General features: G+C 57.9%; 24 protein-coding genes and 2 riboswitches. Of the genes, 11 read left to right on the top strand and 13 right to left on the bottom strand.

Annotated elements, in window-relative coordinates; all coding sequences use genetic code 11:
- Positions 1–353: 353 nt before the first annotated feature.
- A complete protein-coding gene (locus VF639_RS19565; RefSeq protein WP_331147628.1) occupies positions 354–2,132 on the top strand; it encodes a glycoside hydrolase family 10-like protein in 1,779 nt (592 codons plus the stop codon).
- 391 nt (positions 2,133–2,523) lie between these two features.
- Here VF639_RS19565 and VF639_RS19560 read toward each other — a convergent pair whose 3' ends face one another.
- The 4 genes from VF639_RS19560 to VF639_RS19545 all read right to left on the bottom strand — a co-directional run bounded on the left by VF639_RS19560 (position 2,524) and on the right by VF639_RS19545 (position 9,181).
- The gene (locus VF639_RS19560) at positions 2,524–2,955 is read right to left on the bottom strand and encodes a Fur family transcriptional regulator (protein ID WP_331147627.1); all 432 of its coding nucleotides are present in this window, start codon (positions 2,953–2,955) and stop codon (positions 2,524–2,526) included.
- Between the two features lie 98 nt (positions 2,956–3,053).
- Positions 3,054–4,313 (bottom strand): hypothetical protein, encoded by a 1,260-nt coding sequence (locus VF639_RS19555; protein WP_331147626.1) that lies wholly within the window; start codon positions 4,311–4,313, stop codon positions 3,054–3,056.
- 50 nt (positions 4,314–4,363) lie between these two features.
- On the bottom strand, positions 4,364–5,956 hold the full coding sequence (locus VF639_RS19550; RefSeq protein WP_331147625.1) for a SusD/RagB family nutrient-binding outer membrane lipoprotein: 1,593 nt from the start codon (positions 5,954–5,956) through the stop codon (positions 4,364–4,366).
- A gap of 75 nt (positions 5,957–6,031) precedes the next feature.
- The gene (locus VF639_RS19545) at positions 6,032–9,181 is read right to left on the bottom strand and encodes a SusC/RagA family TonB-linked outer membrane protein (protein WP_331147624.1); all 3,150 of its coding nucleotides are present in this window, start codon (positions 9,179–9,181) and stop codon (positions 6,032–6,034) included.
- 355 nt (positions 9,182–9,536) lie between these two features.
- On the opposite strand from VF639_RS19545, the gene nagB reads away from it, so the two are divergent.
- From nagB to VF639_RS19530, 3 genes are all read left to right on the top strand, one after another.
- Positions 9,537–11,450 (top strand): glucosamine-6-phosphate deaminase, encoded by a 1,914-nt coding sequence (gene nagB / locus VF639_RS19540; RefSeq protein ID WP_331147623.1) that lies wholly within the window; start codon positions 9,537–9,539, stop codon positions 11,448–11,450.
- Between the two features lie 88 nt (positions 11,451–11,538).
- Positions 11,539–12,708 (top strand): acyltransferase family protein, encoded by a 1,170-nt coding sequence (locus VF639_RS19535; protein ID WP_331147622.1) that lies wholly within the window; start codon positions 11,539–11,541, stop codon positions 12,706–12,708.
- Between the two features lie 54 nt (positions 12,709–12,762).
- Positions 12,763–13,311, top strand: coding sequence for a DUF2059 domain-containing protein (locus VF639_RS19530; RefSeq protein ID WP_331147621.1), 549 nt, complete (start codon positions 12,763–12,765; stop codon positions 13,309–13,311).
- Positions 13,312–13,423: 112 nt separating this feature from the next.
- Here the strand turns inward: VF639_RS19530 and VF639_RS19525 are convergent, their stop codons facing one another.
- A complete protein-coding gene (locus VF639_RS19525) occupies positions 13,424–15,049 on the bottom strand; it encodes a 3-(methylthio)propionyl-CoA ligase (RefSeq protein WP_331147620.1) in 1,626 nt (541 codons plus the stop codon).
- 562 nt (positions 15,050–15,611) lie between these two features.
- Between VF639_RS19525 and VF639_RS19520 the strand changes: the two genes are divergently transcribed.
- Positions 15,612–16,058 carry a hypothetical protein gene (locus VF639_RS19520; protein WP_331147619.1) on the top strand — a complete coding sequence of 149 codons (447 nt, stop codon included), beginning with the start codon at positions 15,612–15,614 and terminating at the stop codon, positions 16,056–16,058.
- A 150-nt stretch (positions 16,059–16,208) separates the two neighbouring features.
- Here VF639_RS19520 and VF639_RS19515 read toward each other — a convergent pair whose 3' ends face one another.
- From VF639_RS19515 to VF639_RS19505, 3 genes are all read right to left on the bottom strand, one after another.
- Positions 16,209–16,793 (bottom strand): beta-class carbonic anhydrase, encoded by a 585-nt coding sequence (locus VF639_RS19515; protein ID WP_331147618.1) that lies wholly within the window; start codon positions 16,791–16,793, stop codon positions 16,209–16,211.
- A gap of 91 nt (positions 16,794–16,884) precedes the next feature.
- Positions 16,885–17,430 carry a carboxymuconolactone decarboxylase family protein gene (locus tag VF639_RS19510; protein WP_331147617.1) on the bottom strand — a complete coding sequence of 182 codons (546 nt, stop codon included), beginning with the start codon at positions 17,428–17,430 and terminating at the stop codon, positions 16,885–16,887.
- Positions 17,431–17,821: 391 nt separating this feature from the next.
- A riboswitch (SAM riboswitch) is annotated at positions 17,822–17,915 on the bottom strand.
- 232 nt (positions 17,916–18,147) lie between these two features.
- Positions 18,148–21,333, bottom strand: a complete 3,186-nt coding sequence (locus tag VF639_RS19505; protein WP_331147616.1) for a serine hydrolase domain-containing protein — start codon at positions 21,331–21,333, stop codon at positions 18,148–18,150.
- Positions 21,334–21,613: 280 nt separating this feature from the next.
- Between VF639_RS19505 and VF639_RS19500 the strand changes: the two genes are divergently transcribed.
- From VF639_RS19500 to VF639_RS19480, 5 genes are all read left to right on the top strand, one after another.
- The gene (locus VF639_RS19500) at positions 21,614–22,561 is read left to right on the top strand and encodes a hypothetical protein (protein ID WP_331147615.1); all 948 of its coding nucleotides are present in this window, start codon (positions 21,614–21,616) and stop codon (positions 22,559–22,561) included.
- Between the two features lie 598 nt (positions 22,562–23,159).
- Positions 23,160–25,337, top strand: a complete 2,178-nt coding sequence (locus tag VF639_RS19495) for a rhamnogalacturonan lyase family protein (RefSeq protein WP_331147614.1) — start codon at positions 23,160–23,162, stop codon at positions 25,335–25,337.
- Between the two features lie 351 nt (positions 25,338–25,688).
- Positions 25,689–27,359 carry an alpha-amylase family protein gene (locus VF639_RS19490; protein ID WP_331147613.1) on the top strand — a complete coding sequence of 557 codons (1,671 nt, stop codon included), beginning with the start codon at positions 25,689–25,691 and terminating at the stop codon, positions 27,357–27,359.
- Between the two features lie 95 nt (positions 27,360–27,454).
- Complete coding sequence (locus tag VF639_RS19485; protein ID WP_331147612.1) at positions 27,455–29,005, top strand: glycoside hydrolase family 28 protein; 1,551 nt, start codon at positions 27,455–27,457, stop codon at positions 29,003–29,005.
- A 104-nt stretch (positions 29,006–29,109) separates the two neighbouring features.
- A complete protein-coding gene (locus VF639_RS19480; RefSeq protein ID WP_331147611.1) occupies positions 29,110–30,153 on the top strand; it encodes a glycoside hydrolase family 5 protein in 1,044 nt (347 codons plus the stop codon).
- Between the two features lie 187 nt (positions 30,154–30,340).
- Here VF639_RS19480 and VF639_RS19475 read toward each other — a convergent pair whose 3' ends face one another.
- The 5 genes from VF639_RS19475 to VF639_RS19455 form a co-directional block, all read right to left on the bottom strand.
- Positions 30,341–33,037, bottom strand: a complete 2,697-nt coding sequence (locus VF639_RS19475) for a M14 family zinc carboxypeptidase (protein ID WP_331147610.1) — start codon at positions 33,035–33,037, stop codon at positions 30,341–30,343.
- A gap of 329 nt (positions 33,038–33,366) precedes the next feature.
- A complete protein-coding gene (locus tag VF639_RS19470) occupies positions 33,367–34,722 on the bottom strand; it encodes a RagB/SusD family nutrient uptake outer membrane protein (RefSeq protein ID WP_331147609.1) in 1,356 nt (451 codons plus the stop codon).
- Between the two features lie 13 nt (positions 34,723–34,735).
- Positions 34,736–37,762 (bottom strand): SusC/RagA family TonB-linked outer membrane protein, encoded by a 3,027-nt coding sequence (locus VF639_RS19465; protein ID WP_331147608.1) that lies wholly within the window; start codon positions 37,760–37,762, stop codon positions 34,736–34,738.
- A 460-nt stretch (positions 37,763–38,222) separates the two neighbouring features.
- Positions 38,223–38,314: riboswitch (SAM riboswitch) on the bottom strand.
- A gap of 631 nt (positions 38,315–38,945) precedes the next feature.
- Entirely contained in the window at positions 38,946–39,962 is a 1,017-nt protein-coding gene (locus tag VF639_RS19460) for an alkaline phosphatase D family protein (protein WP_331147607.1), read from the bottom strand.
- Between the two features lie 191 nt (positions 39,963–40,153).
- Positions 40,154–40,900: a superoxide dismutase gene (locus tag VF639_RS19455; protein ID WP_331147606.1), complete on the bottom strand. Its 747-nt coding sequence runs from the start codon at positions 40,898–40,900 to the stop codon at positions 40,154–40,156.
- Positions 40,901–41,218: 318 nt separating this feature from the next.
- On the opposite strand from VF639_RS19455, the gene VF639_RS19450 reads away from it, so the two are divergent.
- Entirely contained in the window at positions 41,219–42,607 is a 1,389-nt protein-coding gene (locus VF639_RS19450) for a carboxypeptidase-like regulatory domain-containing protein (protein WP_331147605.1), read from the top strand.
- Positions 42,608–42,661 lie beyond the last annotated feature (54 nt).

The following is a 42,661-nucleotide window of genomic DNA, read 5'->3' as shown; positions in this document are numbered from 1 at the left end:
TTCGGTTCGCGTCTCGTCGTTGCTGATGTTATTTAGCCGGGCTCGTTTCTTACAGCCGTTCAACGCCGAGACGCGAACCGAAGGTCGGCGCAGCCAAGTGTCGCGTCTCTACCTCGTGCTAGGAAGCTTTGCTATAGTGCGTCGTGATCCTACGAATGGCGCGGAAGGCTTCGTAGAACCACTACTTGGTGAAATGCCGTTGCCAGATCAACTGGTTTGTTCAGCAAAGAAAGTGTTGCTACGAGGTGCATCTTGTTCAGCAACTAGTAGTTCTACGAACCGCTGCGCATAATTCGTAGGACTACGGGCCAGTATATCTGCGTAATTTGCAGCTTGATTTCCTTTTCGTGCTGATGTCCCATTTGTTTGCTGCTGGCCGGCTTCTTGCTTTTTTTGTTTCTATTACAGGCCTACTGGCCGTTTCTGCGCGTCCTGCCCTTGCCGATGTGCCGCCCAAACGGGAGTTGCGGGGTGTCTGGATTGCCACCGTGGAAAATATCGACTGGCCTAGTTCCCGCAACCTCACCCCCGAGCAGCAGCGCCGCGAATACCGCCGGATGCTGGATATACAGCAGCGCAACGGCATCAATGCTGTGTTTGTGCAAGTCCGCCCCGCCTCCGATGCTTTTTACCAGAGCGACCTAGAGCCCTGGAGTCGGTGGCTGACCGGTACCCAAGGCAAAGCTCCAAGCCCGGCCTACGACCCGCTGCCCTTCCTGATTGAGGAGGCCCACAACCGGGGCATGGAGTTTCACGCGTGGTTTAATCCTTACCGGGCCTCCATGGATTCCGTGACGCGCCGGCTGGCCCCGAACCACCCATTTCGGCAGCATCCGGAGTGGTTTCTGCGCTACGCCGGCAAGCTGCTCTACAATCCCGGCTTGCCTGAAGTGCGCCAGTATATCAACCGCGTCATCCTGGACGTAGTGCGCCGCTACGACATCGATGGTGTGCACTTCGACGACTACTTCTACCCGTATCCGGAGGCGGGCCAGGTTATTCACGATGAAGCGGCCTTCGCGCAGTTCAACCCCAGCAACCTTTCGCTGCCGGACTGGCGTCGCCAAAACGTGAACGTGCTTGTCCGCGACCTGCACGACTCCATTCAGCACACCAAGCGGTGGGTGAAGTTTGGCGTCTCGCCGTTTGGGGTTTGGATGAACCAGCGCAACGACCCGGAAGGCTCGGCTACGTCGGCTTTCGAAGGATATTCCGGGTTGTATGCCGATGCCCGGGAGTGGACGCGCCAGGGGTGGGTTGATTACATTCTGCCGCAGCTCTACTGGAGCAGCAGCTTCAAGGTGGCGGCGTATCCGGTGCTGCTGGAGTGGTGGTCGCGCAACCGGTTTGGGCGGCACCTCTACATCGGGCAGGGCGCCTACCGGATGCTGGAAACCAGCCGCCGCGACACCGCCTGGCTCGGCAACCGGGAACTGCCCCGGCAGGTGCGCATGAACCGTAGCTTCCCCGCCGACGTGCAGGGCAGCGTGTTTTTCAGCTCGAAGTCCCTGATCGTGAACCCCCGGCACGCCGCCGACTCCCTGCGCCTGAACTTGTTCCGCTACCCGGCCCTCGTCCCGACTATGCCGTGGCTGGATGCCGTGCCGCCCCGCCCGGCGCAAAACTTGGTGGTCACCACTTCGCCCAAAGCCAACACCCTCACCTGGCAGCCCGCCCCCCTGGCCCCCGACGGCGACCTGGCCGCCTACTACGTGCTCTACCGCTTCGCCGCAAACGAAACGCCCAGCCCCGACGACCCACGCCACATCCTGACGGTGCTGCGCCCCAAACCCGGCACGGGCCTGGCCTACGTGGATACCGCCGCCCGCCCCGGCCTTGGCTACGCCTACTACCTCACCGCCGTTGATAGGCTGCACAATGAAAGTCGCCCCGTAAACGTGCGCACCACTGGTCGCCCTGTCGAAATCATAGTGGCCCAAGCTTCCGCCGACCCGGCGCCCATGCCGCCCGCGGTGCCGCCAGTGGCTACGGCCCCAGTACGAACCCCACTGCCAACTCCCCGCTCGTCCGTCACGCGCACTACTTCAGGCGGCAGCATCACCAAAATCAAAACCAAGATCAAACCCCGCAAAAAGCGCGGCTTCTTGCAGCGGATTTTTGGCGGACGGTAAAAGACTTTCAACACCACCTAAGCCGACACGCGAGGTATGACGATCCAGAGAAGGGTAGTTAACTTCCTAAACAGCTTCAGAGTCTGCAAAGCAAAAGCCTCTCTCGCTGTAGCGGGGGAGGCTTTGTATTGGTTGCTCTAAGTTGTCCCGAAAACCAGATGGCAGCGAAGGAGGCTTGAGTCGAACCTCTTAGCTTTCGTTTCAAAATCAGCTTCGCCGCCATCTGGCAGCCACTACTGGTAGCACCAGTAGGGCACTTTCGGGATAAACGCCGGGTGGGTGCTTACAAGCTTAGAAACACGCAGCCAGCGGAAGAGTTGCAGCTTGCCACCCGGATGAACAGTCTGCAATCTGCACTACGCTCTTGTGCAGTTAATTAGGGGATGAGTTCTTAAGCTGGCTGGCACCGCTGGCACACCCCCGATAAGAGGTAGTCGCGGGTGGTAGCGCGAAAACCGCCAGGAAGTGCAACGTCCGGTACGGGCACTTGGTCGAGGCAGTAGGTTTGCTGGCAGGTAGTGCATTTGAAATGCACATGGTCGTCGATATGGGCGTGCTCGGTGCAGGCGGCCGGGGCGCAGGCAGCGTAGCGAATGATATCGGTGGTGCCTACTACGCGGTGAATCACACCTTTCTGCTCGAAGGTGCGCAAGGTGCGGTAAAGCGTAATCCGGTCGGTATCGGGGCCTAGCTGCAGCTCCAGGTCGTGGCTGGAAAGCGCGTAGGGCGCCACCTGAAGGGCATGGAGTACCGCCCGGCGCACCGGCGTCTGGCGCAGGCCATGATGGGAAAGGGCAGTGGTAATAGGATCAGCAGTGGGCATCTTCAAAATTACAGATTCAAGCAGACTTGCAGACTGCTACCAAACAACAATGCCACCCCAAATGGAGTGGCATTGTTGGAAAAAATGTGGCGGTAACCTTAAATCGAACGATAGTCGAAACGCAGGCGGGCCGTGGAGCCGGCCGCGCTGGGCTTGATGCCCAACACTCGCAGAATCTGGTATTCATTGGTGCCGCGCAGCTTCACCAAAATTAGATCGTTGGGGGCGAGGGTGGCTACGCTACTAGTCAGTGTGCCAGCCACTTGGGCTTGATAATAACGACGCGCTACGCTGTTGACGGTAGCCGAAGTAAAGGCTTGCGTGGAAGTCTCGGTGGCTGGTAGCCGAAAAAACTGGGTGGCGTTGGCCGTAGCCAGGTTGAGGGCCGTGCCATTGAGCGTCAGGTAGATATCCTTGGCCGTAACCGGGTTGGGGTTGGGCTCGTTCTGACCGGTTCTTAGGTTGAACGACAGCGAATCAGGATTGGCATTAGGGCCGACAGCCAGCCGGCCGGTCCGCTGCTGGGGTAAGGCTGCTGGCGCCACTACGGTTACGGTGCTACTCACAGCGGCCATTTGCTGCAACGAGTACGCCACAAGCCGGAAGGTGACCTGCTGCCCAACCGACCCACGTGGTACGGTTACATCTACGGTGCGCGGAGCAGCTGCCCCGCTGCTCAGCCGGACCGAACCAATGCGCTGCTCTGCACCAGTTCCAATCTTATAGTAGTAAGAGAGGCTGTCAAGCGTCTTGAAAAGCGGAGGGCTTGAGCCTACTACAAAGCCAGTGGGTAGCGTGGTAATACCCGTTTCGTTCAGAATGACGGAATACGTAATGATGTCCTGTTCTGACTGCTGGGTAGCCGTTAGCCCATTGCGAAAGGTAGCTGGGGTGGCACCAAACTTGATTTCCGGAGCCCGGGCTACGTTGAACGGCACAGCGCGGGTGCGGGAACCACCGTTCTTGAAGTTCACTACCACATCCAGCCGCACTGGCTGCTTGTTGGGCAGCGTCGCCGGCACCGTGTAGGTCACCAGTTGCGATGTACTGCGGTTTGCCTCGTTGTAAGTGAAGCTAGGAGCTAGAGTAGCTACCACAGTCGAGTCGGTTTTGCCGACCACTTGCACCAGCTTGATTTCCTGCACCTGGTCGGGTTCGGCAGCCGCTACTTCAATACGCACCTGCTCGCCAGGCGCATATTTGGTTACCACCGGAATAAAGTTTGTCAGCGTGACTTGCGCGTTGTCGTCTAAGACTGCTGAGTAGGGCTCTTCTATATCCTTATCACAACTGGTGGTAAGAACTGTAGCAGCCAGCAGCAAGGCCGGGAACAGACGGAGTAAGAGGGGTTTATGCATAGCGTAGAGAAGGCTTCAGGAGAGAAATACGACAACACGAACCGAGCAACTTAAGGCCGGTCCCACCACAAGGGTTTGCCTATGTAGGCGTCGTTGGTAGTGGCGCCGGCTTCCGAGAACATGCGGGCCACTTCGTCGGGGTTGTAAAGCGTTTCGGTGGCTCCTGGCAGCAGCCGGCGTGGCCAGCGCATGGTAGGGTCGGTGATGGCGGCCAAAGGAGCATTCACGGCGTTGCCTGTTGGGTACTGCAGGTTCACGTACACGTCGGGGCTGAAGTCATAGCGGCGCATATCCGACCACGATTCCGGGTTCAGAAACATTGCAATGTATTTCTGCTCCATGATGGCCCGCGGTACGTTCGGGTTATTGGGTGAGGCCAACTGGGCTTCGGTCTGCGCGACGGCAGCGCTGCTTAGATACGCTGCAATCTGCGAAGCAGTAATGATGGGGAAGGTAACCGCGGGTGCCGAAAATGTGCCTCCGCCCCCAATTTTAGCCATGTGAGCCCGAATGCCCTCCTTGTAAGCGGTCAGCGCCCGGTTCTTGTTGCCAGCTTTAAAGGCGGCTTCAGCTTCGATGAACTTCAGCTCGTGGTACGTAATAACTTCGAAATACCCTAGGTCGCGGGCGTACCAACTAGCGTAAAAGTCGGTGATGGCAGGCGTTGTACCGGGGATAACATTAAGGGAGGCGGTGGTGCCTACACCAGGTGCTACGCCCGAGCTAAAGGTTGGCGCCATGACACCAAAACGCGGGTCCACGACGCCAGGAAACGTACTGCCGTTCAGATACCGGATGAAGTTGGTGGAAAACGTAGCCGTGCCGAAGTTAGAGCGGGTCGTACCGAAAATGTTGGTGGTATTAGCCAACGGGGCCACTGCTGTCTGGTACTGAAGCTGCGCGTCGTCGTCGCTGCTCTTGAAGCCCTTGTCTACCAAGGCCAGCACCGCGGCAGGGTCATAGCTGGCTTTCTTAGTGAGATGCTGGAGCTGGCGGGCTTTCAACGAATATGCCATTTTAATCCACTTGCTCACGTCGCCTTTGTAGAGAATGTCGCCACTTTCACTGGGCGCGGTGCTGTAAAATGGCCGGGCGTTTTCATTGGCATCCTTGCTCATTTCCACGATACCCTCGTCGAGCAACTGGTTTACCGCAGCATAGATTTGCTCCTGCGAGTCGTATTTGGGCTTGAAATTAGCGCCGCCCTGGTAGGCTTCCGAATAAGGCACATCGCCCATCATATCGGTGAGGTGGGCCAGAATCAAGGCCTGCATAATCTTGCCCGCTCCTACATAATACGCTGAGCCTTCTGCCTGCGCGGCGGCTATCATGGGCGGAATGTTGCCGCCCGACTGAAAGTAGGAGTAGTTGAAGGTGTTGGTGCTCTGGGCATTGGTGAAGCGGAATTGGTCGTTGCCGCCGCTGTTGGCGGTTCGGCTCACCACATACTGCTCGATGTAGGGCGTCCGGAGCGCCGTAAACATCTGGGTCTGGATGCCGTTGCTGATGATGCTGGGCAGCAGAAAGTTAGGAGTCGTAGTAGAAGGGTTGTTGGGGTTGTCGTTCACGTCGAGGTAACTCTCGCACGACGTGAAGGCGCCACCACTCATCAACAGCCCCAGGAAAAGGAGGTATTTTTTCATTTATATAGTTTAATTGTTTGATTGTTAAATTGTTGGATGTTCAACTGTTGTTAGAACGACCAGCCATTTAACAATTTAAAAAGTGACCCGCAACCCCATGTCCACGCCCCGCGTGGCGGGCACGTTGCCGTAGTCGAAGCCGTTGGAGCCGCCGCCGCGTACCCCGGAGCCAGCCGCCGCCGTTTCGGGGTCGGCGCCGCTGTAGTTGGTGAGCAGCACCAGGTTGCGGCCGGTTACGTTCAACTCAATGGCCTTCAGGAACGTGGTTCGGCTGAGCAGCGAAGTAGGCAGGGAGTAGCTAAGCGTCACGTAGCGCAGCCGCGACCAGGAACCGTCCTCGATATAAGGAGTGCCCACTCCACTCAGAATGTTCTGATAGTAGTTTTGAGTGAGTTCAACGGTGCGTGCGTTCGGCGTGTAGGTGCCGTCGGCATTGGCAATTACCCCCTCAAATAGCACCTGCTTGCCGCGGTTGGCGGTGCGGGCACTAGTACCGGTGACAGTCGAATACAAGTCATTCCCATTGATCACCTTGCCACCCACCCGGAAATCCAGCAGGAAGCTCAGGGAAAGCGCTTTGTACGTGAACGTGTTGGTGAGCTGGGTGGTAAAGCGCGGCGCCCGGTTGCCGGCGTAGGTGAACGTGGTGCCCGGAATAGGATAGCCCGTCGTAGGGCTGATCAGCATTTTGCCGAATTCCGGGCTGTTTGGATCGGTTACCCGCTGAAAATCATAGGCGCCAATCCCGGTGATGGGTCGGCCTACAAAAGCCCCACCCTGGTGCACGTTCGTGATAAAGGCGTCGGACTGGAACACCACGGTCAGCGGGTACGGCAGCGACTCGGTGCGGTTGGTGTTGTGGTAGAAGTTGGCCAGAATATCCCAGGTAAAGCCCCCGGCGTCCTTGATGGGCGTACCGTTCAAGGTTATTTCCTGGCCTTCGTTGGTTACCACGCCCCCGTTGATGTACTGCAGAATGAAACCGGTAGCCTGGCTTACGCGGGGCGCAATCAGCTGGTCTTTGGTGCGGGAGAAGTAGTAGTTGAAGTCGAGGCCCAAACGGTTTTGCAGGAATTGCAAGTTGATGCCTGCTTCGTAGGAACGGGTGCGCTCGGGCTTCAGAATCGGGTTCGAGCCGAAAAAGTCGTTGCGGAAGCCGCCGCCAATGTAGGAGTTGGTGGTCAGCGGCGACTCTACACGGTACGGACCAGTGTCGCGGCCCACTTCCGCCACCGACGCCCGCAGCTTGCCGTAGTTAAGAAACTTGTTCTGCTCCAGGCCCAGGGTGCGGGTAAATTCGTAGCCCAGGGCGGCTGAGCCGTACCCGAAACCCTTGCCGAAGACCTTGCCTTCGTCGGGACGGGGCAGCGTCGACGACTGGTCGTAGCGGCCCTGTAGCTCCACCGTTACCTGATCATACAACGACGCGCTCAAACGGGCGAAATTGCCGATGAGGCGGCGTACCTGCAGGCGCTGCAAGGCGTTGCGATTCACCGTGTTGTTGATGCTGATGAAGGTTGGGTTCTGGAAAATCAGACCCACATAATCCACCGCTTCGTCGCGGCTCTGCTCAATGGTGTTGCCGAGTACCAGCGTGCCGCGGAATTTCTCGTTGAAGGTGTGGTTGAAGGAAGCCAGCGTGGTAGCTGTCAGCAACCGATTCAAATCCACAGTTTCGGCGATGCCGCCGTTCTGGTTGCCAGCCTGCGAGGTGCCCACCGCCCGCACCGAGGTGGAATGAGAACTGGCCAGGTCAGTGCCAATATTGTGGCTCAGGGTCAGGAAGGTGAAGGGCTGGTAGCTTAGCTGCGTGTTCCCGATAAAGCGGTTGGTGCGGTCGGTTTGCGGGTTGAACTGGGCCGACCAGTACGGGTTGTCGGCATCAACGTCGGTGCCATTGTTGGGTGCCAGCAAGCGCCGCCGGGTGCCGTCCGGATTAAGGAAGTTGCGGGCGTCGTCGTTTTGGGGCCAGTTCAGCAAGCTCAGCAAGAAGCCGCCCGATGAAAGAGCGCCGGCCGTCGAGATGAGGCCGGGCCCTTGCAAGGTGCGCCGCCCGCCCGAGTTCAGGTATTGGGCCGAGGCCGTCACGCTTACTTTCGGTGAAATCTGGGCGGTGCCCGAGAGGCGGACCGTCGTTTTGTCGTACTTGTTTTTAGGCGTTACGCCCGACTGGTCGAGCCGGGAAGCCGAGACGAAGAACGTCGCCTTCTCCGTGCCGCCCGACATGTTCAGGAAGTGCTGATAGGCGTAACCCTTCTGGAAAAAGTTTTCCAAGTTGTCGTATACCGGTTGGCCAGCCTGAAACGGCGACCCCCAGGAGTTGCGCGTGGTGGCATCGTACACGCCGCCGGTGCCTTGCCCGTATAGTTTCTGCAGCTTCGGGAGCCGGTTCACCTCATCCACCGAAAACTGAGTGCGGTAGCTAAGCGTCGTGCGGCCCGCCGTACCTTTTTTGGTGGTGATAACCACGGCTCCGTTGGCGGCCCGTAGTCCGTAGAGCGCCGCCGCGGCCGGGCCTTTCAGCACCGTAATGCTGGCAATATCTTCAGGGTTGATGTCACCAGCGCGGTTGGGTGTGCCCACTGAGCGGCCCAGCTGGCCGTTGAACTGTGACCCGCCACCTGGTGCGGTGCTCTCCTGGAACGACGAGTTATCCATAATGATACCGTCGATGATAAACAGCGGTTGGTTGTCGCCGTCGAGCGAAGTACCACCCCGAATCACGATGGATGTACCCTCGCCCGGCGACCCACCCGACGACGTGATGTTCACGCCCGCTACTTTGCCCTGCAAGGCATTCACGACGTTGTTTTGGCGCGAGTCGATGATGTCTTTGGCCTTCACTTCCTGCACCGCCGTCACAATATCGCGCCGTTCCTGTCCGATGTTGTAGCCAGTTACCACCACGTCTTTCAACTCCGTGGTATTTTCCTTCAAGCCGATATCAAGACTGGTTTCTTCGCCAACGGCGCGCTCCAGGGTGGTGTAGCCGATGAAGCTGAAGGTGAGCGTGCTACCCGGCGCCGCCTGGATGGTGTAGCGGCCGTCGGCGCCGGTGCTGGTGCCGGTGGTAGTGCCCTTCACCAGCACCGTCACGCCCGGCAGGGGGCTCCGGTCGGTGGCCGCCGTCACGACCCCGGTAATAGTGCGCAGGTTTTGCTGCGCATGACCAGGTAGGGCTGCCACCATACCAAGCGTTGGCGCTAGCCAGTAGAGTTTGTTCATAGAGAGCGGAAAGAAGGTGAGCTAGGAAAAAGGAAGGCGTAAAAAAGCAGTCGGCCGGCATTCAGCTGCTAAGCGCAAGCGAATGCCGGCCGGAATAGGATGGACTCTGGAGCAGGCGCTGGACAACAAAACCAAGTGACGAGCATCAGGCAAAAGCTGAAGTAACCGGCCGCGCCGGGGCGCTAACAACCTTAAAGCAAGGTTCTGAAGCCAGCTAAGAGGAAAAAACAAAGCCTAAACTAGGAAGCTGATTATGTTTAACCAACTATATATGGCACTTAATTTAGTAATTTTTCAACTTTGAATCCTACCTGAAAAGCTTCAGCTTACCCCCTCACTTTAGCCGCTCCCTTTTATGTTCAACGTTGCTGCCACTACCCGCGTACCGGTCCGAGCATTTCCTGATTCCGAGCTGGCCTCCGCCACGGTGGCCCGCGAATTAGCCAGCTTCATTCGGCAGCGGGCCGCCGAGGGCCGGCCCGCCGTGCTCGGCCTGGCCACCGGCTCGTCGCCGACGCGGGTGTACGAGGAACTGGTGCGCCTGCACCGCGAGGAAGGCCTGAGCTTTCAGAACGTAGTGAGCTTCAACCTCGACGAGTATTATCCCATGCCGCCCGACTCGTTGCAGAGCTACGTGCGCTTCATGCGCGAGTACTTGTTTGACCACATCGACATCAAGCCCGAAAACGTACACATTCCCGACGGCACGGTGCCCATCGAGCAGGTAGCCGACTATTGCCGCCGCTACGAGCAGCAAATCCGGGACGCGGGCGGCATCGATTGGCAGCTGCTCGGCATCGGGCGCACCGGCCACATCGGTTTCAACGAGCCCGGCTCCGGCTCCGACTCGCGCACCCGCCTCATCACCCTCGACCACATCACCCGCACCGATGCCGCCTCCGACTTCTACGGCGAAGAAAACGTGCCGCGCCGGGCCCTGACCATGGGCGTAGGTACCATTCTGGAAGCCCGCAACATTGTGCTGCTGGCTTGGGGCGAAGGCAAGGCCGCCGTGGTGAAGCGCATGGTGGAAGGCGAGCCCACCGACACCGTGCCCGCCACTTACTTGCAGCATCACCCCGCCGTGCAAGCTGTGCTCGATGAGGCCGCCGCCGCCGAGCTGAGCCCCCAAAAAACGCCCTGGCTGGCCAACGTGCCCTGCAATTGGCAAGACGAGGCCCTGGTGCGCAAAGCCCTGACCTGGCTGGCCCGGCGCCTGGAAAAGCCCATTCTCAAGCTCACCGACGAAGACTACAACGAAAACGGCCTCTCCGGCCTGCTCGCCGAATCGGGTCCGGCCTACCGCATCAACATCCGGGTGTTCAACGAGCTGCAACACACCATCACCGGCTGGCCCGGCGGCAAGCCCCATGCCGACGACACCCACCGCCCCGAGCGCGCCGCCCCCTTTCCCAAGCGCGTGCTCGTGTTCAGCCCGCACCCCGACGACGACGTTATTTCCATGGGCGGCACCCTGATCCGCTTGGTCGACCAGGGCCACGAGGTGCACGTGGCGTACCAGACCTCCGGCAACATTGCCGTGTTCGATGACGAAGCCATCCGGTTTGCCGAGTTCGTGGCCGATTACGACGAGGCGTTCCGTTTCGATGATCAGCCGGCCGAAACCCTATACCAACGCGTCGTGGGTTTCCTGGAAAACAAAGAGCCCGGCCAAGTGGACTCCGACGAAGTGCAGCAGATAAAAGGCCTCATCCGGCGCGGGGAGGCCAAAAGTGCCTGCCGCTACGTGGGGGTGCCGCAGAACCGGGCCCACTTCCAGGAGCTGCCTTTCTACGAAACTGGCCGGGTACGCAAAAAGCCGCTCGGCGACGAGGATATCCGCCTCACCATGGAGCTGCTTAACCGCATTCAGCCTCAGCAGATTTATGCCGCCGGCGACCTTTCCGACCCGCACGGTACGCACCGCGTGTGTTTGGCCGCCATCATGCAAGCCATCCAGCGCCTGAAAGAGTCGGGTACGGCGTGGCTCGACGACTGCTGGGTGTGGCTCTACCGCGGCGCCTGGCAGGAGTGGGACATCGACCGGATAGAAATGGCCGTGCCGCTAAGCCCCGAGGAACTCACCCGCAAGCGCCGCGCCATCTTCAAGCACCAAAGCCAGAAAGACCGGCCCCTGTTTCCCGGTGCCGACCAGCGCGAGTTCTGGCAGCGCGCTGAAGAGCGCAACCGCACCACCGCCCGCATCTACGACCAGCTCGGCCTGCCCGAATACGAGGGCATCGAGGCGTTTGTACGGTGGCAATTTTAATTGCTGATTTACGCTGATTAATCGTGATTACGCTGATTTTTTAGTGCTTTCATTGCCGTAGAAGCCAGCGAAAAATAAAACTTGTTTCATGCAAACTACCACCCAAGCTGCTCTCGAAACCACGCACGCTCAGCCGTTGGTTGAAGCATCGCAGCCGGCGCGGCTTATCTCGCTCGACGTGTTCCGCGGCATTACCGTGGCGGCCATGATACTGGTGAACAACCCGGGCGACTGGGGCCACATTTATGCGCCGCTGGAGCACGCGCCCTGGCACGGCTGCACGCCCACTGACCTGATCTTTCCGTTCTTCCTCTTTATTGTGGGGGTGAGTATCGTGTATGCGCTGGACGGGGCGCGACGGCAGCCCGAAACCCACGGGCGCACGATGGTCCGGATTCTCAAGCGCTCGGCTATTCTGTTTGGATTGGGGCTGTTTTCGGCGCTCTTTCCGAAGTTCGATTTCGAGACGGTGCGGATTCCAGGGGTGCTGGCGCGTATTTCATGGGTGTTTTTGATCTGTGGGGTGCTGTTTCTGAAAACCACCCAGCGGCAGCAAATTGGGCTGCTGGCTTTCTGTTTGATTTTCTACAATGTGCTCATGCAGGTAGTGCCGGTGCCCGGCTTCGGACCGGCCAACCTGGAGGCCAGCACCAACCTGGGGGCGTGGCTGGATCGGCTGGTTTTCACCGAGAAGCACCTTTGGTCGAGCAGCCGCACTTGGGACCCGGAAGGGCTGCTCGGTACCTTACCGGCCGTGGGTACGGGCTTGCTCGGGATGCTGACGGGCCAATGGCTGCGGCGCAACGATGTAGACCCCGCCACCCGCGTGGCGTGGCTGTTTGTGGCGGGCGCCGCGGCGGTTATGCTAGGCCTGGTCTGGAACGGCTGGTTTCCCATCAACAAAGCCCTCTGGACTAGCTCGTTCGTGCTGTATGCGGGCGGCTTGGCCATGGCTACGCTGGCGGGCCTCTACTGGCTGACGGATGTGCAAGGCTACCGCCGCTTCACCACGCCCGCGCTGGTGTACGGCGTCAATGCTATTACCGTGTTTTTCCTGTCGGCTATTGTGGCCAAGTCGCTTAACCTCATCAAGGTAACGGCGGCTGATGTGCCGCTCAAAACCTGGCTTTACACCACTTTTTTCACCCCGTATTTCAGTTCCATCAATGCCTCGCTGGCCGGTGCTATTGTGTGCGTGCTGATCTGGCTGAGTATTTTGTGGGTGATGTATAAGAAGCAGATTATCATCAAGGTTTGATGAAGAACTGAACGGCGTACCGATCCAATTACCGGAATATCCGTATTCGGGGAGATGAAAAAACTGTGGATACTGGCGGCCAGTCTCTTGCTGGCGGCCCCAATAGCGAATGCCCAATCAACAACTCCTGCTGCTACTGCCACCGCCGCGCCGGTTTCGGCTAGCCACCGCAAAGCCGCTGAAGAGCTGCTCACCGTAATGGGGAGCGAGAAAAATACCAGTGAAATGACGAGCCAGATGTTGCAGGCGCAACTCTCGCAACGCCCCGAAATGAAGCCGGTGGAGCCCGAAATGCGCGCTTTCATCACCAAGTACATGGGCTGGGCAGCCATCAAAGACGACATGACGGCGCTTTACGCGCAGGAGTTCACCGAAAAGGAGCTTAAGGAGCTAACCAAGTTCTATCAAACGCCGACCGGCCGCAAAACTGTCCAGAAAATGCCGCAGCTGATGATGGCCGGCATGGAAATCGGGCAGAAGCGCGTGCAGGAACACCTGCCGGAGTTGCAGCAGGTTATCGGCGAGAAAATGAAGTCGCAACAGCCCGCAACTCAGCCGCCTGCAAGTCAGCCACCCGCAAGCCAACCGCCTGTAAGACCATAAGAGGGTTTACGCCACTCTGTTCTGTCTAACACATCCAACCAATAAACCAAAGGCCGTCCTGCCAAGCGCAAGCTCAGCAGGACGGCCTTTGGTTTGAGAAGCTTTTGCTGCCTCACTCAAACGTGTAGCCCGCAAAATCTTGCCGGAGCTTGGTTTTCAACAGCTTGCCCGTGGCCGTGTGCGGTAGCTGATCCACAAACTCCACGGCGTCGGGCTTCCACCAAGTGGCTACTTTGCCCTCGTAGAAAGCCAGCAGTTCCTCTTTGCTAACCGTGGCATCGGGCTTGCGGACCACGACCAGCAGCGGCCGCTCGCTCCATTTGGGATGCGGCACGCCAATCACGGCGGCTTCCGCTACCTGCGGGTGCGCGACGGCCAGGTTTTCCAGCTCGATGCTCGAAATCCACTCGCCGCCCGACTTGATTACGTCCTTCGAGCGGTCGGTGATTTGCATGAAGCCGTCGGGGTCGATGGTGGCTACGTCGCCGGTGCGGAACCAGCCGGATTTGGTTAGCTCGCCGGGATGGTTGGCGCGGAAATACTCGGCTACCACGAACGGCCCGCGCACCAGCAAGTCGCCGAAGGCGACGCCGTCGGTGGGTAGTTCTATGCCTTCGTCGTCCACTATCTTCATGTCGATGCCAAAAACCGAGCGGCCTTGCTTGGTCTGAATGGCGAATTGCTCGTCTTCGCTGAGTGAAAGGTGTTTGGTTTTGAGCGTACAAACGGTGCCGAGCGGCGAGGTTTCGCTCATACCCCAAGCGTGCCGGATTTCCACGCCCAACTCTTCATCAAAGGCCTTAAGCAGCGCCGGCGGGCACGAAGCTCCACCTACTATCATGCGCTTGAGGGTGGTGAATTGCAGCTTTTTCTCGCGCATAAACGTCAGCAGCCCAAACCAGATGGTTGGTACGCCCGCCGTAAACGTGACGCCTTCTAACTCATACAACTCGTACAGGCTGGCAGCGTCGAGGCCGGGGCCGGGCAGCACCAGCTTGCAGCCGTTGAGCGGGGCGGCGTACGGAATACCCCAGGCATTGACGTGGAACATAGGCACGACGGGCAATACCACGTCGCGGGCCGAGCAGTTGAAGCAGTCGGGCAGGGAGGCCGCGTAGGAGTGCAGCAGCGTGGAGCGGTGCGAGTAAAGCACGCCCTTAGGCTGGTCGGTGGTGCCGGAGGTGTAGCAGAGCGAGGAGGCGGTGTTTTCGTCGAATACCGGCCACTCGTAATCGGCGGCTTGCGCGGCCACCAGGTCTTCGTAGCAATGCAAAGCAAGCGGGAAGCTGCTGTCAGGCATGTGGGCCCGGTCGGTTAGCAGCACCCAGCTTTTCACGGTGGGGCAGTGCGGGGCCAGTTTCTCAACCAGCGGCAGGAAGGTTAAATCAAAGAACAGCAACTGGTCTTCGGCGTGGTTGATGATGTACACCAGCTGCTCGAAAAACAGCCTCGGATTAACAGTATGGCAAACCGCCCCCATGCCCGAAACCCCATAATACAGCTCCAGATGGCGGTAAGTGTTCCAGGCCAGCGTAGCTATTCGGTCGCCCTTCCGAATGCCAAGCGCCCCCAACGCGTTGGCTAACTGCCGGCTGCGGCGGCCCAGGTCGGCGTAGGTGTAGCGGTGCAGCAGGCCTTCCGGCATCCGGGACACAATTTCAGTGTCGGCGTGCCACTTGGCGGCGTACTCCAGCAGCCCCGCAATGCGCAGGGGCTCGTTCATCATCAGACCTAGCATAGAACGGTGTGGGAATGGTGGGATAGATGCCGAACAAGCTACCAAAAAATCAGCGCTTGCAACAAGACAGGCTCCGCAAGCCCACCAGAAAGCGCCGGCTTACTACTGGTAGAAGCTGTTGCGTCTGCCTTGCCGGAGAGTCGTTGAAACGTTTCTAATCGTGGCTGTTACCTGTTCATTGTCATGAAGTAGCAGACCACTATTATTACCAGCCTCGGTTTGAGCGGGTTAGAAGCCCTGCTACCATCCGCCGCTTTGCCTGTGTCCGCTATTCCCGAATTGTAGCCTTAGCTTAGATAGTAGCTATTGATGGCAACGAAACTTGCCTGAACAGCATCCCCGAATTCTGGCGGATACTGTATAAATAAGAGTTTCTACACCGCATCGAGGCCAACTCAGCTGGAGGTAAGAAGTAGACAGGAAGGTTAGGGTTGCAGTCTACTTCGTGGTACAGAGATTTGTATTTATTTAATTTTTTATAACTATATAAGATAAAATTCGACCATTGTTCAGCTAGCTTCGTAAAAGTTGAGCAATAGAATATTTACCCGCTCTCCGCCCGATGTATATCGACCTTATTGCTTCCGACTTTTTAACTATCAATTACAATTACGATACGCAGATTCTGGTAAGCCGCTGGCTCCGCCCAGTAACTCCAACAGAAGCCCGTCGTGGTTACGAAGACTTGTTGGCTGCTGCCCAAAAGCAGAATGCCCACCACTGGCTGATTGACATCAGGCGCTGTCAAAGTAGCGCCCCCGAAACGCTGGATTGGCTCCAAAACAGCTATTATCCTAAGCTGACCGCCGAACTAAGGTCGCCCGTATGCGTGGGGTACTTCATGTCGCCGGATTTGCGCAAAGACTTTGAGGTGAACGGGAAAAAACTCGATCCAGCGTTAATCGGTGAGTCGTTCCGCCTGAGTCTGTGTACCACTGAGGGCGAGTGCATGAACTGGCTGCTACAAGAGCAGCAGCACCCAACGGCTCAACTGCTAGCCACCAAGTAAGGCCGTCTGGAAAGCCTGCTGACTAAGATCGACGCAGCAAGACGACCACTATCCTACAACATAAGAAGCCGCCGCTGGTAACAACGGCGGCTTCTTGTTGTAAGGCCATCTTAAAGGCAGTACGCTGGTTCAACGAGCTATTGTTGTGCCCTAGCTTTGAACTTGCCCTATTATGGTGGCGGCGGGTACCTCAATCAGTTGGCCGCTTTTTACATCGTAGATATAGCCGTAGACGGGAATAGTAGCGGGTACCAATGGGTGCTGCCGAATGCGTTGCACATCATCAACCACACTTTGCTCCAGGTTTTTGAAGGTTAAAAAGGCTATATGTTGCGCCTCCACCGAGCCGGGGCCCTGCCCGATATCGTGCCAGCCGGCTTCATCCACGGTGGCGGTTTCCAGGCTATTGGCCAGCAGGTCACGCATGATGTCGTCGGTGAAGTACTGCATGCCGCAGTCGGTGTGGTGAATCACGAAGAACTCTTTGGTGCCGAGCAGCTTGTAGGAAATCACCAGGGACCGGATGGCATCGTCGCTGGCGCGGCCGCCGGCGTTGCGAATCACGTGGGCGTCGCCTTCTGCCAGCCCGGCATACTTGGCCGGGTCGAGGCGGGCATCCATGCAGGTAAGGATGGCAAAATGCCGGGCGGGTGGCAGCGCCAAAGCGCCTTTTTCGCCAAAATCGGCCTGATACTGCTGGTTGGCGGCGAGAACTTCGTCTAGAATCTGGCTCATAGTGGCTATTGGTTTTGGAGTAGGTAGATGAGTTGTCAGTTGCGAGTTGCCGGTTGCCAGATTGTTTGAGCCGGCAACCGGCAACTACTGGTTAAGCGGGCAGAGGTTGGGCGGCGGGCCAGTCGATGGGCACTTGGGCAATGTGCTGCACGTAGTTGTTGAAGGTGTTCAGGGCTATCACGCCAATCACCTCCACCAAGGCGGCTTTGCTGTAGCCGGCGGCAAAAAACTGGTCGAGGCTAGCTTGGGAAGGGTGGCCGTTGTTGCCGACGATGTCGAATGTAAGCGCGGCCACGGCGTTGAGGCGGGTGTCGGAACTGCTGGCGGTGCGCACGGCAACGGTTTCTTCCTCGGTCAGGCCCTGCAGTTTGCCTACGGTTGTGTGGGCCGCCACGCAGTAGTCACACGCATTGGCTTCGGAGGCGGCCAAGTAAATCGTTTCGATTTCGCGCCCGTTTAGCTCGCCTTTGCTTAGCGCCGTGCCAAAACCGATAGAGCCATTCAGGGCCGCTGGCGAGTGGGCGAAGATGGCGTACAGGTTGGGCACGAAGCCTAGTTTGCCGTGTAATCCATCAAAAGTGGCTTTGGCTCCTTCCGGCGCTTGCTCACGGGTAAGTACTTGCAACTGGTTGCTCATGCAAAAAGAAAATTGAAATTGGAAAAAGAGGAAAAGTATAGGGTAGGCTTTCTGAGCACGGCTCGAGGGCTGTTTTGCTGCATTTCAATAGTCTGACTCTCCGGCGAAGTCTACAGCACTGCTTCCTTCTGCAAAAGCAGACGTAGCACAGATGTAAACCAACTCAGAAGCAGAAGAGGGTGCCGCAGCAGCACGCGCACACAAGGGCCCGGAAAGCCAACAGCAGTAATAGTTGCCGCTCAGGTGGCAACTGGTTTAGTGGAAACTGATAAAGAGGAGTTCTTCAACAACCACTCCCGGCCGGGCACGCCACGCAACAACACAATCGCAGGTTTGCAACGAAGTGGGCGGATAGGGCAGGGGAGAAGAAGGAAGCGGCCACGGCAACTTGTTTTTATATGGTCAGGAGTTGGCACCGTTCCAGCTACTTGCTAGGGGTTGCCGGCGTTTCGTCGAGCCTGTCTCTCCACGCCTCTTTATAAAAACAATCCTTTGGGGTAAAGAATTGATGCTTAAATGTAGCGGATGAGCTACAACAAATCCAAGTTATTATTTCACGCAGTGGTTCGGGGCATCTGTACTTACAGATGTCGCTTTCTTACCAACTTAATTATTTATAAACAGTGAAGCCCCAATTGCTTTAACAACTGAGGCTTCAGAGCGCAAGCGTAGTATTCCTGCCCTTTAAGTTCTAGGAACAACGACAGGCGAGCAGATCTACTGCTCCACCGGCGTTTTCACTTTCAACTTTTGCACCGGCCGCACGCTCTCCAGCGCCACCTGTAGCACGTTGGTTCGCACGTTCAGGCTGGAAATCTTATTGTTACGGCGCGTGGGGTTTACGCGGTTGGTGAGCACAACACACAAAATTTCTTCTTTCGGGTCAACCCAAAAGTAGGTGCCCGTAAAGCCTGTATGGCCATAGCTCAGCGGCGAGGCGCTTTTGGCCGAATTCACAGCCGGATTAGCAGCGGGCCTGTCGAAGCCGAGGGCACGGCGGTTGTCGGGGCAGAACTGGCAGCGGGTGTACTCGGCCAGAGTTTCGGGCTTGAGCAATTGCTGACCGCCATACTTGCCGTTCCAGGCGTAAAGCTGCACGATTTTGGCCAGGTCGTTGGCGTTGCCGAAGAGGCCGGCGTGGCCCGAGAAACCACCGAGCAGCGCCGCGCCTTCATCGTCAACGGTGCCTTGCAGCAGCTGGTGGCGGAACAGCGAATCGTATTCGGTGGGCGTGATGCGGCTGAGGGGGAAACGGCGCGTGGGGTTGTAGCCGAGCGTGGTAGCGCCTAGTGGCTTGTAAAGCTCGTCGTTGACAAACTGCGCCAGTGGCTTGCCCGAAGCCGCTTGCACAAACCGCGGGTACATAATAAACGACAAATCCGAGTACACGTAGCCCGGCTTCTCGTTCAGTGGCGACTCGGCAATGGCTTTAGTGATGCGCGCCGGAAAATCCTTGCGGGCCCACAAGCCTGTGGCGGCGCGCAGCGGGAAGCGGGCCGAAGAGTCGGGGCGGAAGAAGCGTCGGCTGAGTTCTGAGGGTTGGGTAAAGGATACCTCTTTGGCATCGGGCCGGTTGCCAAACAGGGCGTTGAAGAGGCCGCGCGGCTTGGTGTAGTCTTTCCAGAACGGAATCCAGGCTTTCAGCCGGGCCTGGTGCGTAAGCACGTCGCGCAGCTTCAGGTCTTGCTTGTTGGAACCCACGAACTCGGGGAAGAGCTGGCCCAACGTCATATCGGGGTTGAACTTGCCCTGGTCTTGCAGCTTCATCAGGGCCGGCAGCGCCGCCGATACTTTGGTCACGGACGCTAGGTCGTAGAGGTCGGTGTTGCGGACGGCGCGGCTCGGTCGGCCGCCTTGCGAAGGTGCATCAGCGAAGGTATGGGTGCCGTAGCTTTTGCGCAGTACCACCGTGCCGCGCCGCGCAATCAGCACCTCGGCCCCGGGGAAAGCCCGGGCGGCTAGTGCCCCGTTCATGATGGAATCCACGCGGGCTTCCAGGTTGTTGTTCATGCCCACCGCCTCGGGGAAGCTGTAGCGCAGCCGCATGCCGCCCTGCGTGGTTAGTCCCGCCCCGTAGCCGTACCGGTCCGACACCGTCACGGGCAGCTTGCCGGTAGCCGAGATGCCGCCAAAAATCACCTCGGCCGTTACGTCCTGCGCGTTTTTGCTTTCCTGATAAGCCAGCACCACGGCGTCGGCGCGGTCCAGGTCCCGGATTTTAGCCACCGCGTAAGCCGAGCCGAATACCGATACCACTATTTTCTGGCCGGGGCTGCCTAGCTCGCGCAGCAGCACGTTGGCTTCGGCCGTCACCCCGAAGTTGGTGGCTGGCAAGCGGCCCAGGTTGTTCATGCCCACCAGCACCACGTTGTATGCTTTCAACGTCTCGCGCATCTTGGTTAGCTCGTCCAGAGTCGGCGAGGCCGACATCCAGTAGTGGCGCACCGGTGCATAATCGGCCACCATGCGCTGGAAATCGGTGGTGTCCTTCATGCCGATAGTAAGCGTTGCCAGTTGCAGCGTATCGAGGCGTTGCAGGGGCAGCAGGTGTTGATGGTTGCGGAGCACCGTTACGCTCAGCTCGGTAAGGCGCTGGCTCAGGTATTGGGCGTGCGGCGTGTTCAGATCGGCCACTAGGTTTTTCAGCGCTATGGGCTTGTACTTGTTGAGGCCCGCCCATTCTTTTAGAGCCAGCACCTTGCGGCAGCGGGCATCGAGGTCGGCCTGGCTGATTTGGCCGCTGTCAACGGCGGCACGCACCATTTTCAGGGCCAGCGGAATGTTTTTCGAGAATTCCAGCACGTCGTTGCCGGCCAGCAGGGCGCGCACGTCGGCGTCGCCGGGCGGGTACTTGCTGATGACGCCCTTCATGTTCATAGCATCGGTGAAGATGACGCCTTCAAAACCCATTTTCTGCTTTAGCAGACCCGTAGTAATGGTTTTGGAAAGGGTAGAAGGCATGCCCGTGGTGTCGAGCGCCGGGATGTTGAGGTGGGCCACCATTATGCCGCCGAGGCCGCGCCGCATCAGGTCCCGAAACGGAAACAGCTCCAGCGTATCAATCCGCTTCCGGTCGATGCGGAGCAGGGGCAGGGCCAGGTGCGAGTCGGTGTCGGTGTCGCCGTGACCGGGGAAGTGTTTGGCTACGGCCAGAATGTTGGCGTCCTGCATGCCTTTCATGTAGAGGTAGCTTTTATCGGTCACGCTCTGGCGGTCTTCGCCCCAGCTGCGGAAGCCAATGACCGGGTTGGCCGCGTTGTTATTGACGTCGACCACCGGCGCAAAATTAACGTGCATACCCAGCCGCTTAAACTGCGCCGCCACCTCAGTGCCCATATCATAGATAAGCTGCTGGTCGCGGATGCCGCCCATGCTCATCTGATAGGGAAAGCGCTGCACGCTGTCGAGGCGCATACCCACGCCCCATTCGGCGTCCATGGCCACCAGCAAGGGCACTTTGCTTTGGCCTTGGTAGCGGTTCAGCAAGCGACTCTGCCGCACCGGCCCACCCTGAAAAACCACTAGCCCGCCAATACCATACTGCTGAATCAGGGTCGTAATCGAGTCCTCATCGATGCGCTTGCGGTTGGAGTAGGCGGCCACCATGAACAGCTGCGCCACCCGCTGGTCGGGCGTGAGCGTCTTCATCACCGAATCGACCCAGCGGGAGCTACTCATCTGCCGGGCAAACGGCACCGGTTGATTAAGCTTTTTCGCCACTGGTATAGCCTTCTTGGTTCGGCTCTTGGCGGTGGAAGTAGCTTTCGAAGCACCCGACGCTCGGCGAGCTGTGGTTGGAGCAAAGCTCTTTTTCGAACTAGGCTGCTGCCGATGTTGAGCGAATACATTGGGTGTGAGCAGCAGTAGCAGCCACAAGAACAAGAAGGTATAGCGAGTCGACAAGGCGAGATGGTGAAGGTTGAAAGGCGAATTTAGAGGATTACGGGTCTTGATGCGTGTTGGTAAGCGGGTTTGGCTGGAAATGCCTCGTTTAATTGTCCAGCGAATTATACTGTAAAACCTATTTTAATTAATAGAAGATTGTTGTATTTTTGGAACATAAAATAGTGCTGCTTCAACTCAAGCCTGATTGGTAACAGGCTCCGTGAAGCAAAGGCGGTCAGCTCTGTACTTGCCTGGCCTGCCAACAGCCCCTAATTATTTCCCATGTTTAGCAGGTACAGTGATGGCACTTGAAAGAGTATCGAAGAAATATTGCTACCCTGAAATTATTGTAAATCCTGAGGTTTACTGGATTTTGCAGGCAGTACCGCCCCACGACTTGGTAGCGCCGGAGCCGCCCGCGCCACCGGTCTACCCCTACAATCCCCGGTTGCTACCGATATACTCCTGGGTTGGGGGAGGGTGTCTGGTGCTGTACCTTTTGTTGCAGAGCGTGTCCTTCCTGGTTTGGGTATCGGTGCTTTCAGGGCTTTCGTTTTTGCTGCTAAAGGTGCGTTTCCGATTCGCCCTCGATACCTACCATGCAGCCCGCGCCTATGCGGCCGCCTACGAAGTGCGCGTAGCAGAATACGATAAGCAGTTGAAACAACTATTTCCCGCCGGTAAGCTGTGGGAATACAGACTGGCTTTGTTGCAGCAATATTTGAGCACTACCAAACAACCGGAAAACCTAACCCCCAACGACAAGCGCCAAGTTGGTAATGGAACAGGCACCATGTTTCATAAGTACCTGGTGGAATGCTTTGGAACTGCTATTCACGCAGACAAGAAAGTGCAGGTGCTGCACGGGAGTGCCTATAGTATCAGCTACTATCCCGATTTCGTTTACCAGGACCAGGAAACAGGGTTATGCATTGATATTGAAATAGACGAGCCTTTCGATGTAAGAACTAACACACCAACGCACTGCGTAGGAAAGGATGATGATAGAAACAGATTTTTTGTCGAGAATAAGTGGGTTGTAATAAGATTTACGGAAGAGCAAGTAGTTAATTGGCCTGAGCTGTGCTGCAAGGAAATTGCCTTGACGATATTCGATATAACTAAAGTTAATTACGCCGTAAAGGAATTTGTAGCATCTCTGCCGCAACAGAAAAAATGGATGGAATACGAAGCCAAAGCATTGGCCGAGAAACTACATAAACAGGATCTTGTCGTTTGGGAATAAGTAAAATGGATTGTAGGGTATACAGTCTGCATCTTATTGTACCGAGTAATTATCTGAGTGATAGAATTGCGTGGTAACCAGGGAAAGCACTATTTAAAATAGTACATACTTTATAGCAGTTTCGACAGCGGTGTAGAAACGCGACACTTCGCGTCTCGGCGTTGAACGACTTAGGCGGCTGGCCTGGACGCCCAAACACAAAGTGTCGCTACACCGCTGTCGAAACTGCTATAAGCTGAAATACGCTTGTTTATGGCGCCAGAGAAATATGCTGACATGCCTTATGGTTTAGCTTGCGCAACGCTTGATAATAATTTGTTGCACCAGAGTAGGTTGGAAAAAGATTGTTTCACGAAGCTTAATAGTCTGATAAGCTTCTGGTAGGCAGTGCCATTCTCAAGCAATGACCATATTTTATACGTACTCATTAACAAGTGCTAAGAATAAATTCAATTAATAAAATTCAACTATATAACGGCATTGTTTAACTAAATAACGTAAGTAAACAATTCGTAATAGTTACCAGCAGAGTACAGGAAGGCTGACATAGGGTTGCGCCGCTATTTGGCAGCAAATCAACCACATAACCCGTCTGCCCATGCCCACCACAATCTACTCCTTGGCCATCAGGCCCCAACCCTGTTATCAGCGGCCTTTGCTGTCCGCTTTCGTCCGCCGACTTGCGGTATGCCTGCTTGCTGTTTTGCTGCTTACTAGCAGTAGTGCTTACGCGCAAAAGCAAATGGAACGTCTCAATCGGGGCGTAGTCGCGGTTCGTATCAGTTCCAGCCAAGTGTTCGTAAGCTGGCGTCTGTTCGGTACCGATGATCCGGCCACTACCAGCTTTCACGTGTACCGCAACGGTACGCGTATTACCACGAATACCATCACCAACTCCACTACCTATATCGACAACAACACGGTCAACTCCACTTATTCAGTTAGGGCCATTGTGAACGGTACGGGACAAGAATATTCGGAAGGTGCCCCCACCTGGGCGCAGCAATACCTCAGCATGCCGATGCAGGTGCCAGCCGGCGGCACTACGCCTGCCGGCGAAACCTATACTTATTCGGCCAATGATTGCAGCACCGGCGACCTAGACGGCGACGGGCAGTACGAAATCATTGTGAAATGGGACCCCTCCAATTCCAAAGACAACTCGCAAGCTGGCTACACCGGCAACGTGTACCTGGATGCCTACAAGCTCGACGGTACCCGCCTGTGGCGCATCGACCTGGGGCGCAACATCCGGGCCGGTGCCCATTACACCCAGTTTATGGTGTATGACCTTGACGGTGACGGCAAAGCTGAAATGGCCTGCAAAACCGCCGATGGCACCCGCGACGGCCGGGGCACTATCATTGGCAACTCCAGCGCTGACTACCGCAGCTCGAGCGGTTACGTTCTGACCGGGCCCGAGTTTCTGACTGTCTTCAATGGCCAAACAGGTGCGGCTATGGCTACTACCGCCTTCCTGCCCGCCCGTGGTACCGTAGACTCGTGGGGCGACGGCTACGGCAACCGCGTCGACCGTTTCGTATCGACGGTGGCATACCTTGATGGTCAGCGGCCGAGCCTGATTATGGGTCGGGGCTACTACCAAAAGCTGGTGCGCGTGGCGTGGGACTGGCGCAACGGCCAGCTAACGCGGCGCTGGACGTTCGATAGTGGCTCGTCGGGCAACAGCGCCTACGTTGGCCAGGGCAACCACCAACTCACTACGGGCGACGTAACCGGCGACGGCCGCGACGAAGTAATAAACGGTTCGAGCGCTATCAGCTCGTCGGGTACCGGCCTCTATGCCAACGGCCTCGGCCACGGCGACGCCCTGCACATGAGCGACCTGGACCCCGACCGCCCGGGCATGGAGGTGTGGCAGCCTCATGAAGACCCCGGCTCCTACGGCCGCTTTGGCCTGGAATTCCGCGATGCCCGCACCGGTACTCCTTTGTGGGGCGTGTCCGCCACCGGCGACGTAGGCCGCGGCCTGACCGCCGACATCGACCCTCGCTACAAAGGCAACGAGTGCTGGGGCTCAGTAGGCGGCTTGTATACCTGCAAGGGTGTGCAAATCGGGACGGCGAAGCCCAGCGTCAATTTCGCCATTTGGTGGGACGGCGACCTGAGCCGCGAGATTTTGGACGGAGCCACGCTCAACAAGTGGGACGCCAACGCCGGAACCAGCAACCGTCTGTTCACCATCTACAACTCGGGCGGAGCTACGCCCATCAACGGTACCAAAGCCAACCCCTGCCTGACAGCGGATTTGCTCGGCGACTGGCGCGAGGAAATGGTGTATCGCAATGCCAACAGCACGGCCTTGTTGCTGTTCACGACCACTATCCCGACCACCACGCGCCTTTATACGCTCATGCACGATGCGCAGTACCGGGTGGCGGTGGCCCACGAGAATTCGGCCTACAACCAGCCCCCGCATACCAGCTTCTACCTTGGTACCGGCATGGCCGCCCAGGGCCGGCCTAATATTGTGCTGGCCGGCGCTAGTGCTGCCCGTACCAGCGGCCAGACGCAGGAAGCAGTTATAGCACCCGAGAAAACCGTAGCGGTGTACCCGAACCCATCGACGGGCACGTTCCGCATTCAGGCAACCGGCCACTTCCAATACGTTATTCTCGACCAGTATGGCAAGCAGGTAGCGCAGGGAGAAGGAGAAGAGCAGCAAGTAACAGGCAGCCAACTGACCCCCGGTATCTATCTGGTGCGGGTGCAGACGGCTGATAAAGTAGAAACTGTCAGAATAGAGAAGCGCTAAGCTGTTCTCGATTAAACGGAAACCCCACGCGTAGCGTCAGCTGCGGGTGGGGTTTGCGTGCAGAAAACAGGGGCCGTAGGGCTAAAGGCTAAAAGCTTTTAGCGTTTCTCGTGGCGGTGTGCTTTATTTACGATAGTGCAAACAGTTCGCAGGAAAAGAAAACAGCATGCGGCCCGGCCGTTTCCATTTTCGGCCTTATTGCCTATCGTCTTCCTTGCTTTGGCGCAATGCCAGATAGCGTCTCTGTTGCGTCGTGGCAGCGTCGGCCGGTGGTATAGGTTCCATCGGCCGGCGAGCAGCCGTAGAAGTTCGAGCAAGAAAATCCTATCTATCTGCCAAGCTACAAGCTATATGAACAGAAGAAACTTCTTGCACATGACGGGCCTCTCCTTGAGCAGCCTGCTGGTTTGGTCTGTCGATAGTGTGGGGGCGCCTCGCAAGCCTTCCGTAGCCTTGCCCGATACCGTGATGGTGCAGCTTGGTGACGGACTGCACCAACTATCTAGCACCGACAAGAAAACCTGGACTTACCAGGACGTAACAGTGCGCCTGACTTACAACCAGCAGAACGAGCTGCAAGTGGCGGTGCAGGCACCCAAGCAGGCACTAAGCGCAGTGCAACTGCGGTGGCGCTATCAGCAGCCCGCCACTGCTACTGTGTGCGGCGACCATTGGGAGCGAACCTACGGCGACGTATCGTTTCAGGTACCCATGGCCGCGCGCAAGCTGCCCTGGTACTTTGTGTTGCACGATAAAGACACAACCACCTGTTTTGGGGTGAAAACCGGATGCGCCGCCTTTTGCTTTTGGCAAGTAGGCGGGGGAACCATGCAGCTCAACCTCGATACAAACAGCGGGGGAGTAGGCGTGCAGCTCGGCGACCGAACCCTGGCCGCGGCCACGCTCGTTACCACCCGCAACGAGGGCAAGGAAAATACGTTTGCCACGGCCCGCCGCTTTTGCCATCTCCTGTGCGACAAACCCCGCTTGGCCGCGCAGCCTGTATACGGCATCAACGATTGGTACTTTGCCTACGGCAGCAATTCCTCTGACCTGATTCTGAAGCACACCAGCCTATTGGCCGACCTGGCCCCGAGTGGTGACAACCGGCCGTTTTCGCTGATAGATGCGGGCTGGGCCGCGTATTCGCCTTTGCTGCCCAACGACTGCTGTTGGCAGGACGACTTCACCCGGCCCAACAGCAAGTTCAACGACATGAGTAGCCTAGCTGCTGACATCCGCCGGCTGGGTATGCGGCCCGGCCTCTGGACCCGGCCGCTCTGTGCCAACCACGCCGACAAAGCCACGCTGCTTCTGCCCTCGATTCCTGGCCGCAACGACCCCAAAAAGCCCGTGCTTGACCCCTCCATTCCAGAAAACCTGGCGCGGGTGCAGCAAACCATTCGCACGCAGGTGCAGTGGGGCTACGAGATGATCAAGCACGACTTCAGTACCTACGACATCCTGGGGCGCTGGGGCTTCGAGATGACGGATGCCATGACGGCGCCCGGCTGGCGCTTTCAGGACAACACTCGCACCACCGCCGAAATTATTCTGGGGCTATACCGCACCATTCGGGAAGCGGCAGGTTCGGCGTACCTCATTGGCTGCAACACCGTGAGCCACCTTTCGGCGGGCTTGTTTGAGCTGAACCGCATTGGCGACGACACCAGCGGCGAAGAGTGGGACCGGACCCGCAAGATGGGCGTAAACACGCTCGGCTTCCGCCTCACCCAGCACCAAACCTTCTATGCCGCCGACGGCGACTGTGTGGGCTTAACCAAGAAAGTGCCCTGGGAGCTAAACAAGCAGTGGATGCACCTGCTGGCCGAGAGTGGGTCGCCGCTCTTCCTGTCGGCTCAGCCCGATGCCGTGGGCGAAGTGCAGCGGCAGTTCATCCGGCAGTGCTTTGCCGCCGCGGCCAAACCCCAGCCCGTGGCCGAGCCCCTGGACTGGCTGACCAATCAATGGCCTACCCGCTGGCAGCTCAACGGCACCCCTACCACATTCAAGTGGACGTAAGGCGAAAAGCTCACGAACGTCGTGCCTACTATACTTTCGCAGTTTCCTCGCCAACCCGGTTGAATTCCTGTCTTCTCCACTGCCTTCTCCTTTCTATGCTCCGACTTGCCAGGCTGCTTACTGTGCTTCTGCTTTGTACTCTCTCAGGCCATGCCCAGACCGTAACGTACCTCGTTACCAAATACGGCGCCGTGGGCGACGGCAGGACCCTGAATACCAAATCTATTCAGCGGGCTATTGATGCTTGCAGCCGTGCGGGAGGCGGGCAGGTGCAGGTGCCGGCTGGTACCTTCATAACGGGCACGCTCCAGCTGAAAAGCAACGTGGATCTGCACCTGGAAAGTGGTGCCGTAGTCAAGGGAAGCCCCAATCTCAACGACTACGGCACCTACACGCTACCCCAGTACGGCCTCAACCATTACGGCGTGCTCTATACCGAGAAAGCGGAAAACGTAGCCATTACCGGGCTTGGTACCATCGACGGCAACGACCAGGTGTTTTTCGAGTGGGACAAAGCCAAGACGCTCGACACCGCTACCACCCGCTACACCCGCCAGAAAACCAACTACCGCAAAGTAGTTAGCGGTATCGGCGACGGCCCCGTGGTGCCCAAAGACCGGCCCCGGCAGATGGTGATTTTCGCGCAGTGCAAAAACGTGCAGGTACGCAACGTATCCATCCTGCATTCACCGTTCTGGACCATGCATTTCGCCGATTGCGACGCCGTGCTGGTGTCTGGTATTCGACTTTGGACCTCCATGCTGGCTCCCAATGCCGACGGTATCGATGTAACCAGCTCCAGCAACGTCACTATCACCGACTGCGACATCCGGGCCGGCGACGATGCCATTGCTATTGTGGGATATGACCATCACTTCGAGATGTCGGGGTTCAGCGGTCTGCGCCATGTATCGGAGAACATCACAGTTAGCAACTGCCACTTGCAGTCCTATTCCAGTGGCATCCGCATTGGCTTTCTCGACCAGAATACGGTGCGCAACGTGAACGTAAGCAACTGCAACATCACCAACTCCACCCGCGGCATCGGCATCTTTCTGCGCGACGAAGGCTCGCTGGAAAACCTGACGTTTACCAACATCAACATCGACACCAAGCTGCGCACCGGCGACTGGTGGGGCAACGGGGAGCCGATTCATATTTCAGCTATCCGGGGCAAGGAAAACGTGAAGCTCGGCCACATCAGGAACGTGCGCTTCGACAATATCAATTGCCGCGGCGAAAACGGCATTCTGGTGTACGGCACCGAAGAAAGCATGATTGAGGACTTGTCGTTCAACCACGTCACCTTCGATTTCGTGGACAGCCAGCTCAACAGCGTAGCCGGCGGCAATGTGGATTTGCGCGGCGTGCTAGGGGATAAAAACCAGCTTTTTGCCCGCGACATACCGGCCTTTTTGGGGCAGTACGTCAAGAGGCTATCCATCAGCGATTTCAAGCTGCAATGGGTGAATCCGAAGGCCGCCTTCCTGACCCATGGTATTGAAACCGACCACGTGAACGGCTTGCAGGTGCACAACTTCCAGGGTACGGGCGCGCCTACCAATGCCAAAGCTTCGGCGGTTCTGCTCAAGAATACAAGTAACGCAGTGGTCGATAGAAGCAAGAAGGATATCAAAAAGCTGTAACCCGCCTTGGTAGCTTGCTCCCGTGCTCTTTCCTCGGGTACTTCTGCTGCCTGGCGGCGACTTTCAGCTTAGCTTAAAAAGCACTCCAACCTCCATCAATTTCTATGACAAGCAAGAAAAAAACGATAGCACTTCTGTTTTGGGGAATATTCTGTCTGCCCGTAGCTTCTCGCAAACAAGCTGTAGCCGCTGAGTCGCCGACAGAAGCAGCGGCGCGGAAAAGCAAGCCAAGCAAAAGCAAAGAGAAATTTGTGAAGCGGCATGGGCAGCTGCGGGTGGAAGGCACGCAGCTAGTCGACAAAGACGGCAAGCCGGTGGTGCTGCGCGGCCTGAGTTTTGGCTGGCACAGCATGTGGCCCCGCTTCTACACCGAGGAAACCGTGGCGTGGCTGAAAGACGATTTCAACTGCAACGTGGTGCGGGCGGCGACGGGCGTGGAAGCCGGGGAGAAGAGCTACATGAAATTTCCGGATTTCTCGAAGGAAAGAATCCGGGCGGTAGTGGATGGGGCTATCAAATCCGACATCTATGTGATTATCGACTGGCACAGCCACAACATCAACCTCAACGAAGCCAAAGCTTTCTTCGCCGAAATGTCGAAGGCGTACGGCAACCAGCCCAACGTCATCTACGAGCTCTTCAACGAGCCCGATTATGAGAGCTGGCCTGAAGTGAAAGCGTATTCCGAAGAAGTGATTAAGGTTATCCGGCAAAACGACCCCGACAACGTGATTCTGGTAGGCTCGCCGCACTGGGACCAGGATGTGAACCTGCCGGCCGCCGACCCCATCAAAGGCCAGCAAAACCTGATGTACACCATGCACTTCTACGCGGCCACCCATAAGAAACAGCTGCGCGACCGAACCGAAGCGGCCCTGAAAAGCGGCCTGCCGATATTCGTTTCCGAGTCGGCCGGTATGGAAGCCACCGGCGATGGACCCCTGAACTACACGGCCTGGCAGGAGTACATCGACTGGATGGAAGCCAACAAGGTGAGCTGGATTACTTGGTCGATTTCCGACAAAGACGAAACCTGTTCTATCCTTAAAAAATCGGCGGCGTCTACTGGCAACTGGAAAGACGAAGACCTGAAAGAATCGGGGCTCAAAGTGCGGGAGTATCTGCGCAAGTACAACGTCGAGAAGTAGAAGCTGTTTAGGATTTCATCTTTAGGTCATGCTTCGACTTCGCCTCCGGCTGTGCTCAGCATGACCGTTTAAACGTGTTTTTATAAAATCCTAAACAACCTTGTAGCCTTGAAACACGAAAGCACCCCACCGGCTAGTTGCGGGTGGGGTGCTTTTGCGTTCAAGGCTACGCCAGGGTCAGTGAAGATCAGTTTTCTTCTTCCGCCGAAATAGCGGCCGGACCCTCGGGCAGATTCAGGAGCGGCCCGAGCAGCAGCGCGTTGGTGAATAGCCGGGACGTGCCGTGCCAGTAGTGGCGGAAATTGGGGTCGTCGGCGAAAAGCACCACCCGGCCCGTACCAACCTTGCTCACCACCACGGCGGCCGAATTGCGGATTTGCCGCAGGTTGTTTCTCGACACGTAGCCGCTAACCAACGGCGACGCCGTGTACTGCGCCACGGTGGCGTAAGGGTTGCGGCTCGGGCGCAAAAACGTGGTGCCGTTGCGGAACACGTAGAGCCGCCGGTTCGTGAGGCCGAAGCCAATGGGGTTGGTAATGTCGATATCGGCTGAGTAGATAGAACCGGCAATGGCGCGGGTGCCTTCCTGCTCCTGCTCCGCAAAATCGGCCCGCCGGGCAAGCGGGGTTTCCGCTTTGGGGGGGCGTGTGGCTTTCGGGGTGGGAGGAGCCGTTTCGGCCAGGGCCACGGCCAGGGCGGTGGTATCGGCCCAACCCGCGTTGGCGGGAATCAACAGTTTCTCTTTCACAATGCCTTGCTTGATAACCCACTCCGAGGCATTCTTCAGGGTGATGAGCGTGCCGCCCTCCTGCACCCACCGGCGCAGCTTATCTATTGCCGCTTTGTCGAGGCTGGTGTAGGACCCGCCCACGAGCACCAGAGCGGTGTAGCGGCCGAGCGGGGCGCGCCCAAAGTTGCTTAGCTCGATCCGGCTCAGGGGCAGCCCGAGCTGCTGATTGGCCGTGAACCAGGCTTCGCCCACTTCGGCCGCGTTGGTGCCCGTGCCCACCAGCAGGGCCGCTTTGGTTTCCGGCACGGTGCGGATGTTGTTGGAACCCAAATCGATGCCGCCTACGCTGAAGCCCGTGCCTACGCCTGTAAACGTAACCTGGTTTTGGCGGCTCACCCGGCTTACAATCTGGAACACGGAATCAACAGGAAGTTTTTGCGCCGCCACCGGCACGACCAGCGTCCCGTAGCCGAAATCAGTGGGGCTGTCGGCCGGGCCGGCGCGGAACGGCTTGAAGCTAACCTTGGCGGTCAGGCCGGCCCGTTGCAAGGCCGTCAGGGCCCGCGGGGCGTTGTACTCCGACCACGGCAGTAGGTAAGCGTAGCTGCTGGAGCCCCCGCGTATGGTGCCGTTCAGTGTTTTGGGGGCCGTGATGGGCGTGCCTTGTACCAGGCCGGTGCTCTTTTGCTTGGATACGGCCAGGCCGTAGGCGTGGGCCTGGCTCCAGCCGGTTACGTCGTAGAACACGCTGTCGTGGAAGGTGGTTAGCTCCTCGAACAAAGAGTGCACCACGCGGTATTGGGGCTGGCTGGTGGGCACCACGTAAGCCTTGCCTTTCTCGAACTGCTGCTTGTCGAGGGTTACCGTTTTGCCTAGCTCGTGCACTTCAATCTTGTGCTGAAGCAGCAAGGTCAGAAACTTGTTGGTCAGCGTCTGGTCCTGCGCATTGCCAAACACATAGGCTTGGGTAGGGAACTTGCGCCCTTCGGTAACGGCCGAGGTGAAAAAGTCGCGCTGATGGCGCAAGTACAGCTCCTTTTCTTCTACGGCGCCGCGCACGGTGGCCAAACCCGTGGCAACGTGGTTGCGAATCGTAAACGGAAAAGTGACCACGCCGTTGGTGCCTTCCTGTGCCAGACCGCGGGAGCTGCCTACCTCAAACGTGATACCCACGCCGCCCTGAAAATCAGGATAGGTAGAGCCGTAGATGGGCGAGAGGTTGTCGAACTGCTCTTTGGTCCAGTACAACGAGCCAAGGTTGTCGAGGGCTTTGGCGAAGTACTTGGCCAGATGCACGTTCAGTACCTCGTAGGTAGCCCGCGGAATCAGGTCGTTTTCGGTGCTGAACGGCTTGGAGGGCTCGAAGTAGTAGGTGCCGTTGGTGCCCATCTCGTGAAAGTCGATCATCACGTTGGGATACCACTCATGAAAAAACGCCATGCGGGCCCGGCTTTCGGGTTGGGTGAGAGCCAGCCAGTCGCGGTTTAGGTCGGTGTAGAAGTGGTTGGTGCGCCCGCCCGGCCAGGCCTCCGTGTGTTCCCGGTCGAGCGGGTCCGTCACGTTGGGCCACGACTTGTTTTGGTCGAACCAGTGCGAGGCCCGGTCGCGGCCGTCGGGGTTTTCCAGCGGGTCGATGGTGACCACGGCTTGCTCCAGCCACTGCTTGGTTTCGGGGCTGGTAGAAGCCGTGAGGTAGTAAGCCAGCAGCAAGGCCGCCTCCGACGAACTGCTTTCGTTGCCGTGCACCCCAAAGTTCAAACTCACCACCACCGGCAGCGCGCGGTAGTCGGGGGCGGCCAGCTTCGGGTCGACCAAGGCCCGCCGGGCTTGCTGCAAGCCCGCCAGGTTCTGCTGGTGCTGCGGCGCCGTAATGGTGGCCACCACCTGCGGCCGCTCCTCGAATGTGGTGCCTAGCACCCGCAAGCTCACCTTGTCGGATACCCGGTCCAGCTCGCGCAGGTACGCCACAATCTGGTCGGTGCGGGTGTAGTGGGAGCCGATGGGGTAGCCCAAAAACTGCTCGGGCGTGGGTACGGCTGGGTCGAAGGAACCCGTCTGGGCGGCGGGAAAGAAGTAGCTGTTCTGCGCAACGGCCGGGGCAGTGAAGGCAACCCCAAACGCCAGAAATGCGGTGGAAAAGTAGGTTTTCAACATGGAAATGGAAGGCAATAAGTTGGCGGCTTTCGTTTCGTGGTACTTCAACTTTCGCAGTATATCCGGAGGCCGCGTAATGCGTCGTGCAAGACTCGAAAGGCCTCTTCAGACAGTCATGCTGAGCAAGTGGCGCCTCAAGCCAGGGACCGGAGGCGAAGCATCTCGCGTGCTGACGTTGTCAAAGTATTGTCATGCTGAGCGAAGCGGAGCGTAGTCGAAGCATCTCGCTCGAATCGTTGCATCATTATTGAATATACCACACGAGCGAGATGCTTCGACTACGGCTAACGCCTTCGCTCAGCATGACTGTTACTATTGCAACGAGGTGGTTAGTAGCCCGGATTCTGCTCTAAGTCGGGGTCGGCCACGAGGTCGTTGAAAGGAATGGGAAACAGCCAGCGGCGCTGGTCCGTAACGCCGAGCACATCGTCGGCGCGGCCGGTGCGCACGAGGTCAAACCATCGGTCGGCTTCAAAAGCAAATTCCACCCGGCGCTCGTTCTCGATGGCCAATAGCAACTGTTCGGTGGTGGCGGCCGTGCTGGCTGGCACGCCGGCGCGGCTGCGCACTGCGTTCAAATCGGCCAGGGCTTCGGAGAGCTTGCCTTGCCGGGCGCGGGCTTCGGCCCGGATCAGGTATTGCTCGGCCAGCCGCAGCACGTAGCTTGGGTCGTCGCGCTGGGCCGAGCGGCTGTAGAGGTTGCCGTAGGTGACGCTGGCTCCGGCAATGGTGGTGGTAGCCAGCAAAGTAGAACGGCTGCCACCCACAGTGGGGTCGTTGAGGAGGGCAATGGCCGCCGGCACGGGCTGGAAATTGAACTGCCCACCCAACGCACTCGGAAACCAGTTGTTCCACATCGAGTTGGCATCGGAGTTACTAAAAGTCAGCTCGAAAATGGCTTCGTTGCTCAGGAAGGGCGCCGTGGAAATGGCGCGGTAGGGCGTAACCAGCCGGTAGTTGCTGCTGCCGATGAGCTGCGTGGCATAGGTTTCGGCGGCACTCCACTGCTGGCGGTAGAGGTGCAGGCGCGCCCGCAAAGCGCGGGCGCTGGCTTTCACGGCGCGGTTGCGGGTGGTGGCGTCGGGCAGCAGGGTTTCGGCCTGGGTCAGGTCGGCCAGCACTTGGTCGTAGGTGGCTGCCAGGGTGCTGCGGCGCAGGCCCCGCCCGTTTTCCTTGGTGCGGGTGGGCGTGAGCACCAGCGGTACCCCGCCCCAGCCTCGGCCGAGGTCGAAGTACACCAGGGCCCGCAGGAAATAAGCTTCCCCGAGCAGCTGGTCTTTCTCGGTGGCCGGCAGCAGCGGGTCCGTTAGCTCAGGCAGGGCCGCAATTACGTTGTTGGCCCCGTTCACGGCCTGGTACATCTGCGTCCAGGCCTCGGTGACGAGCACGTTGTCGGCGCTCAGCTGGTTTTGGTCGATTTGCAGAAACTGGTTGAGCGTGCCGTTGAAGCGCACATTCTCGCCGGGCAAAAAGCCCAGCACCGGCCAGTTGAGTTGGTAATACGTCTGCACCCGGTCATAAACGCCAATGGTAGCCGAGCGGGCGCTGCCCGCATCGGTAATGGCGCGGTTGTCGGGCAGCTGCTGCACCGGCGTGGGTTCCAGCAAATCGTTGCAGGCCGAAATACTCAGAGCAGAAGCGCCTAGCACCACCGCGAAAAACAAGTGATAGATGGAGGATTTCATTTCAAGGAAAAGCTTAGAGTCCGACCGTTACACCCACCTGAAAAGTGCGGGGCTGGGGCACGGTGGCCCAGTCGATGTTTTTGCTGTTTTGCACGCCGCTCTGCGAATTGATTTCCGGGTCGAGGCCCGAGTAGGGCGTGATGGTGAAGAGGTTGGCGGCCTGCACGTACACCCGCAGCGAGTTCAGGCGCACCCGCGCCACGGTTTCCTTGGGCACGGTGTAACCCAGCGTCAGGGTGCGCAAGCGTAGAAACGAGCCGTCTTCCAGGTATCGGTCACTCAGGTTCTGCACCACGCCGCCGTAGTTGTTGCTGCTGGCGTTGGTGGTCAGGCGCGGAATGTCGGTTTGGTCGCCGGGCTGCTGCCAACGGTCGAGCTGTTCGCGCAGGTAGCCGATGTTGCTTTGCGTGCCGCCGTGCACCAGAAAGAAGCGGTTCATGTTCATGATTTTCGCGCCCTGCTCGAAATTCAGCAGAAACCCAAAGTCGAAGCCCTTGTAGCTCACCGAGTTGGTAACGCCCCCGAAGTAGTTGGGCCAGGCGTTGCCCACCAGCTGGCGGTCGGCCACCGACAGCTGCCCGTCGCCATTCACGTCTTCGTACTCCGCGTCGCCGGTTTCCGAGTTCACGCCCGTTTGGTGGTAAAGCCAGAACGAGTAGAGCGGAGCGCCTTCTTCGAGCCGGAAAATATCGCGCGAGCCCGCCGTGATGGGCGCGGCCAGCTTCTCGATCTTGTTCACGTTGCGGGCCACGTTGAAGGTGGTGCTCCACTGCACCGCGCCCTTGGGCAGCCAGTTGGCGGTCAGCTGCACCTCAACTCCTTTGTTGCGTACGGCCCCGTAGTTTTCCACTATCGAGGCAAAGCCTGTTTTGCGCGCCACCGGCACGTTCAGCAGCAAACCCGACGTGTACTTGTCGTAGTAGTTCAGCTCTAGCTGCAGGCGGTTTTGCAGCACGGCCGCATCCAGACCCACATTCCACTGCCGGGTGCTTTCCCAGCTCAGGTTCGGGTTGGCCAGCTGCAGCGGCGCGGTGCCCGGCAGGTCGAGGTAGTTGGCCCCACCCTGCACCAAGCCCAAGGCTGCAAAGTCGCTGATACCGGCCTGGTTGCCGGTTTTGCCCACGCTGGCGCGCAGCTTCAGCTCCTGAAACACGTCCAGGTTCTTGATGAAATTCTCTTCGCCCAAACGCCAGCCTACCCCCACGGCCGGAAAGTAGCCCCAGCGCTTGTCGCGCCCGAACCGCGACGAAGCATCGGCCCGCACGCTCACGTCGGCGGTGTAGCGCTGCTTGAAACTGTAAGTAGCCTTGCCGAAAAACGACAGCAACCCGGCCTCCGAACGGGAAGACGAGCCCGTTTGGGTGGCCGCCGAGGCAATGCTGGTGAGGTCGTTGCTGGGGAACTGCTGGCCGGCCAGGCTCGTGCGCTGGAAGGTGTTTTTCTGCACCGTATTACCCACCAAAGCCTGCAACGAGTGGTTTTCGCCGAAATCGGCGCTGTAGTTCAGGGTTTGCTCGTTGAGCAGCGTAATGTCGCGGGAGAGGAAGGAAGTAGCCGTGCCGCGGGGCTGGCCGGCTAGAATGAGCGTGTTGTTGAAGTTGTTTTCGTACATGTCGTTGAAGTCGATGCTCCAACTGCTGCGCAAGGTCAGGTTCTTTTGAAACCGGTACTCGCCGTACACATTCGAGATGCCGCGGGTGCCTACCGCGTCGTTGTTGAGGTTGTCGATCAGAGCCTGGTGGTTGTCGAACGAGCCGTACTTGGCGTAGGTGCCATCGGGGTTGTAGACCGGTAGGTTGGTGCGCGGATACAGAGCCGAGTTGATCACGCCCACCGGGTTGTTGTCGTTGCTGCTCACGTTGCGGTGGGTGCGGCTCAGGGCCGTGCTCGTGCCAATGCGCAGCTTGTCCGTTACGGAGTTGTCGAGGTTGACGCGCAAGCTGAACCGCTCGAAATCGGTGGGCCGGGCAATGGATTCCTGCTTGAAATAGCCGGCCCCGATGTAGAACTGCGTTTTCTCGGAGCCCCCGGCGGCCGACAGCTCGTAGCTCTGCGTTTGGGCCGTGCGAAACACATCGGAGAGCCGGTCGTAGGTTTGCTGCTCTTCCGGCAGGCCGCGCCCACCAGATGCTACCGAGCGGTACGGTAGCAGCGTGGGGTTGCCGCCGTCGTTGAGAAACCGCTCGTTTTCCAGCGCGGCCAGCTCCGGCCCGGTCACCAGCTCGAACTTTTTCGGCGCCTTGGAAAGAGCCTGATAGGTGTTGAAGGTGATGCGCGTTTTGTCGCCGGCCTTGCCGCGCTTGGTGGTAATGAGCACCACGCCGTTGGCCCCGCGGGAGCCGTAAATGGCCGTGGCGTTGGCATCCTTCAGAATCTCGATGCTCTCAATGTCCTGCGGGTTCAGGTCGGCCAGGGGGTTGGAGGCCACTTGGTTGCCGAGGCCGGTGGCAATCAGGTTGGTGTTGTTGATGAACACGCCGTCCACCACGTACAACGGGTCGTTGCTGGCATTCACGGAGTTGCTACCCCGGATGCGAATGAAAATGCCCCCACCCGGTACGCCCGAGTTGGCCGACACCTGCACCCCCGGCGCCTTGCCCTGCAAGAGCTGGTCGGGGCTGGCGGCCGGAATGTTGTTCAGCTCGTCGCCCTTCACCGAGCTGATGGCGCTGGTCAGGGTTTTGCGGTTTTGCTCACTGTAGCCCGTTACCACCACCTCGGAAAGCTCCTTCACGTCGGCCTTCAGCGCCACCCGGACTGGCCCGCTGCCGACGTTCACGGTTTGGGTTTGATACCCTACCGCGCTTATTACCAGCGTGGTGCGGCCCGCCGGCAGCGCCAGCGAAAATTGCCCATTGGCATCGGTAGAAGCCCCGACGGTGGTGCCTTGTACCACTACGGTCACGCCGGGTAGGGCGCTGCGGTCGGCCGCGTCGGTGATGGTGCCGGTGAGGGGCTGCGTGGGCACCATTTGAGAAAAGCCCGTGTGGGCCAGGCCCACTACGGCGGCAGGCACCGCCAGAAGGGTAAAAGATTTCATAAAGGGCAGGAAAGAAGTAGGCGCGAAGAGGCCGCGCAACTAGGTTTTCAAGCAGCCGCAGCTGCCAAACGAATTGATGGTAATAATGGGCGCAAACCAGGGTGTGCTTAGCGCGCTGGCCTGTGCACAGCCAGGCGCTCCGGCCGTCAAAAGCGGCAGCACCGACACGCAGGTTCAGCAAATAGATTGGCGGGCGGCTACGGGCCCAAACCGTCTGGCACGGTGGCGCGTAGCCAGGAAGACGGCGGGGCGCCTTCCTAAAGGGTAGCCAACGGGCGCGCTAAGCCAGTTAACTACGAGAGCAAGCAAAAGGGCAAAAAAGGAAATACCTAATCCTTAGCAGCTCAGATCCGTCAGGGGCATACAGACGGAGCAGGTCATGCTACAACACGCATGCTGCAAAGCAGCAAACTGGCGGTGGGTAGTGACGGAGCTGGTGAAGGATTTCACGGCGTTGTTGCTTTTATATGGGCAGGACTTGGCACCGTTCGGGATTCTCCCGAGGTTGCCGGCGTTTCATAGAGCCTGTCTCTCCACGCCTCTGTATAAAAACAATCCTTTGTCGTAAAGAATTGATGCTACAAATGTACTGGTGCGTTTCTTAGAAAACCAAATTTATTGTTGGCCGCCACGGTCTATAGTTGCTGACTAGCTCTTCCTTAATCCGCCCCAAAAGCGCTTTATATCCCTTCCAAACGCGTATTTCGTGCTATGCAGAACTGCGCAAATCTTTCCAAACATTTACTGAAATGAAGCCGTTGCGGTAGTTGCCAAGTGCCTTAGTAACTGCATTTGACTTAGAGCCTATCCGCATAGGCCAAGTGTTTGTCATTCCGACGCAGGAGGAATCTGAGTAGGCTTTTCTGACGGTTTCAGCCAGATTCCTCTCGCCGCTTGATACGCGGAATGTCGAATGACAAGAACTGTCCGGACACTCTATAACGTCATGCTGAGCGCAGTGCAACGAAGCCGAAGCATGACGTTATAGAGTGTCCGGACGCCTAATTGACGGTAGTCAAGCTTTCTGACCTCACGAAGAACCTCAAGAACAGCCCACTGCTAAAGAATCTTTCGTTCTTAAATTCATCTAAAATAGCAGAGGCCAGCAGCTTAGCTGGCCTCTGTTGTAATTAAGCTGAGATGCTTGAGCAATGTCTTAGCGTAACGTTCTTGAGCTTGCGTGCTAGGGCTTTACCTCGATTTCCTCGGCGTAAATCACCTTGCCATCTTCGCCTTTCAACGCGGCCGTTACCAGCAGCTTCTTGCCTTGCTCACGGAAGCGGAACAAACCGTAATGCTTCTGGTTGACCAGCGGCCCAACCCGCAGGGCGTTGGGCTCTCCGGTGTTTTGGGAAGCCGGGTGGGTCAGGCCGCTGGAAGTAACCTCGTACACCGGGTACGCCACGCCGGGCACCGTCAGCTTCGATATTTCGCCGATGTGCCGGTCGCCGCTGATCAGGAGTACCCCCTTGGCGTGAGAGCTGGCGAGCAGGGTGAGCAGACGCTGCCGGGCTGCCGGGAAGTTGGCCCACTTCTCAAATCGGTGCTGCTGCGGCAAAAACTGAATACCTGAAGCAATAATGTGCGCATCGGCGGGGCTGTTGGTGAGCTGCTGCTGGAGCCACTGCCACTGCGCCTCGCCTAGCAGGTCGCCGGTGAGGTTGGGCTGATAAACCTGCTGCGGGTCGCGGTAAAGAGAATCCTGGAAATACCGGTCGTCGAGCAAGATCACCTTCACCTTTTTCTGGCCTACTGTGTAGTTGTAGGAGGTGTAGATTCCTTCCTGCTGGCGGCGGGTAGTGTTGGCGGGCTCTTGCAGAAAGTCGAGGGCGACCTGCTGGCTTTGCTTTTTGAAGGGGTAGGTTTTGTTGCCGTCGTTGCGGCCGTAATCGTGGTCGTCCCAAGTGCCGATGATGGCGGGTACCTGCGCCCGAAACTGGCGGTAACCCGGCAGGTTGTACTGCGTGTCGTACTTCTGCTTGAGCACGGCCATGTCGTCGGTGTCGCCGTAGATGTTGTCGCCGAGCCAGATCCAGACGTCGGGCTTGTCTTTGGCAATAACGGGCCACAGCGGCTGCGGCAAATCGATGCGGTTGCAAGAGCCGAAAGCTACCGTTAACTCCTTTTTGCTTTGCGCCTGCGCGGCAAGGCCGTTTAGTAGTAAACCACTCGATAGGAGGAATAGCAGATATTTATTCATGCTACAAAGATGGGTTGCTGCCGCTTGCCGGTGAAATAGGACACCCGAATAAAGTGTTGAACCTAAAAACCTGAGTTCTGCGCTTAGCTAGGTGCCGCCCCCAAGACAAACGAAAAGAGCGGCCAGATCATCTGGCCGCTCTTTTCGTTTGGTTTTCTTGTCATAACCAAGGCCAGACAAGCGCAGGACTTTTAGCCTTTCTTGACAGCTTCGAAGCGGCGGTTTGCTTCGGGCCAGTTCACTGCGTTCCAGAAAGCAGCTACGTATTCGGGGCGCTTGTTCTGGTACTTCAGGTAGTAGGCGTGCTCCCACACGTCGAGGCCCAATACGGGCGTGCCGTGCTGGATGCCGGCTACGTCCATCAGCGGGTTGTCCTGGTTTTGAGTCGAGGAAATAAAGAGTTTGCCGGTGTTGTCGGCGCTCAGCCAGGCCCAACCCGAGCCGAAGCGGGTGGTGGCTGCCGTGGCAAATTGCTCCTTGAACTTATCGAACGAGCCGAAGCTGGTGTTGATGGCCGTGGCCAGCGTGCCAGTAGGCTGCCCGCCACCCTTGGCCGAGAGCAGTTGCCAGAACATCGAGTGGTTGAAGTGGCCACCAGCGTTGTTGCGCACCGCATCGGGCTGCTTGCTGGCCGATGCCAGCAGCTCGGCCAACGACATTTTTTCCTGCGGCTTGCCGGCTACGGCCTCATTCAGCTTGGAAACGTAGGTTTTGTGGTGAGCATCGTGGTGAATTTCCATGGTGCGCGCATCGATGTGTGGCTCTAAGGCATTGAAGGCGTACGGCAGGGCCGGTAGCGTGAACGGGCCATCGGCAATAGGAGTAGCACGGGCTTCGCGGAGCAGCTTTTCGTCGTGGGCGCGGGCTAGTAGAGCAGGGCTCACCAAGGCGCCAACCATGGTCATAAAACCGTTTTTCAAAAAATCTCGCTTCAGCATGACGTGAAAAATAGGAGTGAGGAAAGGAAAAGTAGTGTTTACAAGACCAAGATAGGGCCCGGTGAGTTTACGCAGATGAAGAAAAACGTATCGTACTCAACAGTTACTGTTGCGCAATTAACAGTAACAGGCTGACCTGCCGGTGGCATAACCAGCCGTGGTGCTACGTGCCGCTACCTAGAATTCGTAGGGAGTCTATGTACACCGGCCTGTCATTCCGACATTCCTATGTGGATAGGCGCGTAGTATGTTGTTCGCTTTATCGGTATCGTATTTGTACTGCGGAGAGAAGTCTTCACTTTTTCCGTTCCGGAAACCGTGCCTGAATCTACCTTTGTGGTATCGATATATGGTTTGGGCTACCAAATCCGTTTTACGACTTTCCTCTCTAGTATTCATTTAATCAGCTTCGCCTTGCTCTCGTCTGTTCTTTCTAGGTTCCGTTGGTCGTCGTTGCGCTTGCTGCTGACGAGCGGATTTTTTCTGGTGGCTTTTCTTGGCCTGAATCCGGCTGCCGTGGCGCAGTACACGGTGCGGGGCACTATTACCGATAAAGACACCAAGGAGGTGCTGCCCTTCGTGAGCATCTCGGTGGCCGGCACCACCAACGGCACCGCCAGCAACGCCAACGGCGAGTTCACGCTGGTGCTCAAGGATGTGCCGCGCACCCTTATTTTCTCGGAGCTAGGCCACTTGCGCGACACCGTGCGCGTCACGCAGGCCAACTATACCACACCGTTGCAAGTGGCCCTGGCACCGGCTTCGGTGGCGCTGCCCGAAGTGAAAGTGAACAGCTACCCCTTCCAGCTAGTGGAAAAAGCCTTCCGGCAGCTGCAAAGCAATTACTCCAAGAAGTTCTACGGCAAAGCCTACTACCGCCAGCTTACGCGCATCAGCAACGAGCCCACCGAGCTACAGGAAGTGGTGTGGAACGTGAAATCCAACCCGGCCCGCATTGAGGGGACCACCGTTGCGCAGGGGCGCTACGCCGCCAAACAAGCGGCCACGGCCTTCAGCAACTTCTCTATCTACACCCGCCGCTACGGCCTCTACGACGCCGGCATGGACAGCACCAAGTCGTTGGCGCTGCTCAGCCCCAACACCGTGAAGAACTACTTGCTGGAGCTGAAAGGCCTGCTCGACCAAGACAGCAGCACCATTGCGGAAATAAGCTTCGAAACCCGGCCCGAAATCAAGTACCAGTCTTCCGGCACCATCTGGATTGATATCGAAACCAACAAGATCGTGCGCTACAAGATGATGCAGCCGAGCTTCACCGCCACGTCGAGCAACCCCAACCAGAAATTCAAGAACCCCAAGCTGTCGGTCGATATGGTGTTTCAGCCCGGAGATGCCCCTGTCTCCCCCCTCGACCACATGCAGGTGGACTTAACGGCTGATCTGGAAACCGGCACCAAAACCGGCACCGTGCCCCTGAGTGTCACTTCCTTCACCTACTTCTACGACACCTCGACCAAGCCCACCAACCTTCCCTACGCCCGCGCCAGCCTCGACGACCGGGACCTGGAAATCATCAAGGCCACTAAGTACGACCCCGAGTTCTGGGCCAACAACCCCGTCGTTCAGCGTACCCCCGTCGAGGACGAAGTGGTAGCTTCTTTCGAGAAGAAAGGTGCCTTTGGTACGATGGTCAAAAAGGCCGCCCCCAAAGCTGACGTCCGCATCCGAGACGGTAAGATTGAATAACTGGCAGTAGGTGCGAAACCCACCTCAAAGTCCGTCGGCCATGGCGCGGGGAGC

It is taken from the genome of Hymenobacter sp., from assembly GCF_036387835.1.
Lineage (GTDB): Bacteria > Bacteroidota > Bacteroidia > Cytophagales > Hymenobacteraceae > Hymenobacter.
This window is presented reverse-complemented; position numbering and strand designations above follow the sequence as displayed.

Bases quoted from the DNA above. Each gene is read 5' to 3' on its own strand.
- VF639_RS19490 (WP_331147613.1), top strand. From the start codon at position 25,689: ATGAACAGAAGAAACTTCTTGCACATGACGGGCCTCTCCTTGAGCAGC.
- VF639_RS19475 (WP_331147610.1), bottom strand. From the start codon at position 33,037: ATGTTGAAAACCTACTTTTCCACCGCATTTCTGGCGTTTGGGGTTGCC.
- nagB (WP_331147623.1), top strand. From the start codon at position 9,537: ATGTTCAACGTTGCTGCCACTACCCGCGTACCGGTCCGAGCATTTCCT.
- VF639_RS19545 (WP_331147624.1), bottom strand. From the start codon at position 9,181: ATGAACAAACTCTACTGGCTAGCGCCAACGCTTGGTATGGTGGCAGCC.
- VF639_RS19455 (WP_331147606.1), bottom strand. From the start codon at position 40,900: ATGCTGAAGCGAGATTTTTTGAAAAACGGTTTTATGACCATGGTTGGC.
- VF639_RS19495 (WP_331147614.1), top strand. From the start codon at position 23,160: ATGCCCACCACAATCTACTCCTTGGCCATCAGGCCCCAACCCTGTTAT.
- VF639_RS19560 (WP_331147627.1), bottom strand. From the start codon at position 2,955: ATGCCCACTGCTGATCCTATTACCACTGCCCTTTCCCATCATGGCCTG.
- VF639_RS19470 (WP_331147609.1), bottom strand. From the start codon at position 34,722: ATGAAATCCTCCATCTATCACTTGTTTTTCGCGGTGGTGCTAGGCGCT.
- VF639_RS19520 (WP_331147619.1), top strand. From the start codon at position 15,612: ATGTATATCGACCTTATTGCTTCCGACTTTTTAACTATCAATTACAAT.
- VF639_RS19550 (WP_331147625.1), bottom strand. From the start codon at position 5,956: ATGAAAAAATACCTCCTTTTCCTGGGGCTGTTGATGAGTGGTGGCGCC.
- VF639_RS19465 (WP_331147608.1), bottom strand. From the start codon at position 37,762: ATGAAATCTTTTACCCTTCTGGCGGTGCCTGCCGCCGTAGTGGGCCTG.
- VF639_RS19530 (WP_331147621.1), top strand. From the start codon at position 12,763: ATGAAAAAACTGTGGATACTGGCGGCCAGTCTCTTGCTGGCGGCCCCA.
- VF639_RS19525 (WP_331147620.1), bottom strand. From the start codon at position 15,049: ATGCTAGGTCTGATGATGAACGAGCCCCTGCGCATTGCGGGGCTGCTG.
- VF639_RS19555 (WP_331147626.1), bottom strand. From the start codon at position 4,313: ATGCATAAACCCCTCTTACTCCGTCTGTTCCCGGCCTTGCTGCTGGCT.
- VF639_RS19460 (WP_331147607.1), bottom strand. From the start codon at position 39,962: ATGAATAAATATCTGCTATTCCTCCTATCGAGTGGTTTACTACTAAAC.
- VF639_RS19535 (WP_331147622.1), top strand. From the start codon at position 11,539: ATGCAAACTACCACCCAAGCTGCTCTCGAAACCACGCACGCTCAGCCG.
- VF639_RS19565 (WP_331147628.1), top strand. From the start codon at position 354: ATGTCCCATTTGTTTGCTGCTGGCCGGCTTCTTGCTTTTTTTGTTTCT.
- VF639_RS19480 (WP_331147611.1), top strand. From the start codon at position 29,110: ATGACAAGCAAGAAAAAAACGATAGCACTTCTGTTTTGGGGAATATTC.
- VF639_RS19485 (WP_331147612.1), top strand. From the start codon at position 27,455: ATGCTCCGACTTGCCAGGCTGCTTACTGTGCTTCTGCTTTGTACTCTC.
- VF639_RS19515 (WP_331147618.1), bottom strand. From the start codon at position 16,793: ATGAGCCAGATTCTAGACGAAGTTCTCGCCGCCAACCAGCAGTATCAG.
- VF639_RS19510 (WP_331147617.1), bottom strand. From the start codon at position 17,430: ATGAGCAACCAGTTGCAAGTACTTACCCGTGAGCAAGCGCCGGAAGGA.